Annotated in this window: 45 protein-coding genes (1 of these 45 cut by a window edge); 9 read left to right on the top strand and 36 right to left on the bottom strand. The window is 41.5% G+C overall.

The features are described 5' to 3' along the window. Positions 1–218 precede the first annotated feature (218 nt). Positions 219–1,307: a LacI family DNA-binding transcriptional regulator gene (locus CD03_RS0124220; protein ID WP_027295835.1), complete on the bottom strand. Its 1,089-nt coding sequence runs from the start codon at positions 1,305–1,307 to the stop codon at positions 219–221. Positions 1,308–1,375: 68 nt separating this feature from the next. Further along, complete coding sequence (locus CD03_RS0124215) at positions 1,376–1,945, bottom strand: sugar O-acetyltransferase (protein ID WP_027295834.1); 570 nt, start codon at positions 1,943–1,945, stop codon at positions 1,376–1,378. Positions 1,946–2,309: 364 nt separating this feature from the next. Here CD03_RS0124215 and CD03_RS0124205 point away from each other — a divergent pair, with 364 nt between their 5' ends. Both CD03_RS0124205 and CD03_RS36460 read left to right on the top strand, forming a co-directional pair. Beyond that, a complete protein-coding gene (locus CD03_RS0124205) occupies positions 2,310–3,023 on the top strand; it encodes a response regulator transcription factor (RefSeq protein WP_027295833.1) in 714 nt (237 codons plus the stop codon). Further along, a complete protein-coding gene (locus CD03_RS36460; RefSeq protein WP_052377955.1) occupies positions 2,992–4,608 on the top strand; it encodes a sensor histidine kinase in 1,617 nt (538 codons plus the stop codon). Before CD03_RS0124205 ends, CD03_RS36460 begins: the two co-directional genes overlap by 32 nt. Positions 4,609–4,704: 96 nt before the next feature. Here the strand turns inward: CD03_RS36460 and CD03_RS0124195 are convergent, their stop codons facing one another. Both CD03_RS0124195 and CD03_RS0124190 read right to left on the bottom strand, forming a co-directional pair. Then, the gene (locus CD03_RS0124195; protein WP_027295832.1) at positions 4,705–5,844 is read right to left on the bottom strand and encodes a uroporphyrinogen decarboxylase family protein; all 1,140 of its coding nucleotides are present in this window, start codon (positions 5,842–5,844) and stop codon (positions 4,705–4,707) included. Positions 5,845–5,856: 12 nt separating this feature from the next. After that, entirely contained in the window at positions 5,857–6,879 is a 1,023-nt protein-coding gene (locus CD03_RS0124190) for a uroporphyrinogen decarboxylase family protein (RefSeq protein WP_027295831.1), read from the bottom strand. A gap of 161 nt (positions 6,880–7,040) precedes the next feature. Between CD03_RS0124190 and CD03_RS38050 the strand changes: the two genes are divergently transcribed. From CD03_RS38050 to CD03_RS36455, 3 genes are all read left to right on the top strand, one after another. Next, positions 7,041–7,265: a hypothetical protein gene (locus CD03_RS38050; RefSeq protein ID WP_152614144.1), complete on the top strand. Its 225-nt coding sequence runs from the start codon at positions 7,041–7,043 to the stop codon at positions 7,263–7,265. A gap of 37 nt (positions 7,266–7,302) precedes the next feature. Beyond that, complete coding sequence (locus CD03_RS0124180; protein WP_027295830.1) at positions 7,303–8,604, top strand: IS110 family transposase; 1,302 nt, start codon at positions 7,303–7,305, stop codon at positions 8,602–8,604. A gap of 251 nt (positions 8,605–8,855) precedes the next feature. Beyond that, positions 8,856–9,764 carry an AraC family transcriptional regulator gene (locus CD03_RS36455; protein WP_052377954.1) on the top strand — a complete coding sequence of 303 codons (909 nt, stop codon included), beginning with the start codon at positions 8,856–8,858 and terminating at the stop codon, positions 9,762–9,764. Here CD03_RS36455 and CD03_RS0124170 read toward each other — a convergent pair. From CD03_RS0124170 to CD03_RS0124025, 31 genes are all read right to left on the bottom strand, one after another. Next, the gene (locus tag CD03_RS0124170; RefSeq protein WP_052377953.1) at positions 9,761–10,597 is read right to left on the bottom strand and encodes a carbohydrate ABC transporter permease; all 837 of its coding nucleotides are present in this window, start codon (positions 10,595–10,597) and stop codon (positions 9,761–9,763) included. The genes CD03_RS36455 and CD03_RS0124170 overlap by 4 nt on opposite strands. Positions 10,598–10,606: 9 nt before the next feature. Beyond that, the gene (locus CD03_RS0124165) at positions 10,607–11,533 is read right to left on the bottom strand and encodes a carbohydrate ABC transporter permease (protein WP_156043022.1); all 927 of its coding nucleotides are present in this window, start codon (positions 11,531–11,533) and stop codon (positions 10,607–10,609) included. 75 nt (positions 11,534–11,608) lie between these two features. Then, positions 11,609–12,946, bottom strand: a complete 1,338-nt coding sequence (locus tag CD03_RS0124160) for an ABC transporter substrate-binding protein (protein ID WP_027295827.1) — start codon at positions 12,944–12,946, stop codon at positions 11,609–11,611. A gap of 335 nt (positions 12,947–13,281) precedes the next feature. Then, positions 13,282–16,440, bottom strand: a complete 3,159-nt coding sequence (locus CD03_RS0124155; RefSeq protein WP_027295826.1) for a glycosyl hydrolase — start codon at positions 16,438–16,440, stop codon at positions 13,282–13,284. Between the two features lie 69 nt (positions 16,441–16,509). Beyond that, positions 16,510–17,997 carry a response regulator transcription factor gene (locus CD03_RS0124150; RefSeq protein ID WP_027295825.1) on the bottom strand — a complete coding sequence of 496 codons (1,488 nt, stop codon included), beginning with the start codon at positions 17,995–17,997 and terminating at the stop codon, positions 16,510–16,512. Between the two features lie 20 nt (positions 17,998–18,017). Beyond that, positions 18,018–19,790 carry a sensor histidine kinase gene (locus tag CD03_RS0124145; protein ID WP_027295824.1) on the bottom strand — a complete coding sequence of 591 codons (1,773 nt, stop codon included), beginning with the start codon at positions 19,788–19,790 and terminating at the stop codon, positions 18,018–18,020. Positions 19,791–19,925: 135 nt separating this feature from the next. Further along, positions 19,926–20,756 (bottom strand): carbohydrate ABC transporter permease, encoded by an 831-nt coding sequence (locus CD03_RS0124140; RefSeq protein ID WP_027295823.1) that lies wholly within the window; start codon positions 20,754–20,756, stop codon positions 19,926–19,928. 1 nt (position 20,757) lies between these two features. Continuing rightward, positions 20,758–21,660 carry a carbohydrate ABC transporter permease gene (locus CD03_RS0124135; RefSeq protein WP_242849150.1) on the bottom strand — a complete coding sequence of 301 codons (903 nt, stop codon included), beginning with the start codon at positions 21,658–21,660 and terminating at the stop codon, positions 20,758–20,760. A gap of 44 nt (positions 21,661–21,704) precedes the next feature. Next, positions 21,705–21,827 carry a hypothetical protein gene (locus CD03_RS39035; protein ID WP_255348115.1) on the bottom strand — a complete coding sequence of 41 codons (123 nt, stop codon included), beginning with the start codon at positions 21,825–21,827 and terminating at the stop codon, positions 21,705–21,707. A gap of 140 nt (positions 21,828–21,967) precedes the next feature. Next, the gene (locus CD03_RS0124125) at positions 21,968–23,347 is read right to left on the bottom strand and encodes an ABC transporter substrate-binding protein (RefSeq protein ID WP_027295821.1); all 1,380 of its coding nucleotides are present in this window, start codon (positions 23,345–23,347) and stop codon (positions 21,968–21,970) included. 270 nt (positions 23,348–23,617) lie between these two features. Further along, entirely contained in the window at positions 23,618–24,712 is a 1,095-nt protein-coding gene (locus CD03_RS34645; RefSeq protein WP_044289628.1) for a glycoside hydrolase family 172 protein, read from the bottom strand. 159 nt (positions 24,713–24,871) lie between these two features. Next, positions 24,872–25,696, bottom strand: coding sequence for a carbohydrate ABC transporter permease (locus tag CD03_RS0124115; RefSeq protein WP_027295820.1), 825 nt, complete (start codon positions 25,694–25,696; stop codon positions 24,872–24,874). A gap of 38 nt (positions 25,697–25,734) precedes the next feature. After that, positions 25,735–26,616: a carbohydrate ABC transporter permease gene (locus CD03_RS0124110; RefSeq protein ID WP_027295819.1), complete on the bottom strand. Its 882-nt coding sequence runs from the start codon at positions 26,614–26,616 to the stop codon at positions 25,735–25,737. A gap of 75 nt (positions 26,617–26,691) precedes the next feature. Beyond that, on the bottom strand, positions 26,692–28,041 hold the full coding sequence (locus tag CD03_RS0124105) for an ABC transporter substrate-binding protein (RefSeq protein ID WP_027295818.1): 1,350 nt from the start codon (positions 28,039–28,041) through the stop codon (positions 26,692–26,694). Positions 28,042–28,374: 333 nt separating this feature from the next. Further along, positions 28,375–29,880, bottom strand: a complete 1,506-nt coding sequence (locus tag CD03_RS0124100) for a response regulator transcription factor (RefSeq protein ID WP_027295817.1) — start codon at positions 29,878–29,880, stop codon at positions 28,375–28,377. Positions 29,881–29,897: 17 nt separating this feature from the next. Continuing rightward, a complete protein-coding gene (locus CD03_RS36450) occupies positions 29,898–31,643 on the bottom strand; it encodes a sensor histidine kinase (RefSeq protein WP_027295816.1) in 1,746 nt (581 codons plus the stop codon). 176 nt (positions 31,644–31,819) lie between these two features. Continuing rightward, on the bottom strand, positions 31,820–33,610 hold the full coding sequence (locus tag CD03_RS0124090) for a sensor histidine kinase (protein ID WP_027295815.1): 1,791 nt from the start codon (positions 33,608–33,610) through the stop codon (positions 31,820–31,822). Between the two features lie 126 nt (positions 33,611–33,736). Further along, entirely contained in the window at positions 33,737–34,564 is an 828-nt protein-coding gene (locus CD03_RS0124085) for a carbohydrate ABC transporter permease (protein ID WP_027295814.1), read from the bottom strand. Then, positions 34,564–35,421, bottom strand: a complete 858-nt coding sequence (locus CD03_RS0124080; protein WP_242849149.1) for a carbohydrate ABC transporter permease — start codon at positions 35,419–35,421, stop codon at positions 34,564–34,566. Before CD03_RS0124080 ends, CD03_RS0124085 begins: the two co-directional genes overlap by 1 nt. Before the next feature lie 66 nt (positions 35,422–35,487). Continuing rightward, complete coding sequence (locus CD03_RS0124075; protein WP_027295812.1) at positions 35,488–36,873, bottom strand: ABC transporter substrate-binding protein; 1,386 nt, start codon at positions 36,871–36,873, stop codon at positions 35,488–35,490. 102 nt (positions 36,874–36,975) lie between these two features. Next, positions 36,976–39,054, bottom strand: coding sequence for an alpha-L-rhamnosidase-related protein (locus tag CD03_RS0124070; protein WP_027295811.1), 2,079 nt, complete (start codon positions 39,052–39,054; stop codon positions 36,976–36,978). Next, a complete protein-coding gene (locus CD03_RS0124065; RefSeq protein ID WP_027295810.1) occupies positions 39,017–40,546 on the bottom strand; it encodes a response regulator transcription factor in 1,530 nt (509 codons plus the stop codon). Before CD03_RS0124065 ends, CD03_RS0124070 begins: the two co-directional genes overlap by 38 nt. Positions 40,547–40,784: 238 nt before the next feature. Next, positions 40,785–41,741, bottom strand: coding sequence for a phosphoglycerate dehydrogenase (locus tag CD03_RS0124060; RefSeq protein WP_027295809.1), 957 nt, complete (start codon positions 41,739–41,741; stop codon positions 40,785–40,787). Between the two features lie 101 nt (positions 41,742–41,842). After that, complete coding sequence (locus tag CD03_RS0124055) at positions 41,843–42,757, bottom strand: dihydrodipicolinate synthase family protein (RefSeq protein WP_156043019.1); 915 nt, start codon at positions 42,755–42,757, stop codon at positions 41,843–41,845. Beyond that, positions 42,744–43,286 carry a hypothetical protein gene (locus CD03_RS38650; protein ID WP_242849148.1) on the bottom strand — a complete coding sequence of 181 codons (543 nt, stop codon included), beginning with the start codon at positions 43,284–43,286 and terminating at the stop codon, positions 42,744–42,746. The genes CD03_RS0124055 and CD03_RS38650 overlap by 14 nt, the downstream gene beginning before the upstream one ends. After that, entirely contained in the window at positions 43,280–45,943 is a 2,664-nt protein-coding gene (locus CD03_RS34635; RefSeq protein ID WP_242849147.1) for a hypothetical protein, read from the bottom strand. Before CD03_RS34635 ends, CD03_RS38650 begins: the two co-directional genes overlap by 7 nt. Next, entirely contained in the window at positions 45,933–47,477 is a 1,545-nt protein-coding gene (locus tag CD03_RS0124045) for a response regulator transcription factor (RefSeq protein ID WP_027295807.1), read from the bottom strand. The genes CD03_RS34635 and CD03_RS0124045 overlap by 11 nt, the downstream gene beginning before the upstream one ends. After that, a complete protein-coding gene (locus CD03_RS36445) occupies positions 47,477–49,258 on the bottom strand; it encodes a cache domain-containing sensor histidine kinase (RefSeq protein ID WP_027295806.1) in 1,782 nt (593 codons plus the stop codon). The genes CD03_RS0124045 and CD03_RS36445 overlap by 1 nt, the downstream gene beginning before the upstream one ends. Before the next feature lie 48 nt (positions 49,259–49,306). Next, positions 49,307–50,140 (bottom strand): carbohydrate ABC transporter permease, encoded by an 834-nt coding sequence (locus CD03_RS0124035; RefSeq protein ID WP_027295805.1) that lies wholly within the window; start codon positions 50,138–50,140, stop codon positions 49,307–49,309. Then, positions 50,140–51,015 (bottom strand): carbohydrate ABC transporter permease, encoded by an 876-nt coding sequence (locus CD03_RS0124030; RefSeq protein ID WP_044289626.1) that lies wholly within the window; start codon positions 51,013–51,015, stop codon positions 50,140–50,142. The genes CD03_RS0124035 and CD03_RS0124030 overlap by 1 nt, the downstream gene beginning before the upstream one ends. A gap of 106 nt (positions 51,016–51,121) precedes the next feature. Then, the gene (locus tag CD03_RS0124025) at positions 51,122–52,546 is read right to left on the bottom strand and encodes an ABC transporter substrate-binding protein (protein ID WP_027295803.1); all 1,425 of its coding nucleotides are present in this window, start codon (positions 52,544–52,546) and stop codon (positions 51,122–51,124) included. Between the two features lie 410 nt (positions 52,547–52,956). Between CD03_RS0124025 and CD03_RS0124020 the strand changes: the two genes are divergently transcribed. The 4 genes from CD03_RS0124020 (at position 52,957) to CD03_RS0124005 (ending at position 56,120) form a co-directional block, all read left to right on the top strand. Beyond that, positions 52,957–53,577 (top strand): TetR/AcrR family transcriptional regulator, encoded by a 621-nt coding sequence (locus tag CD03_RS0124020; RefSeq protein WP_027295802.1) that lies wholly within the window; start codon positions 52,957–52,959, stop codon positions 53,575–53,577. Then, on the top strand, positions 53,574–54,455 hold the full coding sequence (locus CD03_RS0124015; protein ID WP_027295801.1) for an ABC transporter ATP-binding protein: 882 nt from the start codon (positions 53,574–53,576) through the stop codon (positions 54,453–54,455). Before CD03_RS0124020 ends, CD03_RS0124015 begins: the two co-directional genes overlap by 4 nt. Before the next feature lie 13 nt (positions 54,456–54,468). Beyond that, positions 54,469–55,263 carry an ABC transporter permease subunit gene (locus CD03_RS0124010; protein ID WP_027295800.1) on the top strand — a complete coding sequence of 265 codons (795 nt, stop codon included), beginning with the start codon at positions 54,469–54,471 and terminating at the stop codon, positions 55,261–55,263. A gap of 62 nt (positions 55,264–55,325) precedes the next feature. Continuing rightward, the gene (locus tag CD03_RS0124005; RefSeq protein WP_027295799.1) at positions 55,326–56,120 is read left to right on the top strand and encodes an ABC transporter permease subunit; all 795 of its coding nucleotides are present in this window, start codon (positions 55,326–55,328) and stop codon (positions 56,118–56,120) included. Here the strand turns inward: CD03_RS0124005 and CD03_RS0124000 are convergent, their stop codons facing one another. Next, on the bottom strand, positions 56,121–57,671 hold the 3' end of the coding sequence (locus CD03_RS0124000) for a glycosyl hydrolase (RefSeq protein ID WP_027295798.1). It continues 1,575 nt past the right edge of the window; the window shows 1,551 of its 3,126 coding nt (coding positions 1,576–3,126); its start codon lies beyond the right edge, outside the window; it ends in the stop codon at positions 56,121–56,123.

The raw sequence follows: 57,671 nt of genomic DNA, 5'->3' as shown, positions 1-57,671 counted from the left end.
TTTTTCTTTGTTATTAACAGTATAGCATATGTTTTTAAATGTTCAATAGGTCCAGAATTTTATTAATTATTTTATCTATTAATAATTATATTTTTATTAATAGAAATATCATGCTTTTTCTGAGATTTACAGTTGTTCTTGGGTTTTTTGGAGTATTTTTGCAGCTATTCTTCATTTTTATTAATAATAATTTTCAAAAAAGTATTTAATTTATTTTTTTAATTCCTGGCATAGGAGGTTGTTCCCCGAACAATCAATCTGGGTTCGTACTCTACGTGATAAATACTGGTTGGCTGCAGTTCCAGGGCATCCAGGCTGTTTTTGGAATGAATTTTCCGGATAATAATATCGCAGGCATCTCTTCCCTTCAAAGGCACAAAATGTTCAATTGTAGTAAGGGACATCCGCTTCATTTTCGAAAAAAGTATGTTATCGCAGCCAATCACGGATACATCCCCCGGGACCTTTAGCTTGGCTTCATATAATGCGTCCATAATGCCAAAGGCAATCATATCATTCAGTCCTGCAATAGCCGTCAGGTCATCATGCTCTTTTAGCAGCTCCTTAGTCAGGTCGTAGCCCATCTTGTATTCCGAATCAATACTGGGCATGACGGTATCCATGTCCTCATCGGCTGATTTCACATATACCGTATCCCCAAATCCTGCTGCCCGAAACTCTTTTACAAATCCCTCTACACGCTTAAACCGCTGCCTCTGCCGGTCTGTCAGCGGAGGGGACACGAATGCCGCCCTCTGATGACCAAGTTCCAGCAGATGTTTTGCCATCAGCCTGCCTGGTTTCGAATTGTTCAGTTCTACAGCATCTACTTCCATGATATCTTCCCGGTTATTAATTACCACAAACGGAATATGTTCCGCTAATTCCTTTACCTGTTCCATAAAACAGGTACTTGGATTGCTGGTATAGATAATTCCAAGAGGCTGTACGCTATCCATCATTTTTAAATAATATTCTTCCATTTTCAGATCTCTCTGGGTATTGCAAACAAATACCGCGTAACCCTCTTCTTTGGCAACCCCTTCAATTCCCTGCAACAGCATTACATAATAGGGATTGGTCAGCGTCGGGCAGAACACGGTAATGAGCTTCCTGGCTTTATTATCTTTTCTTACTCTGCGCTTTGGAATATCATACCCCAGCTCACGGGCTGTGTTCTCCACTTTTTCAACTGTTTCTTTGGAAAAAGATACATTGTATTTCTTATTTAATATCATGGAAACAGTTGCCTGGGAAACCCCGGAAGCTTTTGCTACGTCTGATGAGGTTACTTTGTTCTTTTTCACTCTGGTTCCTTCTTTCTTTATATTTACAATACTGCTATAGAGCGTGAGTCCGGATGGAGTACCAGGTATTAATCAGCGATATCCTCATTTACTTTGCGGATTACCCTGCACGGATTGCCAACTGCCAGACTGTTTGGCGGAATGTCTTTCGTAACAACACTGCCTGCACCGATTACGCTGTTTGCACCAATCGTTACGCCAGGCAGCACCATCACCCCTGCGCAGATCCAGACGTTGTCACCGATATGAACCGGATGCGTGTATTCAAGACCTTGAATCCTCCGGGCTGCATCCATTGCATGTTCTTCTGTTATAATACATACATTGGGTGCAATAAATACGTTGTTTCCAATGGTAATCTTTCCGCTGTCCATGAGTTTGCAGTTGACGTTCAGGAAAAAATTATCGCCCACCGCAGTGTTATACCCATATGTACAGAAAAGCGGCTGCTCCACGACGCAGTTAGCACCGGTACTGCCAAGCAGTCCCTGTATGGCAGCCTGACGAGCTTCACGGTCAAGCGGGTGTATGTTGTTATAGTCATATAACTTTTTTACAGTCACGTCGCGGTCTGCCGCTAATTCAGGATCCCCCGGCTGGTATTGCATACCTGCATGTGATTTTTCTTTTTCTGTCATAAAAAAATTTACTCCTTCATTATTATTGTCGTTTCTGCCCCAAGCATTGTTTTAGAATCATTTAAATATGCAGCATCCGGCTTGACTGCAGACGTAATCATTTACTTTGAAATCATTATACCAAACGAATGCAAAAAAGGCTACTTACTGCATGAATTTTATTTTGTAAGAAAAATTTCAGAAATAACACTTAAAAATGACGGTATTATGGGCTATAATAAATTTAATGAATTTTAAAACACGCTCTGGGAGGAAAGGTTGATAGAAAATTACGATTCAGAAAGGACGCCACGATGTGATTCTTTCAACCTGTTTGATTGTGGCAGTATTGCAGGCTTGCCTGCAATATGCAGTGGGAATAAATATGGAGTTTGGAAAAATACTGGTCGTGGATGACGACCGGGAAATTGTACGTGCAATTGCAAAGCTTTTAGAACTGGAGGGTTATCAGGTGCTTCGCGCCTATGATGGGATGGAGGCTCTGGATCTGGTTATGAGTAATGAAATCCATCTAATCCTGCTGGATGTGATGATGCCCCGCCTAAACGGCCTGTCGGCAATGATGAAAATCCGGGAGAGCAAAAACATACCGATTATCATTCTGTCTGCAAAAACGGAGGAGAGTGATAAAGTTCTCGGTTTATCTATGGGCGCTGATGACTATGTTTCCAAGCCCTTTAATACGGCTGAACTGATCGCAAGAGTAAAATCACAGCTTCGCCGGTATCTGGCACTTGGTACAATCGGTACAGGGGAACAGACAAATGATAATATCATCGCACTTGGGGATCTCGTTCTGGATAAGAACGGTAAAGAAATCCAGGTGAATGGCAGAAATGCAAAGCTCACTGCAACAGAATATAAGATACTGGAGCTTCTGATGAGCAATCCAGGCAGAGTTTTCTCTGCGGAAGAAATTTACAGCCGGGTATGGAACGAAGAAGCTTACTCGGTGGAGAACACGGTAATGGTGCATATCAGGCGCATTCGGGAAAAAATCGAAATTAATCCGAAGACGCCTCAATATTTAAAGGTGGTATGGGGAATTGGATATAAAATTGAAAAATTGCAACACTGACAAAGATTATAAATATGTATGGTTTGGTATTCTGACACTTGCATTGTCCGGAATCAGCGCGTCTTCAGCAGAACTTTCCTTATCAGACTCGGCTCCCGGTTTTTTAGTGTGGCTGGCTGTTTATGCCTGCGGCGCCGCAGCTGTCTTAGCTGTTATTGAATTGGTCCGGCGTTTAGGTGCAGATAGGGAAGATATGTTTATCGACTATTTTGATAACTGGAAATTAGAGACACCGCTTATTCTTTTGCTGGTCTTCTACTTGTTTTATAAGGCATTTATTTTTCATGGATGGTTCTGGAATATTGTTGATAATGCCGGCAGCCTGGGTATGAGCTTTACGTTTCTGCTGACTTCCCTGAACCTGTTTTTACTTTCTATACCGTTTATGCTGGTAATCTCCGGCTTGATTCTGGTTTTCATCCGGCATATTAAAATTCTGGAATTGAGAAACAACAACCGTTACAAGACATTATTGCCAAAACTCAAAGAACGACACCGGCAAAACAGATCTCTATATGAGCAGAATTATGATTTTCAGAAAAAGCAATTCCGTCATACCGTAACCGGAGTGATCTGTATAATCGTACTAATGATTACCCTGCTTATATTTTTAGGGGCCTCTGATTTTATAATGTATACGGGAGGTCTGGGAGTTGCATTCATTTTCGTGTTATATATTTGCGGTTTTGTTGGTATTTTCCAATATATAGGGGGACAAAAGACGGTTGGACGTATGGGGAAAGTTCTGGATGCGGTAGAACTGATTGAATCCGGCGGCGCTTATCATCCTGATGGCACTTTAAAGAAAAATCCGGCATTTGAAAAAGCTTCCGTTCAGCTGGTCTCCATTCAGAAGCAGATGCAGAACAGCGCCACGGAACAGAAGAAAAGCGAGCGGATGAAGGTGGATCTGATAACCAATGTGTCTCACGACCTGAAAACTCCGCTGACATCGATTATCAGCTATATAGACTTACTGCAAAAGGAAGAAGGTCTCTCTGAAGAAGCAAATGATTATCTGAAGATTCTGGCACAGAAATCTGACCGGCTTAAAGATATGGTGCAGGACTTATTCGAAATTTCGAAAGCCACCAGCGGAACCATCGAACTGGAACTGGAATGCCTGAATATGAGAAAACTTCTGGAACAGACCCTGGGCGATATGGATGATCAGATCCAAAAATCCGGTCTGGTAATCAAGAAAAACTTCTGTAAAGAGGATGCCTATTTCCTGGGTGATGGAAAAAGAATGTACCGGGTTTACCAAAACCTGATTGAAAATGCACTGAAATATTCTCTTACCGGAACCAGGATCTACATTGACCTTACGGTAGAAAACACACGCGTAACAACGGTTATCAAAAATATTGCCGGATACGAAATGAACTTTACGGATGGCGATATCACCGAGCGTTTTGTACGCGGAGACAAGGAACGAAGTTCGGAAGGAAACGGGCTTGGACTTTCCATCGCTAAGAGTTTTACGGAAATGTGTTACGGCAACCTGGATATTGATGTTGACGGTGATTTATTTAAGGTTACGGTTTCGTTTCCGGAAACGAATAAGGAATTAGGAGAACATTAAAAGGGCACAAGGTATTTGGAGTAAATTAAAAGAACAGCATGCACCGTTTGATTCGGGTCTGCTGTTCTTTTTCATTTTATGCTGTATTATGCCCGTTTACGCTTTGGATAATGATATTTTCTGATTATATTCATCTACGATTCTGCCTACCAGGCGGATACGTTCGATATCGCCGGTTGAAGATAATTCATCGGATATCCCCAGTATCAGCTTTGGTGCAAACAACCGGATACATTCCTGAACCTGATCTGTTAATTCTTCCTCGGTAAACTCCTTGTCAAATAAGATAGCTGCGATACCATCTATCAGCCACAAATCATCACCCAGTGCTTCTTTCACTTCCTGTAATGTAACATCTCCCTGTGGTTTCGGCGTGATTGCTTCTATGCCATCTAATCCTGTCATTTTAGCGTATCTCAGAATATCTTTTGTATCACCGTCCCAATGGGAGTAGACAAACTTTCCCGCTTTATGAAGCAGCTTACACCTTTTTTGGTATGCGGGAAGTACATATTTTTCAAAATAATATGGTGGCAAAGTTTTACAATGAAGGTTATCCCCGAAATTAATCATCTCTATGGGTGATTGGTTGATAACCGCAATCATGCGCTCCTGGTTTTGTTCCAGTGCAAGAAAAAACCGTTCTACTGCTTCCGGGAAATCAGCCAGCGCATAGATTGCATTTTCCACCCCCATTAAGTCTATATACAGATACTGAATATTTACCCTGGGCATAAAAATAGCAGGAGCGCCAATTCTATTCCATTTACCATAGATTTTATCAAATGTTTCCTGGTCCCATTCCCACTCCTGGTGGTTCACCACATAGCACATTACATCCAGATCTTCTTCCGTTTCTGCCCACCACTTTTTGGGAAAGCTTCCGGAATTTGAAGAGTTTGAGACCATAATACAATTGAGAATCCCCAACGGTGTTTCGATGATCTGCTCTGTTTCCATTTCTGATATTTTGTTTTCACTTCTTTTAATACTGCTGTCTTCCTTTATTTTAAAGCAGTCGTTATATTCATAAATCCGGTTGGAACATCCCAGTTCCCGGTAAATATCCGGAAGCTTGGCCCCCTTGAACCTGCCTGGCAGTTCTTCCTTTGCAAAATTTTTATCATCATACCAGCACCCGATTCTTGGCTGCCAGAGGATTCTTCCATTTGTCTGATTATGTATCACATCCAGTTGATACTGATAAAGATCCAGATTACAGTGGTCTGTCTGCATATAGAACCCCTCCTATTCCATTGCCTTGTTTAATCTGTCCCAGGTCTCAAAAACCGTATAAACATTCTGGGGATCAGCACCGGGTCCAAATTCACATTGTGCAATACATCCCCCATTTTTCCAAAGCTTCCGGTAAACCTGCTGAACTGCCTCTGTAACCTCTTCTTTGGTACCATCCGGTAAAATATGCTGACGGTCTATCTCCCCCCAAAACGTAATTTTTCCCCGGTATTTTTCCAGCTCATCCAGTCCAATGCAGAAAATCTGTGAATTGAAAGCGTCAAGCCCCAAATCTATCATTCTGGGATATATTTCTTTTGTGTTCCCGTCTGAATGCATAAAAGACTTTTTGCCATACTTTCTGGCTATTTCTATGTAATCTTTATACATTGGGCGAAATATCTTATCCCAGATCCTGGGATTGATTAATAAGTTATTCTGGCTTCCCCAATCATCCATAAACATGATTCCGTCAATCTCTGTCTGTGCCCATTTTTCTACCAGTCTGCAGTAAAAGTGATGCATTTTGGAAATAAACTCCGTCATCTTTTGGGGCGGATACATTAAATCCATATACAACTCTTCTGTGGTTCTTAAAAACTGGAGCTGCTCGAATGGGCGCGGACAACAGCCGCTCAGAACAAATTGATCTGTATTCCTGCAAAACCGGTTTACCGCTTCCTTATCAAAATCAAGCAATTCTTCCGGAATATGGACCCTATCGGCATCCAGCCAATCCTCATCCTTAATTAATGCTTCTTTTACTTCACCGATAATTCCCTGGTGGATATTAATAAATCTGCAGCCCCAGTCATCCACATATTCTCCCACTTCGCAGGAATTTCCCCTGGACTGCGTTGGCGTCTTTAAAATTGTGGGCGCCTCTACGATGTCATCCCGGTATTCCTTATGGATGCGTTCCACCATCTCCCGGTGATTCATATCTGCCCAGGGCAGATACCATAACTGTCTCGGAATCCTTCCATCTGTATTTCGAAACTCCAGGGTTGCATTTACTAACTCTCTTGATGTCATGTGATATCTCCTCGTATAATAAGTTTGTAAGCAAGAAAAACACAGCTTACAGACTTATTCTTTTTTATGGTATAGAGGTAAGGACATCTCTGAGGATTCCCCTCATCCTATTCCCATCTATACAGTCAATAGTTACTTTTTCATATGGTTAATCCTGTGGTATGATATCAGCAGAGTCTGATGTCCGAAGGCACTGCTTCGTCTCCTTTCAGCCGGCTTTGTCCGTGACTGCTTCAAAAGCATGCAGCCTGGCACACATGGCACATTCCGCTTACACAGAAGCTGCATCTCCAGCCGGAGCACCAGCAAAAAATGCTGACTGGATGAATGCTCATAACGCGAGGCTGCGGTCACCATATGTAGCACAGGATAAACCTTTTGCTTAAGGCTCCAATAATCTGGATCGGAAAGGAGCGTGATTACATGATAAAGATCAACTATATGTCCACTTTGTTTGTTGGTATTGATGTAAGTTCCAAATCCAACGTTGTATGTGCCATCGACTTCGATGAAAACAAATACATTTCTTCATCCTTTCAGAACAACCAGCCTGGGGCGGAAGAACTTGCCGCCATGATAGCTGACTGTATGGCACATCATAAAAACCTCAATACGGTTGTGGCTACACTGGAAGCCACCTCCGTTTACAGCGTTCACATCGCCAATTTTCTGTCTACCTGTGAAACGCTCATGCCCTATCGCCCTTACGTGTTTTGTGTCAATCCAAAGATGACTGCAAACTACCGTAAATCTTATATTGGCATGGACAAGACAGATCCGCTTGATGCGTATCTCATCGCTGATTTTGCACGATGCGGACGTATTAAAAAATGTCAGCCATGGCGTGGCAGCCAGTTTCTGGCTCTAAAACGTCTGACCAGACACCACCTCCATCTTGCTGAGTGCATTACAAGAGAGAAAACCTATATGGTATCAAATCTTTACTTGAAATTCAGTGAACTTCAGCTTCTGGATGATGATTCGCAGCCCTTTAGTAACCTGTATGGTGCTACTTCTTCTGCTGTTTTAACAGAATACCTGTCTCCACAGGAGATTATCGATTCTTCCGAAGAAGTACTTCTGCAATTCCTTTCCCTGAAAAGCAGAAACCGCATCGCTGATCTATCAAAGACCTCTGAACTTCTAAAAAAAGCTGCAAGAGATTCTTATCGATTGGACAAATGCATGTATGAGCCGCTAAATGTTTCTTTAGCAAGTTCATTTAACTGTATCCATACCTATCAAAAAGAAATGAAACTGGTAGATCAGGCAATCGAAAAAAGTATGAATGGCATGAATCCGAATGCATTTACTATCCTGAAATCCATTCCAGGAATAGGGCCTGTATGGGCTGCTGGTATGCTGTCTGAAATCGGCGATATTAATGTGTTTCACTCATCAGATGCACTTGCCAAGTATGCAGGCCTGACATGGCGAAAAAGCGATTCTGGAGATTTCTCATCAGAAGACAATCCGATTACCAGAGCTGGTAACGCCTATCTGCGTTACTATCTGGGTGAAGCTGCAAACAGCGTCAGGCGACACATACCGGAATATGGTGAATACTATGCTAAAAAATATGCTGAAGTAACCAAACATCAGCACAAGAGAGCACTCGCGCTTACATCTCGTAAATTTGTACGACTCGTTTTTGGTTTGCTGGTCAAAAACCAACTGTACACCGGCGAACAATTGGACGCCGAATATAATATTGAATCGAACTGATATTCGAAACTGACTTCATTTTTTCGAATGTTTATTAAGTGCACCCTTTTTTCAGAAAATCATATCAAAATCTTTTTCATTTTAGTCTTGACATATCACCAGAATGCTTTATTTTTAGCTCATTGCGTACTGACTGAAGCATTGATTTCTCCAGACAGTCATTACGCAGCCTTTATGTAATTATTGGATATTGCAAAAATGATTTCCATACCTTATATTAAGTCATAAGAAAACCCTTTATGGAGGTACCTATGACTGAATGCTTTGACGATGACTATATCTGGGAAAAGGATTTTAAGAAACTGAACAAACAGCATATTCAGATTCCATCTTTACACATGATCGCACGGGCTACGCTAAACCGGGCTTCTGCTCCCTTATCTGAGCATTATCATAAAAACCGTTTAGAATTTGTAACCATAATTAACGGTCATCAGCAATATTCTGTCAACGGACATACCTATCATCTGTTCGGACAGGATGTATTCACTACCTTTCCTGATGAACCTCATGGTAATAACAATTCTCATCAGGCTGTTTGTGAATTCATCTGGTTTCAGATCGATATGACGAAATGCAGTAACTTTCTTGGCTTATCACCACCCCTGAGCGATATACTATATCAAAAGTTATCCTGCTACAAAAAGAGGACGAATAAGGTTGGCAATTCAGAACTTTTGCTGCTGATGCAGTCTTTTGACTACTTCTGCTCGGAAGATCCTGCCTGGAAACTTTTGGGTCACAGCCTGTTTCTTTCGTTCCTGACCAGACTCACCCTTACCGAAAACATTTCCCAGGATATTTCCTGTGATATTCAGAAAGCGATTGACTTCATTAAGGAAAATATAACCGAATACATCAACTTTTCATCCATCAGCGAAGTATGCAATCTGTCTGTTTCCAGATTAAAAACAAAGTTTAAGGAGCAGATGGGCATAACCCCCAGAGAGTATATCAACTCTCTTAAAGTGGAGTATGCAAAAAATATGCTGCTGGATGAGAACTATAATATTACAGATGTTGCTTTCGATCTGAATTTTTCCTCCAGTAATTATTTTTCTTCGGTCTTTAAACAGTTTACAGGTTTTACGCCTTCTCAGTACCGGGATCTGATCTCTCATGGTTCTGCTGCTGATGGCTCCTTTCATGAGCCTGCTTAACCTTTTACCCCACCTGCCAGATTGTCCGTGAACATTTTTCTGGAACACAGGAATAATACTACTGCCGGAATAGAGATCAGAACCGCACCAGCCATAATGCCGCCCCAATCAGTTCCATGGGGTCCCTGAAATTTTGCCAGAGCCATAGAAACGGTGTATAACTTTTCGTTAGAAATAAATGATACTGCCACCAGATATTCCTGCCATATGGTGATAAATATAAATATCGCTGTAGATATTATTCCCGGCATCGCCAGGGGAAACACCACGTAGAACATAACCTTAAAATTAGAGCATCCATCAATACATGCCGCTTCTTCCAGTGAAACAGGTACATCATTAATATAATTAATCAGCAATACTACCGCGATAGGAAATGCTATTCCCAAATAGGTAATCCATAAGGATGAAAAAGTATTCAGCATTTTTAATTTACTCATGATCAGATACAACGGAATAATGTATGCAATCATCGGTATAAACTGCGTTAATAATATCGTTGAATTTAAGAACCGCTTTCCACGAAAATTTTTCCTTGCAAAGGCATATGACATTAATAATCCGGTCAGGATGCTGATGACTACCGTAATACAGGTGATAACGAGACTATTTGTTAAGCATTTCAACAAGTCAACTTTGATAAATGCATCCTGAAAATGTGCTATCGTAAAAGACTGTGGGATTAACGACAAACTACTGTTAAAAATTTCTTTGTCTGTTCGAAAGGCAGTAGAAACAATCCAATATAAGGGAAAAACTAAAAAAAGCAGCAGACCGATATATATGATATACTTCAACAGCAGATATCCTTTCTTTTTTTTCATTCCAACCATAAGCACCTCCTATAAGTCAGCGGATCTTTTTTTTAGCATCCCTGGAATTGTATTCATTGCTAATACAACTACCAGTAACACAAGTATCATCATAACAGCAAAAGCAGATGAATCTGAATAATCAAAGAATTTAAATGCTTTTCTCTGCAGCAAAACCGGCAGTGTTTCAGTAGCGCCTGCCGGTCCGCCTCCTGTCATAACATGTACTAAACCAAATGAATTAAATGTCCAGATAAAACACAATGTAAGAACAGAAGTAAACGCCGCTGCAATATGCGGCATCTCAATGGATTTAAATAAAACCCATCTGTTCGCTCCATCGATCACTGCCGCCTCCACCTGATCAGATGGAAGGGTACGAAGTTTTGCAAAAACGGTTATGGCTACTACGGGAAATCCCCGCCATATATTAGCAAAGGCAACCGCAAGCATGGCGTACACGCTGTTTGAGAATATATCTTCCCCCGCTGGAATGATATGTAATGTTTCCAGTAGATTATAATATGGTCCTGTCTGATAGTTTAAAAGCAATTTCCAGGTATATCCGGTAACAACCTCTGGTAAAATCCATGGAATCAGTAAAAAAACCTGTAATGCTCCTACTCCCTTCATGGTTCTGGAGTTTTGTAAAAATGCAGCAATTAAACCGAAGATAGCAACAAAACTAATTACGATGGCCACATATATAAGGCTCTTGACCAATGCCCCCGCAAACTCATCTCCCTGGATAATATTGGTGTAATTTTCAATTCCAATAAGCGTAGTATCCGAATTCAGCAGGGAATAATCTGTAAAACTATAAAATATATTCTGCAAAAATGGCAGGAAAATAACCAGCAGAAGCAATAAGATACCTGGTATTATAAGTAAATAGGGAAACATTCCCCGGAATCTCTTAGATTTGAACAAAACTTCATACCCCTTTCCATCACCCACAATTTGTTATAGCCCCTATAAATATTTACCGGCCTCACGACTTTGCGTCGTCATAAACTGACGCAGTCATAAGTTTTATTTGTTTTTATCCAGGAGCTTTTGAACGCTGTCCTGCGCTTTACTGCAAGCCTCATCTACCGGTATCTTTCCATACAGAACATCGGTCCAATAGGAAAAGAAATCTTCTGACACTTCATTTAAATTAGGCACAGGTATTCCGGCAAGGTAAGCGGTTTCCAACTGATCTCTGAAAATATCATATTTTTTATCTGTATAAGGTGCCACTTTATATGCATCTTCCATTGTGGGCAGATCCGTTGCTGCCATACTTGCCATAGCTTCGGGAGTTGTAGTTATATACTTCATAAGGTTCCATGCTTCCCCTGCATTTTTCGAACCGCTTCCAATTGCCATCTGGAATCCGCCTGACGTAGATGCCTGCTCTTTTGTGCCGCTTGGAATTTTAATTAATTCATATGTGAAATCTACTTCCGGCATTAAGGAGTATTCCCAGGGGCCAAATACATACATTCCGATATTTCCGGTGGCAAAGGCTTTTCTTCCATCGTCCTCTGTCATAGTAAGGCAGTCTTTTGGCATATATTTTAGAAGTTCTACATTAAAATTCAGGAAATCTTTCATTTCCTGTGTGTCAATTTTTGCCACTGGATGTCCATCTTCTATTTCATACAGCCTACCCCCGTTACCCATTAAAAATACGCCTTGTTCATAGGTTGGAACGTATGAATTACGACACATGGAATTTACAAAACCAAAGTTTCCGTCTTTGGTCATAGCAGCTGCCGCTTCTAGCATTTCTTTCTGGGTTTCCGGATATTTCTGTCCATATTTTTCAAATAGTTCTTTATTAACCGCTAATACTCTTGTTCCTGTATTAATTGGTATTGCAAATAGCTGTCCATCAGATTTGCCCTGTTCCAGTAAAGAGGTAAATATGATATCCTCGTAATTGATTCCATCCGCCTTCACAAATTCATCTATGGGTTGTATAATATCTCCTTTTACATAAGCAAGGGTATCAACGTGATTAACGGTAATCAAATCATAGTCATCATCCGCCTGATGGGCTGCAATTGCATTTTGATTCATTGCCACAAAGTCAGGCGCTTTTACCAGCTCCACATTCACATTGGGATTCTGTTCCAAGTATGGCGCTATGGCTGCTTCTACCGAATCAGCAGATGTTTCCTGTATTAAAATCCTTAGATTTACTTCTTCCGGTGATGCACTGTTCGTATTTTCCGGTGTTTCAATATCTTCTGATTTCCCCTGATCTGTCCGGGCTGTATTTTGGATACCTTTTGCTGTACCGTCCTCTCCCTGTGAGCCTCCGCAAGCGCACAATCCGGTTGCCATTGTTAATGCCAGAACTACTGCTAATGTCTTTTTCATTTGTACCTTCCTCCATGATCTTAATTTATATTTCTCCGCATTTAACTTTTTTCTGTCAGCTATTTCTTGTTCCGCCCTCCTTTTATTGTTATTTTTTACTAATTAATCAATCTTTTCATTTCTATTTGTGATAATATTGTACACTTATCTCTCCTGTTTAGCATTTAAAATCGTACATAGTACTAATTCGAACATCACCTGGTCCAATTCCATTGTAAGTTATTTTACTCAATCGTGCAGGAGGTCAATTGAACCCAAAAAAAGCCCGGATTCCTTTTATCATAAAGAAATACGGACTTTTTATCTTATTCAGCTGTTAAAACAAAACTGCATACTCATGCGTTCTTATCTGTAATCACATAAATCTCCGGTGCTTTCAAAATTCCGGTCTCTTTGATAAAATATTCATAAGACCACTCTTCCTTCGTACTCCTCCATGCATTTGGACCAAACCACCGTTCCACCTCATTGCAGTTGTGTATGGCACCAAAAGTATTGACCCGGTTTCCAAAGCTGGTTATTTGAAACAGGTGAACTCCAGACGCTGCTTTCCCCAGCGAAATACGGTACGGAGAAAATGCTATATGCCCTGCCTTCTCCCCATCCAGTTCCACTTTTAGTACCGGACTTCGGAATCTTGAGATCTCCATGTACACTTCACCTTCGGGAAGCGTCAGCGGAAGTTCATAGGTTACATTCCCCCCATAGAAAGGAAAGCCCTGCCGGGTGATGTCACCGAACACAAGTGTTTCCGGCTTTTCTCTCAGCACACTTCTGCTGCCTTCCACAGATACCGCAAATTCTCCCAGAAGATACATGGCTTCTATATTTCTTTTTTCATTGTAAGGTATCCTCACCAGAATTTCATTTGTGCCTTCCTGCAGTCCTCCAATGGGTACCGTGCGGATATCCCGGTCCACGTACCATCCGTCCAAACTTCCGGATACGAATCTTTCGTTAACCCGGATTTCAACATCCCCTGCATCTTCCAGGGCGAGATGAAGATCTTCCAGGGCCGTCAGGCACCGGACGGAAAATTTCAGAGTCAGGCTATGGTTATAGGGGTACTCTGTCTGGTCTGTCCAGGGCTGGGCAAAAGCTTCCATCCTCTTTGGATATCCCAGTTTTTCCCGGAACAGATTGTCAATACGCAGTATTTCCTCCCTGGAATGCCATGTTTCCCCGTCCATCTGATACTCTGCCATATCCAAAATGCACACATTCGGTTCTGACAGAGTATACTTCATGGGTGAATCAGGTGTAATGAAAATGTTCTCCAATTCTGCTTCTTCTCCCAAAGATAAGGTCTTTCCCCCATCGTGTGCGGTGTCCGCTTGATCTGTAACTGGTGCAAAAGGCTCCATATACAGAAGAAGACTGTCATGTTCATAGAGTGTCATTGTAATATTTGTCTTTCCCCGGTATTTGACCGATTCCAGTTTTCTGGTTTCTCCTGTGAGTGTGTCATACAAGGTCAAGTCCCAATAGCCGTCAAGGGTTATGGTATTTTGCACCGGTTTGGGGATATCCTGATTTTTCATGCGGTTCACATGGGACAGGAACAGCCAGCGGCCGGAACCGTCATTTCGCATCTGATAGATCAGATTATCCGCCCGAATCCCCCTTGCATCTCTTACTTCTACCAGTCGGCAGTTCTCCAGGCTGTTCAGCAGTTCATTGGCGCAAAATGCGGCATACCTGCATTTTTCTGCCAGCTGTCCCGGGCGGCTGTCCTTCTTTGCATCCATGTATTTTGGAAGCCTGCCGGTAAAAATCACCTGCCCTCCCTGTTCCCTGAATTTCTCCAGGCGTTCCACTGTGGTCTTTCTCAAGGTTATACAGTTTGGAACCACTACTGCATCATACTTCATCTTTCCTACCGGAAATTTACCATTTTCAATCTGTCCTGTTTCCATTTGTTCGGGAAGCAGGGATTCGGATATAAAGTCAAAGTCCTGAAGGCCGTACAGCAGCCACTCGATCACTGACCGGAAGCCGTCTTCCAGTTCCCGTCGGATTCCGCTGGTCTTTTCCTCTGTTCCCCAATATAGCCAATATGATTCGATGGGATGAATGACGCCGATTTTTACTTCCGGCGTACCACGGGTAACGGCGGTATTTACCCTTGCAAAGTGATCCTCAATCAGCTTATACTCCCTGTACCAAGGGGACTGGTAACCGATTGCGGCAGGATAATCCCGCTTGGCTTCCCCAGCCATGCTTGCCCAGTTCAGATGAGGTACGCGGACTGTGACTCCCAGGGCCGCCTGCCAGTCTCCCTGTAATTTGTGCCCCCGGAAATCAAAATCCCAGTTTGTCACACCATATAGTTCACTTGCCATGCCCTCTCGTCCGTATTGATGAACCGCACTCTGCGCCTGCTTTGCTGTAGAGAGCTCCCGGCTGTCACAGAGTATATCAATCCCCGGAATATCGAAGGCTTTATAAGACCGCATCGCCTCCCCCAGAGCTGCCGTCTGGGACATCAGCTCCGGTTCCTCCATCATATGTCCGGTCAGACGGATGCCGTGGGCTTTACACCAGTCCCCCACCTGCACTGCATAAGACTGCACAAAACGATCACAAATATGATCGTGGTACTGGTATCTGGTCTCTGACACCTGGTCTTCTCCTGCCTCCCAGAATAATTCCGGGAGCTTTTCCAGCAGGCTGTGACCATATTTCATCCGGAAGGAATCCTCCAGGTCATCCGTATAAGGAATAATAACCTGTTCCCTGGCATCAGCATAACCCAGTCTCCCTTTATGGCAGAACTGGGGCTCATCTGTGAAGATGGCGGGTATCCGTTTTCCGAATTCCCCTCCCACTTTCTCAGCGTATTTTTCATGGGCCGCAAGAAGAAATTGTTTTACAGCCTCCGGATTCAGAGTGTCCAGATATGCCTGGTTATTGAACCAGGGATTATCTCCTGACACTTCCATGTAAGCATACCACTTTTCATATCCGGGTGATGGTTCCTGTTCCTCTTTCAGCATAACGTAATCTTCCATCCATCCGTCCTGCAGTTTTACCCCGTAGCACTGCAAAAGCTCCCGTTCCATGCTTCGTACTGCCTGTGCACCGGATATATAGACCGGCTTAAAATACCTGCCGGTAAGATTCCACGGGCTGAACACGAGAAAACGGCTGCGGTACTGATGGTCGCCTGTGACAAATCCCCCGCCATATCCCGATGGCCAGCGGTCCTCGTCATACAGCCACAGAAGCATATTCCTCTTTTTGGCCTCCTCCAGGCTGTGTTTGACCAGTTCCATAAATTCTTCACCCAAATAGGGGACGTTCATTCCCGTCCGGCAATGAAGATGGGCTCCTCCCATCCCCATTTCTTCCAGCTCTGCATATGCATGTTCCACATGTTCCCGGGTCATTTTACAGTTCCACGCCCAGAATGGTGCTCCCCTGTATTCAGACGGGGGATTTTCAAATAATTCCTTAGATAAACGCTCTTCTTTGCTTTTTTCGTATAGTTTCATGCTGCCTCCCTGACATTTTCCTGTTTCTGTTTATTCCCATAGGCTATTTGACTGCCTCACTGTATGAATTCAATCATTTTTTAGTTCTTCCATGTACTCAGTAGGACTAATACCGGTCACGGACCGGAAAATCCGGCTGAAATAAAACTGGTCTCCGTAACCCACTCTGGAAGCAATATCTTTGATATATAATTCTCTTTTATCCCGCATAATCTGCTGGGCTTTTTCCACCCGGAGTATGGTAAGCCTCTTACTGAAGCTTACCGTACTGTATTTTCTGAAAAGCCGGCTCAGATATGCCTGTGAAATGCCGAAAACATCACATATCTTCTGGGGTGACAAAGGTTCTGTGAGATGTTCTTTGAGATATTTTTCTACTTTATCAAAAAATTCCGGGGTGTCGATCTTCCAGGTTCTGGATTCCTCCAGTATATTCCTGCACAGAATCTGCCGGATATCTTCTGCCAGCTTCTGCATATTTTCCGCATAATAGAAAGCCTCATCGATAAAGTACTCACACATGGCAACCGGCTCATCCAGCAGATCGGCTCTTCGGAAAACACTGAACATCTCCCGGACTTTTTCCTCTGTCCAAAGCTGAGTGTACTCTTCCCTGCTCCATTTGGCAAAACACCGGGATATCTCATCGGGAATATCCTGTCTGTTATGCTCCTTTATTAAAAATTCCAGCCTGCTCAGAGACGAATTGTCAAATTTATGTCCACCTTTTTCTGCCGCATCGAAATCTTCGTCCCGGATAATCTGATTTTTCCCGATGACCAGCTGATAATCCATCGTCTGGTAAAGCTGCCGAATCATTTCCGGAAGCTTCTCCGCCGGTACCGGCCGTTCCTTTAATACTAACGTGTGAAACGCAGCGGTATTTTTCTGCTTTTCCAGAATATGCATCATAAATTTTTCAAAGCTGCTGTGAACCATCAATTTTACCGGGCATATGTACAAGGCTTCCATTTCATCTCTCCCGTATACCATCAGCTGCTCCTCTTTGATGGAAAATATCTCAACGCCTCTGAACTCTGCAAATCTTCTCGGCAGGCTGTTTTTTCTTAACAGTGCAATATAATATCCGTCATCAGAAAAGATACGACGGAAGCGTACCGGGTCCGAAATATTTCCCAGATACATCTCCCTGATCGTCCTGTTACGCAAGCCATAATAGTACTCATCCAGCCTGCCCTGAATCATATACATACTCTCCTGGAGCGTGGATGGCTTTACCGGCTTTAAAATGTAATCGCACACCCCATAGTACAGTGCGGACTGGGCATAATCAAATTCCTGATATCCGCTGATTATAACTGAAAGAATATCCGGATACTTCTCTTTCACCCTTTTGATGAGAAATATTCCATCCATGACAGGCATCTTTACATCCGTTATCAGCACATCCGGGCGGAGATATTCTAACTGTTCCAATGCACTTTTTCCTTCCTCCGCTGTCCCTACCACCTGAAAATTCGGGCATTTGTTCTGAATAATCGTACAAATATGCTCCAACGCAGCCGGTTCATCCTCTGCAATAAATACCTGATACATATGCTTTCATCTTTCCTTTCCTATTTTAGCGCCGCCCCAATGATAATCTCGGCTCCGCCTTCCTCCTTATTCTGAATCATAAAGACCAGGTCATCACCATTCAGCAGATACAGCCGGGCAAAGGTGTTCAAAAGTCCCATTCCCCCGATCCTCATCTCTACATTCTGGAAATTATCTGCCAGGTCTTCTTTTAACTGATTCATCTTGTCATCCAAATCTCTTTTTACACCCGGAGAGAATCCCTCTCCGTTGTCACTGACTCTGATATACCATCGGCTTTCGTCTTTGTAGCTGCTTACCGAAATCCTCATGATCCCGCTGATATTCTGAAAGCCGTGATTGATGCTGTTTTCCACCAGCTGCTGGATAACCAGCTTGGGAAGTATCTGGTTTTCTACGGTCTTATCCAGTTCAAGGGTGTATTCCAATTTGTGCTTATACCTGTATTTGAGCAATGAGAAATATAATTCCAGGTAAGTGATCTCCGCTTTCAACGTGGCATATTTTTCTTTCGTATCGGTGGAATACCGCAGCATTCCCGCCAGTTCATCACAGATATCACAGATCACTTCATCGTCGTTCAGACTGCCTCTGCCGGAAATGACATTCAGAACATTATAGATAAAATGAGGATTCACCTGAGCCTGCAGTACGTCAAACTGGGTCTGCAGCTGCAGGGTGGACAACTGTTTTTCCCGCTGAATCGCCGTGTGCAGACGGCTCCTCATATCCTCGTACACCTGTCCCATTTTCCGGAATTCATCATTGCCGTCCTTCAGATCCAGATTCATGGACTGGGTCAGGGTTTCCAGACTGGTATTCTGAAAAGCCTCCTGCAGACGGATCATGGGTTTTGTAAGATGCCTGGTGGATACTGTTACATACAGTAGCGAAAACAGCAGCATCCCTCCTATAAGGAAAAAGCTCATATATACCACATAGGAGGAATCTTCCTGAATTACGGAACTGTTTTTATAGACCATAACCGTAGTTCCCGCATCCACGTTATACTCTCCCACAGCCAGATATCTGGCTCCCTGACTTCCTTTAAAAGTATCAGCCGGAATGTTGTCCCGCTGCAGAAGACTTCTGCAAAAATCCAGATCCAAATCCCCGTTCTGGTAAATAACCTCACCCTTGTCGTCCAAAAGGCATACGTTTAAGTCTGTGTCACCCAGCTGAAGTTTGTTCCGGACATCTTCCAGGCTCATCTGAACTTCGATATACCCCATATTTCTTCCCTGTATTGCCTTTACAACAGATAATACCTTCAGGTTATCCTTATCACCCCAGGTATCCGGATGCATTCCAAGTATAGTAAATGTGTCCTGGTTGTCCTTTGCCCTTTCATACCATGGCATTTTTTTATAATCAAGATGCCTGCGGATTTTCCTGTCATCCATATTGTGGTTGGCAATCGGTTCACAATTATCGTTGCAGAATACCACCCGGTAAAATTTCTTACTGATATAGTCATTGTTTTCCTGAGATAAAATCGTATCCTCTGAATTCAGGAAATACCTTTCTGTCCGCTCAGACCTTTCCATTGTAGAAATGGTAGTGATCGCCGTCAAAGTGTCCGCATCGCTGAGCAGATAGTAACTCACATCTTTCATGGACTGAATCAGCTCGTCATACTGCTGGCTCAGCTGCCGGACGCTGATGGAAAGATTCTGCATCTCCCTCTCTTTTATTTTCTCCATACTGATGGAATAATAGATATATCCTGCTACAATTGCGGTCAATATCCCCAGTATGGCATATACGGTTCTCATTTTTGTCTGAAACTTCATGCCGTTCCCTCCTCCCGGAGTGTATTCATGCAGGCTGCGGGACTGATTTTACAGACACACTCCAGGAATTATTGTATCACGAAAGCAGCTCCCGGGATAGAATCATTCCAGATACCTTTCCGGTAAATTTCGCGCTCACCCTTTAACGGAACCTGCTACCATTCCATCCATGATCTTCTTATTCAGAAAAATAAATATTATCAGCAGCGGAATTGTAACTACAAGAGCATCCGCAAACAGGAGATTGTAAGAGGTGGAGTATTTCCCCTTGAAATAATAAAGAGTCATCTGCACTGTCATATTTTCTTTTCCCGGTAAAAAATAAAGGGGAGTGGTAAAATCATTAAAATAATTTACCGAGTTTAATATGGCCACGGTTGCCGTAATCGGCTTCAGCAGAGGAAAAATGATTTTCCGGAACATAACTCTGGGATTGCAGCCATCGATACAGCCCGCTTCCTCCAGCTCCTTAGGAATACTGGAAATAAAGCCCCGGTACAGCATGGTGGTATAAGGTATTCCGGTGGCAATCTGCACTAATATTACCCCCAACAGGGTTCTGTATATATGTAATCCCTTTAGAACCCAGATCGTAGGCAGCACTGCAGGAGAGATTATAAGCCCTGTCATAATGAGCATATTTACGAAATTGGTCGTTTTATCCTGTCGCCTTTGGAGCACATATCCCGCCAAAGAGCAGACCAGCACCAGACCAGCTACAGAAAATACGGTCAGCAGAATGCTGTTTTTAAAAGCGGTAAGCAGAATGTAATTACTCTCTTTAAATACTTCCACATAATTGCTCCACATCAGCTTCTCGGGCAGCGCAAAGCTAAACTGGTTTGCTTCTTTTGCAGTTTTCAGGGAATTGATAAACATATAAATAAATGGCGTTACAAAAATTAAAATCGCAGCAAGCATCCCAATGATATCACCAAACAACAAAAGCTTTTTTTTTCGTTTCATCTCAGTCCACCTCCTTGCTCATCAGGAATTTCTGAAGCGGGAATGCAAGCAATGATACCAGTACCAGCATAATCACATTACCGGCTGTGGATATTCCATAGAATCCCGATGCATACTGTTTGTAAATAACGGAGGACAGTACATCTGTGGCAAAACCGGGTCCCCCTCCTGTCATGGACCAGATCAGCTCGAAGCTTCTTAATCCCCCAATAAAAGAAAGAATAATAATACTGTTCATTGCCGGGCGGCAGAGGGGCAAGGTAATGCTTTTCATTTTCTGCCATCCGTTGGCGCCGTCTATGGACGCTGCTTCATAGAATGTTTTGTCAATACTTACAATACCTGACACAAAAATTACAGTGGCGATGGATAGCCCTTTCCAAACATCGGTCCAGATAACTGAGTAGAGGGCTACCGAAGGTTCTCCAAGCCAGTCAACCCCGGCAATTCCGAAAAATCCGATAATTTTATTGAACAATCCCTTGGAGTAATTCATAAAAGTGGAAAACGTAATTCCTACTACAATTGCACTTACCAGATTGGGGAAAAATACAATGGAGCGGATCATATTTTTTGTTCTAATGGCACTGGTAAGAAATATAGCGATAAAAAATGAAAGTATTGTTTTTAATGCAGAGGTCAGAACTGCATAGATCAGTGTATTTCTAATACTGATGTTCAGTGACCGCTCAGAGAAGAACATCTTATAGTTATCCAGTCCCACAAAAGTTGCTCCGTTAAAATCCCATACCGTCAGGCTGAAATAAAATCCCATGACCAGAGGTGTAATAAAAAAGACCAGGAAAATAACCATCGCAGGAGCAAAAAACCAATTCGAATATGTTTTATTTTTACTCATATTTATACCCATTGCATATTGCAGGCCTGCCTGCAATACTGCCACAATAAAACGGGTTGAAAGAATCACACTGTGGCTTCCTTTCCAAATCATAATTTTCTTTCAACCTTATACCCCCTGCATATTGCAGGCCTGCCTGCAATACTGCCACAATAAAACAGGTTGAAAGAATCACACTGTGGCTTCCTTTCCAAATCATAATTTTCTTTCAACCTTATACCTCCTGCATATCGCAGGCCTGCCTGCGATACTGTCTTAATAAGTAGTTTGAAAGCGGAACGCGCATTACGGGATATCCAAGGGTAAAAAAAGAGGTGCTGCCGACTGGGACAGCCACCTCGTTTTCTTACATTTAATTCCACATTCCAAGCTGCATAGCTGCCTTTTTGCAGTCTTCGTCATAGGCTTCTGCCGCTTCTTTGGCAGTTGTCTGTCCACTGCCGATCTCACTGCAGATCTGCGGACAGTTTGCGCCCTTGATTGGTGTCAGGTATTCAAGGGCCGGAGCTGTATTTCCTTCCGTATAATATGCCTGTACCTCTTTGATCAGGTCCAGAGACTCCCCTTTTGGCTCATATCCTGTATGGAAGCCGCCGGCTGGTGTATAGAAGGAAGTCAGGGTATCCATTCCCTCATCAGATGCATACCAATCCAAGAATGCCTGAATTGCTTCCACATTTTCACTGTTTTTATTCCCATAAATACCATTGGAAGGCCAGATGGTCAGTCCGGTCTGCTCCTGTGTATCCCCCGGCAGTGCGAAGAATCCCAGTTTGTTGATATCGTCCCCATAAGTCTCACTCCAGGTAGGAATCTGGTTGGAGAAATTGATCAGGTGTCCACATTCATTACTGAATATTCTTTCTGCAATCTCTTCGATGGTAACAGAAGCACAGTCCTCGTTAAAGTACGGAACTAGTTCCTCATATCTCTCCCAGGTTCTGAGCCCTGCCTTGGAATCTGCGAATTTAATGTTCCCTGCGGTAAATTCCTTTGCAAAGTCCGGCTCATCATGCAGGATCTGGTAATTGTCCGCCAGGAATGGAAGCTGGGCGTAGACTACATCCTTCAGTGCCGTTCCGACTCCGGTAACCCCTGCCTCTTTCAAGGTCTTCAGGTTTGACTGGAACTCATCCCAGGTCTTTGGTACTTCCAGATTATATTGTTTATACAGTTCTTTATTATAATAGACTCCGGCTCCCATGCTGTCGCACTGGGGGATGCCATATAACACGCCATCCACGCTTGCCGCCTGGCTAAACGCATCATCGAAGGTCTTCGCCATATCTGTATTGGTAAGATCAATAAAGTACTCTGCGGGATTGAGCGAAGAAAGCAGGCTTCCCGTATTATAAATCAGCAGATCCGGACAATCACCGGTAGCGAGTCTGGTCTTAACCACGTTGTCCTCCTCGCAGGGTTCAATATCGATTTTAAAACCGAATTTTTCTTCTGCAACAGCACATGCCTGATCCAGTACTCCTTTCGGTGTAGCGGATGAGCGGTTCAGCAAGGTAAGCGTTACACCTTCAAACTGTTTGTCACCTGATTGTTCCTTTCCTGATTCTTTTGATGTCTCAACCTGGCTATCATTTTTTTCTGTCTCACTGCCTTCCGAAGCAGTCTTTTGATCGTCCGCCTGTTGGGTGCTGTTTGAACCCCCGCAGCCTGTAAAGGTTACCACCGCCATTGCAGATGCTAATAATAGAGCTGTTAATTTCTTCCGTTTCATATTTGTTTCCTCCCGTTTTTTGATAATTCAATCCTATCATACGAGGTCCGCATTTGAACATGGACATTACACTAAAGAGCATAGAAAATAATTTGTTTTCTTTTCCATGAAACTTTTTATCCATGGTTTTTAGCATAATGTCCATGCCAGTACAGCGTTGCGTTGTTAACAGCAAATCGGTACGAAAAAGCACAGCACTACAACCTGTAGTTGTAATATGCTGCGCTTTTTTTAAATATAATAGTATGTTTTAGGTTTTAAAATTATTTGTTAGATTTTTCCTTCCCAATTAAACTCTTCTTCCTCTATAGGGAGCCGCTTCTCCACAGGCAGTATTTCGGCAAAGGCTGCATGCGGCTCTGTCTGATACCAATATGCAGTCGTTGACCAGTCATCGCTTCTGTGATTGTCATGTCCATGCTCAATTGTAACTTTGATGGACTGCTCAAACATAATCGGATCCTGTATATGGTAACGGTAATAGGAAATCTTCCCCTTCCAGTTATCTTCTCCCCCCAGTATTAACCCATGATAGGGAGCGCTGTACTCCTGCCGGGGGCACCATGCCATATTTACATAGTCTTCGGTTCCGGTTCCATGAAGTCTTGGAGGCCATGGCTCCCCGTCAATAAAGATCATATCATCGCCCTCACCAGGCCAGTCCCAAAGTCCATTGGAATTGAGGTTATGAATGTTAATATTACAGCCTGCATAATGACCTCTTCCGGAAGCTTCAAATAATACATAATTGTCTTCTCCCGTTAAATTTGCCCCTTCAAAACACCAGTCCCTGTGGGTCTCAAAATTCTCTTCTGTCACACCCTTCGTTGGCAACTCCCGATTCCACAATGCATGGAAGCGAAGCATTTCTTCCGGTAGTTCCTCGTACTCTTCATAATCAATATAAAAATATAAGATTAATGTAGTATCACATTCATTTACGACGGTGAGATGGGCACGTTCAGCAAAAGGCATCGGAAACCAGCAGTTAAATGCCCGTCCGTCTTCCGGACTCATTTGTAAGGGAGCGCTGACAAAGTTCTTGCACATAGCATGACCCATACCAAAGAAATCCCCGATGGGTGCCAATACACTTGGTTCCTCTTCATTATCCCAGTAGAACTTAAGGACCGGTTTTCTCAGATTATACTTTTCCTGGATAAACCCGTCATTTGCCAGTGTAAACCAAATGTGGTTAATACAGCCTGCACCTTTAATGTCACAGATCGTAAAAGTTTTACCCGGCTGGATATAAACACGGTCATCATTGCCGCCCTTTTTATCATAACTGGAAACCCTCTTTCGCTTTGTATCTCTTTTAATCGCTAATGTATTTAGTGATGATGGTATGTTGGAATAGTTCATAATTTCACCTTATATTGCAGACTTTCTGCAATACCGCCCATACTGTCCGGATCCATAATCTCCCTGGGCGTTCCTTTCTTTTATAATATTTTAGTGGTATCTGATTGCAGTCATCCTTTATCATTTATCCTTTTTCATTTATCATTTATCTGTTATCCTTTATCCTTTAATGCCCGCAGTTTTTATTCCGTCTGTAATATATCTCTGAAATACAAAAAATAATATGATTATGGGCAGTGCCGCAATGCAGGAAGCTGCCATAACGAGATTCCATTCTACGGACTGTGAAGTCTTGAAATTGGCAATTGCTATCTGTACCAGCCACAATGATCTGTCCTGTGCAATAATTAATGGCCAGAGATAATTGTTCCAGTTTGCCAGGAAAAAGGATATTGCCAGGGTTACCGCTATGGGCTTAGACAGTGGAAGAACCACCCGCCAAAAAACTCCAAAGTATGATGCCCCATCTATCTTTGCCGCTTCCTCCAGTTCCTTGGGAATTCCCAGGAAGAACTGCCGGAATAAAAAGATTCCATAGGCATTGGGAATCATGGGAATAATAACTCCCCAAAGGTTATTAATTAAATGCATTTTCTGTACAATAATAAACAACGGAATCATAATTACAGAAAACGGAATCATTAATGTGCTTAGTATCCAGGTGAAAATGACATTTTTCCCAAGGAAGTTCAGCCTTGCCAGTGCATATGCTGACATTGCATGAAAGATAAGGGCCACAACGGTTACTATGGTTGCCACAAAAAAGGAATTGTAAATGTATCCGCCAAAGCTTTCTTCCTGAAAAACCGTCCTGTAATTATCAAAGGATAATGTGGAAAAATCCGGAAAGATATCCATATTGAAAATATCCCCCAATGGTTTAAACGAACTGATAACCAGAAAATATATCGGAAATACAATAATAATCGCTATGATGGCAGCTATCACAATAAGAATAATCTGCTGCCTGGTCTTTTTTTTCATGATAATCTCCCATCCGCCTGCCTGCGCAGGCATAAAACTTAATCTTCCCTGCCCTTTAAAATTTTCATTTGAAGTAAGGTAAATACCATAATTACTAAGAACAATACAAATGCCAAAGCTGAAGAATATCCCATCTGGTTAGTTTCAAATGCCTGCCGGTAAGTGTATAAAACAGATGTGGTAGTAGCATTTGCCGGTCCTCCTGCCGTCATGACTTTAATCTGGTCGAATGCCTGAAAGGAAGCAATTGCGCACATTACAACTACGAATACGGTAGTATCTTTCAGCAATGGAAGCGTGATTGTAAAAAATTTGCGGATGCTGCCTGCTCCGTCAATGTCTGCCGCCTCATAATATTCTGCCGGTATGTCTTTCATGGCAGACAGAAATAAAATAGCATTATATCCCAATACCAGCCATACGCCTACCACTACTACCGAAGGCAGTGCCTGGGTGGTGGAAGCAAGAAACTTTTGATTTTCACCTCCGCAGTATTTGATAATCTGGTTTAAGAATCCTTTCATGGGATCATACATAAAGGACCACATCAGACCTGCAATAACCGTAGAAATTGCATAGGGAACAAAAAATGCTGTTCTAAAAAATGACTGCACCTTTTTGTTCAGGCTGTTTAACAGGCTTGCAACCAAGAGGCTTAAGCAAAATACAGCCGGAACATACATTAAGGTATATTTTACGGTTACCCATAAACTTTTTAAAAACAAATCATCGTTTAGCAGTTTCTGATAATTTTTCAGCCCTGCAAAAGTCATTGCGGATAATCCGGTCCAATCGTGCAGACTGATATAAAAAGCATACAGGATAGGAATAAAAACAAACACCAAAAGTCCCAGAACATCCGGTAAAAGCATAGCATATGCCGTCAGAGCTTCACCTTTATTAATTTTACGTTTTTTCATGCCGCCCCTCTTTTCTGTAATTCTGATACAGCGTTAATCACGCTGTATCAGTTCAATGATCTAATCGTTTAGAGATTATAATTCGCCATCATAACTGGCGAGGAATTCATTGATCTTATCCTCTGCCTTAATAACCTCCTCTGTAATGTCCGTACTGGTATCAAAATATGCAGCCTGAAGCAGATCCTGTAAAATAGTTGATATTTCAGCCGGGAGCCTTTTCTCTGCCTTTTCCGTTCCAAAGATTTCATTGGTAAATACAGAGCGCAGTCCCTTCTGGTAGATGTCACTGTTGTTTTCCACAATTGACTTTCTTGGAGAGTAGGCAAATTTCACCTCAGTACACCATTCCTCCCCATGGGATACATCATCTGCAAACAGCCATGTGGCAAATCTGGCTGCCTCTTCGGGATATTTGGAATTGGCATTTGCACATACTTTCCAGCCGCCGGCAACGGTAGATGCATGACCGCCTTCCGGAATCGGAAGTGGAACCAGACCTACATTATCAATATAATCCGCATACTCCTGCTCCAGCTTCGTAATTGCCCAGGAGCCGTTTATCTGCATTGCCGTTTCTCCATCAGCCAGTATTCCGATTTCCGTATTATTTCGGCTCGGTTTCAGATTAGCAGTGCCCTCCTCCAGCATTTTCCGTTTCAGTTCTAAATTCTCTATTACTCCCGGCTGGTTCAGTTTTGCAGCTGTTTTCTCTTCATTGAACACATCATTATCCGTCTGCCACAGGAATGGATACCATTCAAATAATTGATGGGTTCCTTTCACTGTTTCAAAGGTGAGTCCCGATCTGGTATCTGTTGTCAATGCTTTCGCCGCATCATACATCTCATTCCAGGTCTTGGGAGCCTCCTTATTTACTTCTGCCAAAGCCTTTTTATCATAATACAATCCCAAGAACTCCATTTCAAAAGGAATAGCCAGAATATCCTCTCCTATTTTCACTCCGTCCAGGGATGATTCTGAGAAATCCGATAGTACTTCCGGTTTGATGTAATCATTTAATGGTGCAAGAATATCGGAATTTGCGTATTTCAAAAATAGTCCAGGGGCTACCAGAAAGACATCCGGACCTGTGCCGGAGGCAAATGCCGTTGCCATTTTTGTACCATTGTAATCTTCCCAGGGGATCTGTTCCATTTTAACGTGTACGTCCGGGTTTTCTTCATTATACAAATCCACGTATTTCTTAAAGAAATCGTATTCCGCATTTTCCTGGAACATCCAGAATGTAATCTCTTTAGCATCTGCTGATTTAGTATCACCGGCAGCCGCTGTTGTTTTTGATTGTGTATCCCCGGTTTCTTTTCCCGTCTCTTTTCCCATACCTTTTCCACATCCCGACAGCATTCCTGCCACCATTGTCAAAGCCAACGCACCACATAATAACCTGCTTCTCTTCTTCATTTGAATCCTCCTTATTTCTCGGCATTCTGCAATGACTGGCGACGTCTTTCCAGTTCCCTGCTTCTCTTTACACTTGTATTATAGCTTTTCTGAATTTTAATTACTATTTTAAATATTTTACATTCCTTTTGTTTTTTTCATATTTTGTGTGGAATTTGTTATAAATTTGTTTTATTCAGGTATTTTGTTGGGAAGCAGACTGAATCTCACAAAGGTGGGGAGTGGAGGAATTACACAGACATCATAGGCTTAGGAGCACTGCTAGATCAGCATAAAAATATGGGCACAAAAGCCGCATTGCTTCTGCCCCCACACTACTATTGTTTTAATCCTCTATAAATACTGCCGGTATTCAGCCGGTGTTACTCCGATCTGTTTTTTAAATAACGTGGTAAAATATTGGGAGTTGGTGTATCCTACCTGTTCCGCAATATGGTAGACCTTATCATTGGTGCTGACCAGCAGCTCCTTTGCTCTCTCCATCCTTCGGTATGTAATATACTCTACAAAGTTCATGCCTGCCTCAGTCTTAAAATAATTACTCAGATACCCAACCGAAAGGTTTGCATACTCTGCCACTTCCTGCAAAGAAATATCCCGGGTAAAATTTTCATCCACATATTTCATAATATTGTTCATCCGGTAAGATTTTGTTTTATACTCTTTCATCTGGCGGATTCCTGCAGATATTTCAGCGATATTGCTGCTTAATACCTCCTCCAGCTCAGAAAAAGTTTTCATTTCTTCAATGTTGGCGGTGAAAGACAGGATATTCTTACTATATCCCGGATCTATGCCGAAGGATTCACACAACCGCTCTAAATTAGTACCCAGGAACATCATATGATTTTTAAGCCTCAGGATACTGCAGTTGCTTTCCTTATAAACGCTCATCAGATCCTTAATATGTGCACACAGCCCTTCTTCATTCAGGCTTTTCATCGCATTTACCATTCTCCCCATAATCTCGTCCGGAAACCGTATTTCCCGATCCATCCGGTCTTTGTCATAAGTGAAAATGGTCTGAAACCGCTGGTAAATGCAGTTCTTTAATGCAACCACTGCCTGCATATACTGCTCTTTCAGCATCAAATAGTCACTCGCTTCCCCACTGACCCCTACGAGTACTTTACAGTTATAATTCTGCAGAAGCAGCTCGGCTTTCTTTGCAAATTCTTCAGGGTCCCATTTCCGGTTCCAGATCAGCACGGACTGTTTATCAAAGCAGTTATATACCTTAAGATCGGAATATATCTCCTGTTTTAGCATCCGCTTCATTCCGCCCACTGATTTCAGTGCCGCAGCATTAACATACTGTGTCTCAATAATCATAACTCTGTGAAGTTCTTTTTTTTCGGTAAATCCCAATACATTTAAATAATGCAGTTCCTCCTCCTTAGCACTTGTCTTCAAAAGATTAAAAAAATGATTATCCTCCGCACTCTCCTGATTTTCCATCTTTTTCTCAGTTCTCTTTTTCGCAATCGCATCCAGTACCTTATAGAATTCTTCTTCCTCTACCGGCTTCAGCAAAAAATCATATACCTGATACTGCAGTGCTTTCTTTGCATATTCAAAATCACCGTATCCGCTTAAAATCACAAACTCCAGATTCTGGTAACGGTGCTTCAGATAATTAATCAGCTCCAAGCCATCCATATGAGGCATTTTAATATCGGTGATCACAACATCCGGCACTTCCCTGGTAAAAAATTCAATAGCCTCTGCCGCAGATTCACAGCAGCCTGCAAGTTCATATTTATCATCGTATTCCTGTATCAGATTGGAGATCCCTCTCCTTACTCTCGGTTCATCATCAACAACCAGTATTTTTAACATTGCTGTTCCCCCCAATATTACATCTCTTTTGCCTTTGGCGGAAAATGTATGATAATCTCAGTGCCTTCTTCCGGCCTGCTTTCAATTATTAAACCGTATTTTTCCCCGTACAGCAGTTTTAATCTTTGATTGATGTTACTAAGTCCTATTCTGTCACTGTCTTGTGATAAGACATAAAATATTCTTTCCCTGGTCATCCCTGCTCCGTTATCGATAATCCGAAGCACAGCATCCTCCCCTTCTTTTTTCCCTATTATCTGTATATGACCTCCTTTCATCTGCCGGGAAAATCCATGGGTCAGGCTGTTTTCTACCAATGGCTGCAATAGCATTTTAAAGGTTTTATACTCCAGGATATCGGCGTCGATCTGGAACTCAGACGTAAAAGCCTTCTCATAACGCTCTTCGTAAATGTTCAGATAATTTTTAATACAGTTTATTTCCTCCTCCAGGGTAACAATATCCTCTTTCTTACTGATGGAATATCTTAAAATCCGGGAAAGAGAAGTAATCATTTTACTGATATCCTTTGCCTTTAAATCCTTTGCCATCCAATTAATAGTATCCAGTGTATTATACATAAAATGCGGATTAATCTGGGCATTCAGTGCCTGTATATGGTATTCCTTTTCTTTTTTATTCGCCTCATTATTTTTCTCAATCAGATTTAAGATCCGGCTGTTCATATCATTAAAGCTTCGATACAGGCTTCCCACCTCATCCTTCTGATCAATATACAATTTATTCTTCATAAAATCCGGATCCGGCGTATTCATCACAACCACCATTTTCTGTATCGGCTTGATAATATATACCTGTATTGCCACAGCCCCGAAAACACAGAACAGCAATACTAACAGAATCTGTGCTGCAACAACGGAAACAACCCATTCCCTTGTTTTCAGCACCTCATCTTTTTTAATCATTGATATATAATTCCAGTCATTATAAGCGGACGCCTGTTTTACAACTATGTAAGGATTATTCCTGTAATTTTGTTCCGTATAACTATCTTCCGATTTCAGGATATCGGACAACACACTTTTATCCAGGGACTCATCTAAGGATGCATCGTTACTCCAGATGATATTCCCTATATCATCCGCTATCAATAATGTGGACTTATCTTTTACTTCCAGCTTTTCAAATAAATCTTCAAATAAATCAATGTTTATGTTCAGTATAAATTCTCCCCGTTTCGCCCAGTTATGACTGATATCTTTTACCAGCATGGCACAGGATATATAACTCATTTCCTCCTTAGTGCTTCCCTTTGGCTTCACCTGAAATGTAGAAATCCATCCAAGACTCCCATCCAGTTCATCTATTTTCTGCACCCATTCCGGATGAGAATGATAAACGTCAATATAGGATGCCCCTGAATAGCTATCCTGAAAATAGGTCTCTCCGTTCGCCGCGAAAAAGTAGGCACCGTCAATATGGTCTGCGCTCTTTAACAGATTACGCAGAAATTCCGTAATCTCCACGTAATCAATCGGGATCTTCTGATTTTTATTTAGATTCTTTAAAATATCTTCATCATTATAGATGGTGCCAATAATTCTTTCGTATTCTTTAAGCTGGATTTCGGCTGCCTTTGATACCACCGATAATTGATTATACTGGCTTTCATACTCTTTTTGCAGCCAGCTGCTGGTAATCATATTATACAGCCAGAAACTGATGCAGCAAAAAGGCAGGATAATAAACACCAGCAATATCAGAAAAAACTTTTTCTTGATGGATAGATCGTTGAATTTCAACTGCATGTCCTCCTTGACGAATATGAATTAAATTATGATTTTATTATAAACGCTCGCGGGGGTTTGTACAACTCTAATAGATGATGAGGTTTTGGTGGAGATTAAAAAAGTGCCAGCTATACAAATTCTCTATAGCCGGCACTTTCCTGTACGTTATAATGATAAATAATTAGTTTTTAGAATCTGTTCCACGGCGCTGATAACTCCACTTCTGCACCCTGCTCGTTATTCCTGATCTTCAGATCAGCACATTCTCCATAACATAGCAGCAGCCGAAGATAGGTGTTTACAATCCCCATTCCTCCTATTTCCAATTCTAATGATTCCTTTTCCAGAAAAATTTTATTCCGTACCCTGACCATCTGACTCCTGATTTCCGATAAAACAGCTTCTTCAAATCCTTCTCCGCTGTCCTTTACTGTAATTTTCCATATATTTTCTTTTATAACGCCATAAATAGAAACGTACATTGTTTTGGTCGTATTTTTATATCCATGATTTAGCGCATTTTCTACCAAGGGCTGCAGGATCATTTTTGGCATTTCCATTTTCATCATTTCTTCATCTATATCAACAACACATTTCAGTCTGTCCTCAAACCTTTTCTCCATTAACATTAAATAATTTTTTGTGTAGTCTATTTCATCACTTAAAGTAACTGTCTTCTGTCCCGTTGATGTGGTGTAACGCAGCAGATTTGCAATTGCCTCACAAATTTCTCCAATCTCATAATTTTCCTGTTCCATTCCTTTATTTGAGATCATATTAAGAACATTAAACAGGAAATGGGGATTAATCTGCGCCTGAAGCATATCCAGATTTGCTTGCAGCACAAGAGAATGATTCTGTATTTCACGCTCAATGGAATCGTTCAGTCGTGTTCTTAAATCCTGAAAAGACTGATTCAGTGCCTCGATCTCATTCCCCTTATTTTTTAACACAATCTGTTCAGGCAGATTTCGAATCTCAATTGACTCCATACACTGTTGGAGTTCCCTGATGGGTCTGGTCAGATACTTTGAAAAAACACTCATTCCAATAAAAGCAATAAAGGCACTGATCAACCCAATAGCAATGACTATCCTGCGCATGTCGTATACCGGACTCATTAATTTACTGTAATCCTGTACCAGCAAAATTGTGATTTTCCAATCAGGAATTATTTTTTTTCCAAATATTTCTTTATTATTTAGATGGGGATTTTTGTAATCCGTAACCTGATCAATTCCCCTGTCAGCAACTTCCTGATAATACTCCAGCAGTCTTGTATTTTCAACATTTTTTTGATATAATACCTGATCATCATTTAAGACAACAATACGATATTCCTCCTGCTGAGGCAGAATAAAAATATTTTCAAACTCTTCGTTTTTTACCTGTACTTCAATATATCCCATATCAATGTTATGGCCTCTTAACACTCTCGCCAGACCAAAGACTTTTTGGTGTGAATTTTCCCAGGGATCATCATACGGCGCTATTAAAATACTTTTCCCCTGGGCCTGTTGCGCCTGTTCTTTCCACGGCAGCTGGTTTACAATACTCTTACTATTTTGTGGTTTGACATAATTATTATTATTACTGGTAAAAAAATCCCCTTTTTTATTAAATACATTTACCCCATAAAAATTCTGTGATAAAGAATCCCGGTGTATAATCTGATTAATATTCACTTGGGCTCTATTAATATCATAGGCATCTTCTATCGTATCCGGTTTAATATAGGTAATGGTGGCCATTTCCTCCATAAACTCCCTGCTCGCAATAAAATCCCATGAAATAAATTCCATGGGTTTTAGCAATTGACTCAGTTGATTTGCCAGTTTATCTGTCATGACCTTTAAATTTTCTTTACTGTTTTCTTCCAGTGTTTCTGAACTGTAGTAATAGAAAACAACACTGATTGCCATGATTAATACAATTGTAACGATAGAGAATGCTGCAAAAATTTTATTACGAAAGCTCATCCTATTGTCCCTCTTTACTTTAGAGCGTGTCTTATAATTTTGCACCTTAAAATACGAACTCCTTTCCAAAACCGTACGTGTGGGATTTCCACCCACTAAACCAATCGCCCTTTTTTCTGGACGCGCTCACCCCTTAACAGCACCAGATGTCATTCCACCAATAATCTTTTTATTGAATATGAGAAATAGAATCAGCGGTGGGATTGTAATTAAAACAACGTCTGCAAAAACTAAATTCCAGGAACTTGCATACTGCCCCATAAAATTATAAATAGATGTCTGCACTGTGACATTTTTCGCACCCGGAAAGAAATATAAAGGATTCACAAAATCATTAAATATATTAACGGATACTAAAATAATAACAGTGGATGTTACAGGTTTCAATAAGGGGAAAATAATATTAACAAAAAACTTCATTCGTCCACATCCATCCATTAGTGCTGCCTCATCTAATTCCTTTGGAATCGTGGCAATATAACCTTTGTAAACCATTATGGAAAATGGTGTAAATAGTGCTACTTCTACTAATATAATGCCAATAAGTGTTTTAAACAAACCAAGTCCGCTCAAAACCCATATGGTGGGGACGATAGCCGGAGGCATCATGAGCCCGAGCATAAACACCAGATTAATAATTGTTACAGGCTTACCTTTGCGTCTCTGTAGTACAAATGCTGCCATGGAACATACGATTATCATAATTGCCAGTGAGAAAAAAGTAATAAGCGCGCTATTGTAAAATCCCCGTATAATCATACCATGCTTTGTCTGTAGTACCGTTAAATAATTTTCTGCAATATGTAATGTCTGAGGTAAACTCATGCTCATTTCCCCTGCCTCCATCTTATCTTTAAAAGATGTAAGCAGTACAAAGAGAAATGGGATTCCAAAAATGATAAGGGAAAGGAGAACTGCCGAAACTTCTATTAATATCCTCTGGATCCGCTTCATTATAATTCCACCTCCTTTTTTGTCAGGTTTATATATAACGGAACAATTACAATTGAAATTAGCAGGAATAGAATGACATTCCCCGCAGTTGATATACCATAAAATCCGGCGGAATACTGTTTGTATATTATAGAAGCCAGCTGGTCGCTTGCAAATCCGGGTCCCCCCTTTGTCATCGCCCAGACTAGTTCAAAACTTTTCAGCCCTCCAATTAAGGATAACAGGATTACGGTATTTCTGGAAGAACAGGACAGGGGAACCGTGATGTTCCAAAATTTGTCCCATGCATTACCGCCATCTGCCATAAGGGCTTCATTGTATTCCTGAGGAATTGCCATAATACCTGATATATAGATTACGGTTGCCACTCCAACTCCTTTCCAGACATCCACAAAGGCTACTGATAAAAGTGCAAGACTTGGATTCCCCAGCCAATCAACAGACGGAAGATGCAGAGCATTTAATGCCTGGTTAATCAGTCCCCGCGTAGGATGCATTAAACTCAAAAACGTTATTCCAACTGCCAATCCGCTAATGAGATTTGGGAAATATACAATCGTTCTCACAAAATTCTTAGTCTTTAACTTGGAGCACAAAAAATTAGCCAATAAGAGTCCTATCACAACCTTTGAACCGGATGTTACAAAAGCATAAATAAACGTATTCTTAAATCCAATCGATAAAGATGGTTCCATTAAAAATGTTTTAAAGTTCTCAAATCCTATAAACTGCCACTCTGTCAAAGTCCACCTGGTGAAACAGAAGAAAAAGGAAGACAGCATTGGAACCAGAAAGATGATTACAAAAATAATTCCAGCCGGTGCCAAAAACAAGTAAGAGTAAAATTTTTTATTCATCACAACCTCCATCATCATTTATAAAAACAGATCTGCAAGACATCTGCAGACCTGTTTAAATAATTTTTACCAGCCTTCAAGTCCTAACTGTTTTGCCTGTTTGATTACGTCCTGATCATACGTTTCTGCACATTTCTTAGCATCTGTCATATTACTTGCACACTCAACACATATCTGTGGCAGATTGGGTCCTTTAACAGGAGATTCAAATTCAAGTGCCGAAGCAATTTTCCCGGATTCAAAATAAGGAAGCAAATCTTTGACTGCTGGATAAACATCCTCAGGCAATTCCACTCCTTTTACAACATAAGGACCTAATGGTTTCTCTGCCTGGGCAAATATTTCTACTCCTTCTTTCGATACAAAAAATTCAATCCACTTCTTCGCTGCTTCCAGATTTTCCGCGTTTTTGTTGATATAGTAAGCATTTGGCTGCCATACAGTAAGACCATTTGGATCAGCTGCGTCTCCGGGCTGCGCAAACATACCGATATCATTTATCTGATCAGGATAAGATGCTGCAATAGATGCGAGGGCCCCGGACAACATGGGGAACATGGCTCCACTGCCTTCCGCCAGCATTTTATAAGCGTCCTCCGGAGTTGCTGCCAGGAAGTCTTCATTGAAATATCCTTTTTCACCAATTTCATAAAGTTTTTCAAAACCTCTTAACGCAATGGGAGTATCTGCAAAATTTGCTTTATTGGCGGAATACTTTTCTGCAAAATCCGGCATTTGTGCCTGTACATTGTAGAAATCAGAGAGCAAAATTAACTGAGCCCATCCAGGACTCGCATATGCACCAATTACAGGTGTTTTTCCTGCTTCTTTGATCTTTTCACAATTTGCCAGTAATTCATCCCAAGTATTTGGCACGGTAAGCCCCAGTTCTTCATAAACTTTTTTATTATACATCCATGCTCCCGCCTGTGTGGAGTTTGCAGGTACTCCATAGATCTTTCCCTCTACAGTCACAGTCTTTAGATAACTTTCTTCGATGTTATTGATATAAGGTTCATTTGTAAGATCAAGAAAGTTTTTAGCAGGATCCATCGTGGTTAATAAGGAACCCGAATTAAAAAATGTAATATCAGACATATCTCCCGTGGCAAATCTTGTCTGCCTTATATTCTGTCCCTCTGTCCCACTTGGTATGTCTTCCACTTCTGTCACTATATTATACTTTTCTTCTATAGCAGCAATAACTGCGTTTAACCCCTCATGAGGAGTCTCACGATCCATCAGTAAAGTAACCGTCTGCTGTTCTTTACTACCCTCTCCTTGTGTCCCCTGCGTATCCGCCGGTTCAGATGCTCCTGCTGTTGCTGCACCGGTATCCGGGGTTTTCGCTGCATTTGTTTCCTCAGCAGTACCACCGCTGCATCCGGCAAGTGACATCATAAGCATCGCTGTACTTACAATTAACGCTAATCCTTTACATCTCTTCTTCATATTCTTTCCTCCTAACTATTGTTTGTAAAATTATGTTACCATGGCTGAAAAATTAATTGCATAGACAAACTCACACAGAGGACAGGATTTTTCAGCACTCCATTAAAATACCATTGGTAATTGACGCAGAATATCTTCTTCCATCCCCTCCGGTAAGTTTATTTTTTCTATTCGTACCTGATAAGGGGTCTTATTATCAATCTTTATTTGAAGGACGTTTTCCTCACATATCATTTCAACCTGCAAAATTCCACCGGCTACCTGCATGGAGTATTTTTGTTCCCTTATTATGGTAAAATCCGGACACAGATAAACTACTTTTTCACCACAATCTATCTTCACACCTGCCAGATAACGATAGAACAGGGTCATAGGGCCTCCGCTCCACGCATGATTCCTGGTCCCCAGAATAGCAAAGTCCTCCCACAAGGTTGCATTTTCATTTTGAATGAGAGGCATATATCTGTTCATAATTCTCCTAAACGCACTCCTGGTATATCCCATTTTAAAAAGTGCTTCACTTACATACACCTCCATATAAGGTGTACAATTATAAGTTGTTATCAGAATTTTTTTAATATCCTCATAGTGCTCGCGCTTCGCCAATCCGCTCAGAACAGCCAATGCATTTGCTCTTTCATCTACGATTTCACCCACTCCGTAATAATTGCCTTTCCAAAAATGCTCTTCAAATTTCTGTTCCATGGAGGCCATACGGTTTGTAAGAAAATCATGGTACTCTAACCTGGACAGACATTCCCCAACACGTTTCGCAAAAGAGAGTGCCATATAATACCATGTGTTTTCCAACACAATCTTATCCTGGTTATACAGATGGTCAAACCAGTACCAGTCACCTGTTCTGCTCTCTACGATCCCCTCTTCATTCATATCCCACAGCCTCAGGTAACGAACCATAGGTTCAAATGCCATTTCCAGAATCTCTCTATCCCCGGTAAATTCATAGTAGACTGATATCATCCCTAATTCACTGATTGCATTTAAACTTTGGGACGGAAGCTCGCTAGAATGGATACCCGGTACATTACCCACCAGACAATCACCTTTTCTTAATGAGATGAAGTTATGTATAGCTTTCTTAAGCAGTAAAACCGCATTCCGATCCAATGTATAAAAGATCTGAGGTGCCTGGACTGAGACATCCCCGATCCATTGCCCCCGCTCCCGGTCAGGACAGTCCATAAAATTATCCCTCATACAGAATTTTAATGTTCTGGCACATTTTTTCATCAAAGTGTTAACTTCCTCATTATCAGTGTGCATTACACCCATTAATTTCGTATCATACTCACAAATACGGTATCCAAGCCTTATAATGGAAACACTATCCGGGATATAAAAATGGAGTTCCTCACAAGCCATATAATCATAATTCAGGTATTGGTTATATCCTTTTTGGCATATGTATTCCGTCATGTGCCCCGCATATTGATTCATCTCATCTCCGGGCCCTCCATTTACTGTATAACGGTCATTTCTGATCTCTATGGTTTCATTCCCCTCAGCTTCAACTTCCATATAGGCCATGACATGCAGGGCGGTAGGTAATTTTAATACATATCTTCCGTCAGATTTCCTATATTCTGCGGAAATGACAGGCGAAAAAGAAAACAGAGGAACCGGACGCTCATAAAGACTCCCAAAATCTTCCCAACAGTATTCAACAGCATCTTTAAGCATTTCGTCATTTATTCGGTAATTTGCATTATAGCCAATATTGAAACCTCCATATAAATAGGATGGCTCCGCTTTGTCTGTCTCGAAATAACATGGATGACGCAGGCACTTCGTTGCAGAGTCACTGTATAGAGCCAGCTCCTCACATGCAAAGATCAAGCCTGCAGATTTAAGAGGCACATTGTTCCTTCCTCCGTTACCGTAATGCCATACAAGAATTTCCATAACATTCACCCCGGCTTTTATAAAATCCGTAATGGCAACCTTGTCTGCATATCCACTATTTTCACCATATGCATCCCGGAACAGCCCGCCGTCCAGAACGCATAAGTTCTGATTTATATATAGGAAATATCTGGTATCTGCTGATATAGAAAGAATATAATCACCTTCTTTTTCTACCTTAAAATTCTTTCTAAAATAAACCCAGTCATTATCTGATCGATTATTTTCTTCCCAAATCCACTTTGCACCTGTTAACATCCCTTTTATCCTCCTCAAAATTTTTTTCAAATCTTCTTTGAAAATCAGACGGCAGTTCCCCTGTAATATTTTTAAACACACGGCTAAAATAAGCAGCATCCTCATAGCCAAGCATTTTTGCTATTTCCCATAACCTTAAATCGGGCTGTAAACGCATAACCTCCTTTGCCTTTTCTACTTTCATCTTCATAAAATATTCTTTAAATGATGTTTTCTTATATGTTCGAAACAGCCTGCTAAAATATGTTTGTGAAATTCCAAAGTAATCACAGACCATCTCCATACTTAAAACTTCATTTATATGATTATTCAGATAATCTTCTATGGAATCCAGAAAGATCTCTTTACCAGTTTTTTCTGTTTCCGGCTTCCCCCGGGAAATGCTTCTTTGCAGAACAAACCAGAAGCTCTCCATTAATTCCCCCATATTGTTGGCATAACATACCGCCTCTTCAAGCAGCATGCTGTCTTCCAGTGTATCTGTATGGATATACTTTGACGCAAAATAGAAGATTGTCCGCAGGCTTTTCTCAACATGAATAAGCGGGCATTCATTTCTTTCCCATTCACTGAATAAGCGGATTATAGCTTTTTTAAGTTCTTCAATCTTATAATCCTTAATATAATGAGTTATTTGATCAATAACCGAGTCTGTAAGGGCTACTATATAATCTTCCTGAGGCTTTAAACTGCTAAGCTCAATAAATGTTGTTTTTGAAACTATAATTCTGGAGTTTATTTCTTTTATCAGTATATGTACTGTATCCGCAAAGTCTTGAAGCATGATCTTTTTTGCTGAATAAACAGCAGTATAATATTCTCCCCGGCACCAGACCCGGGTAAACTCTTTCATTTTTGTTACGATATCTCTGTCTGAAATCAAAATAACCTCGGATTCATCTCTGCATGCTAATACCCAATAATGTCCTCCGGTATCCATATCAAAATTTATTTCCAGTTCATTTATCTGTATACCATATCGAAACGGAATGCCTTTTTTACGTATCAGCCCTATGTAATACCTGTCATTCATCAAATATTTGTTCATACCCGAAAATGTGGCATCATTTTTTACGATTAAATTTCTAAAACATTCATACTGTTTCTTTTGATACTTTTCATTTAAAGTATCTCTTAGTTTATTCATTAGCGTATTTATCTTATTTAAACTGATTGGTTTTAATAAATACTCCACAACACCATATCGAATAGCACTCTGCGCAAACTGAAAATCCTGATATCCGCTAATAATTACCAGTTCTATATCCAGATTGCGCGCCCTGATCTGCCTTAACAGCTCAACACCGTCCATTACAGGCATTCGAATATCCGAAAATACCATATCAGGGGATTTTTCTTCAATTAAAACAAGTGCCTCTTCGCCTGACCGGGCCTCTCCCACCACCTGCATATCTGGATAATGACGGTCAATCATATTTTTCAGAGAACGAAGTGCTAACGGTTCATCTTCTGCAATAATTATTTTATACATATACAGCCTCTCTTCACTTTTTCTTCTCTATCATAACAGCTTGTGCCGGTAAATTATATGGATAAACAAACACACAATACTGTAATTTTAAGCACACCATTTATTCTATTTGAATAACCGTCAATGCACAAATGGTTATTTCTACCATTTCAATGTTTAATTCTTGATGCAAAAAATGGCTGGCAGTCAGAATTAATTCTAACTGTCAGCCATTTTAGCATCCCTATTTAATTTTCGCTTATACTTCCAACTTATTTTCCGGCACTCTGCCCTCAAATATATCAATCAGTGCCTTCGCAGTCACCAAAGAAGTTTCTTCACAATTCTCAAACGTTTCCGCTGATGTATGAGGTGTGGCTATGTATTGCGGGAAGGAAAACAACGGATTCGTAACATCCGCCGGTTCCTGTTCAAACACGTCCGTCCCCATCCCCCCGGCCTTACCTGACTGCAGCGCTTCTGCCAGTGCTGCCTCGTCCACCAGGCTTCCTCTTGCGGTGTTTACCAGAAGAACTCCGTCTTTCATTTCGGAAATAGTTTTTTCGTTAATGATATGCCTGGTTTCTTCATTTGCCGGCAAATGCAGGGAAATAATATCACTGTTTCTAAGCACCTCTTCCATGCTGACTAATTCTACACCGTATTGCTCTGCCTGTCTGTAATCAGGGTATTTATCAAACGCAATCACTCTGGGTTCAAATCCCATTAATCTCTTTGCCACATTTCTGGCTATCGCACCAAATCCCAACAACCCCACCGTACGGCTGCGCAGTTCATGAGCCATGGTTCTGTCCCACCTGCCTTCTCTCACTGCATTATACAGACAGGGAATCTGCCTGGTCAGGCATAGCATTAGGCTAACCGCCTGTTCCGCTACTGCCGTGGCATTCACTCCCGGACAGTTTGTAACAGTGATTCCATGGTCTCTTGCCCCTTTAAGATCAATATTATCTACTCCTACCCCGAATCTTGCAATTCCTTTTAAGTTGGGTGACAATTTATATAATTCTTCATTCCAGGATTCTACACCTGCGATTACGCCGTCTGCATCTCCGGTCAGATCTTTTAATTCTTCAAACTGTAAAGGTCTTTGATATGGATTTTCAATGACTTCACAACCATAGTCCATCAGCAGTTTTTTACCGGGAGCACAGTACCTGGAATAGTTTGTGGCAGTTACCAATACCTTTTTCATTATTTACTCCTTTACCGGTATTCTCTATGCAAATAAGTGCTGCATCAAAAAATGTCCCGGACTTATATTGTTTTCTCATATTGTTTTCTCATAATGTTTTCTCATAATGTTTTCTCAAACCATTTTGTCAGACGGTCCAGTTGTTCCACTTCTTTTCTGCCGGTATCATTACAAAGATCCGGACTTTTCGTTCTCGTTTGAAGTGAATTAAAATTGCCAATCTGCATCTGATAATATTTGGCATTGACCGGGTATGCCTTGCATTCAATAAATGAAGCTACGGTAAGAAAATCATTCCTTAATCTTGCCTTTTCAGGCTGTTCACGGAAATGACCGGTGAGCCAGGTGTAAATTTCCGGATGGAAATTTGCCATTACGCCGCTGTACCCGCTTGCACCCAATTCCAGAGATTCCAAAAGAGTTGCCGAATTGGCATTGAACAGTTTTAATTCTGTTCCCTTAATCACCTTTAATTTTTCCTTTATATTTTCAATATCGCAGCTGGTGTCTTTTAGAAAATAGAAACGTCCGGTTTCGGCACACCACTTTAATAACTCCGGGGATATAATTCTTTTATAAGGATAAGGACACTCATAAAATCCAAGGGGCATGTCTTTTGGCAGGCGTTCCAGCAGATATTTCAGATTTTCCAGCCAGATCTCATCGCTTTGTGTTTCCTCTGCTAAGCGGTTTGTTAACAAAATTACTGCATCCACACCTGTTTCTGCAATTGCCTGTAATTCCTCAGCCTGATCATCCAGAGAATCGGAGATATGCCCGGATGCTATTACCGATGCTCTTTTAGCAGCCTTTTTGACCACAAATTCTGCAATGGCTGCCCGCTCTTCCAACGATAAATAAAACATCTCACTGGACTGGCACACTGCAAACAGCCCCGCAGCCCCGGCATCTATATACCAGTCCACTAATTTCCCCAATGCTTCATAATTAACCTGATTTTTCTCCGTAAATGGCGTTAGCATTACCGGATATACTCCGTCCTTAAAGTTCTTCATTATCATTTGTCTCCTTTTCTGCAATCCAATACTGCGGGGTAGTTAAAATCCCCATTTCCTTTAGCTGATATTCATAACTCCATTTATTTCCCGTGGTTCTCCAAAGATTCGGTCCATACCACTCTTCCTGTGTATCTGCGTTATGAACCGCTCCAAAAGCATTAATACGGTTTCCGTACAGACGTATCGTCATTCGATGCCATCCCTCATTCACCTCGCCCAGATCCAGAATATAAGGTGCCAGTGCAATTGTTCCGCCTCTCTTTCCATCCAGATCTACCGTAATCAGCGCTCCACGGTAATGGGATGTCTCCAGACAGAGCCTGCCCTCTTTGCTATAAACAGATACCTCATACTCCATGTTTCCGGCATAAAAAGGGAATCCCTGGTTTACAAAGTTTCCATAATGTAATTCGCCGGGCATTTTTATCAGCTTCTTCATTCTGCCTGATACCTGCACCCCAAAGTTTCCCAGTAGATAGCACCATTCCACGTTTGTCTTCTTCTGAAACGGGATATGTATTACCAATTGGTTCTTACCTTTTTTATCTGTCCCACCTTTCTCTTTCGGATGCACTCATCTACAAACCAGCCGGAATCCGCTCCATTTATAGGTTCACCATTCCACTCCATCCTCACATTTTCCGGATGTTCCATGGCAATTTCTGCCGATTCAACTACTGTTTCTGAATTTATGGTAAATCTTAATTTCAAAATATGTCGGGGAATTTCTTCTTCTTTCTGCGTCCAGGGCTGTGCCAGTGCCTCCATTCGAAGAGGATAACCCAATTCTTTCCGGAAAAGATTGTCAATGCGCAGGATTTCTTCCTCCGGCATGAATTCTCCATCATCAAATGCGTATTCAGCCATATCCAGCAGACATACATTCGGCTCAGTCAGGCGATACGAATCCGGCTGGGGCAGATCTTTCTTTTCTCTCACACTTTTATCCCATGAATAGCACAAGCTAGGCTTTTCTAGCTGCTTTTTATCTTGCTGCTTTTTTTCTTCCTGCTTTTCTTTTTTCAACTCCAGCAACAGACTGTCATGCTGTGACCCATAATATATTATTTTAGTTTTTTGATCCGCATAATCAGCATGAATATCGTAAATCTCACCACTTAAGGTATCATAAACCACAGGGCTGTAAATTCCTTTCACCCAAATTTCCCACTTTTCCATATGGGTAATATGCTCATTTTGGGGTTTGTTTACATGGCAGATAAACAACCATTTTCGCTCTTCCTCTTCTCTGAGCTGATAGAACATATTTGCAGACCGTAGCCCGTTTTCTCTGTGCTCCATGCGTGTGGGGTCTTTTCCCTCTGTATTTTCCACACAGATATCAATATCTCTCCAGGGTTTTAATGCTTCTAACAGCTGGGATGATGAATACTGGATCTTTTCACATTGTTGTGAGAGGAGGACTACGGCATTACTTTCCACAGCATCTACATAACGTGGGATATTTCCCATAAATATGACTTTTCCACCATGTGCGGCGAATTCCTTTAACTTATCCACAGTAGAGGAACGCAGTGTGTGACATCCGGGGACAATTACCACTTCATAGTTCATTTCACCCATGCAGAACTTTTCCCTGCTGCCGTGCAATGATTTTGATCCATCACTTAAGAGTGCTTCTGAAATAAAGTCAAAGTCCAGAAGCCCGTAAAGCATCCAATCGATTACATTTGAAAAATTATACTCTAATTCCTGGCGGATGACGGCAGTCTGCTTCTGATTCCCCCAGTACATCCAGTAGGATTCCACTGGATGTATCACACCGATGCGTACCCCTGGCATGCCTCTTGTCAGCACCGCTGCAAGCCTGGCAAAATGATTTTCAATATAGGAATATTCTTTATACCATGGTGACTGGTAACCGATGCTTGCCGGATAATCCCGTTTTCCCTCACCTTCCATAGAAGCCCAGGTCAGATGCGGAACCCGGACCGTTACTCCAAGAGCTGCCTGCCAGTCTCCCGCAAGTTTGTGATTTCTAAAATCAAAATCCCAACCGGTTACACCATAGATTTCACTCATTACGCCTTCCCGCCCATACTGGTGTGCCACGCTCTGCGCCTGTTTTGCGGTGGACAGTTCCCGCCTGTCACATAACATGTCAATTCCCGGAAGTCCAAATTCTTTCATCGGACGCATCACTTCCCCAGCTGCCATTGTCTGGGAATGAAGTGTCCACTCATTCATCATATGACCGGTAAGTGCAATGCCATGGCTGCTGCACCACGTTCCAACATTGTCCCCAAAAGCTTCTGAAAACCGCTGGCACACATGTAAGTGGTACAGATACCGTACCTGAGATGCCTTCTGTTCTCCCAGTTCCCAGATCAGTTCCGGAAGATGATCCAGAACCGATATGCCAAAACATTTATAAAAAGTATCCTCAAAATCATCTGTAAACGGTAGAATTACCGGTTTATATGTAAAGGGTGTATCCAGTACTTCCTTGTGGCTGGTCTGCGGTTCATCCGTAAATATAGCCGGTATCTGTCCCCCAAAATCTTTCCCCAGCTCTCTGTAATATACCTCATGGGTCAATTCTATAAACCGGTCAATTGCCTTCTTATCCAGGGTATTTACATAAGCCTGATTATTAAACCACGGCGTATCACCTGAGATCTCCAAACTGGCTGTCCATACATTTCCCCCTTCTTCTCCCGGTTTTAGAACCCGTCCGCTTATTAAATATCCTTTCGGATCCAGTTTAATCTCATATCTTGCAAGTAACTTGTTATGATTACTCCGCACTGCTTTTGCCGCTGACATAGGTGTCTCTTCTGCAGCGTCCGTCCAGTTCTCCGGCTGGAATACCAGAAACCTGGAACGGTAAGCTTGCTCCCTGGTGACCATTCCCCCTGCACTGCCGGAGGGCCAGCGGTCCTCATCATAGAGCCAGCACAGCAGATCCTGCCTTTTTGCCTCATCTTTGCAGGCTTTCACATCCTCCAGGAATTCTCTGCCCATATATCCGGTATCCAGACCTACACGGCAGTGAATATGGAATCCTCCCATCCCCATTTCTTTAAAATAAGAGATCTGTTTCAACAATTGTTTCTGATCCAGCCTGCAGTTCCATGCCCAGAACGGTGCTCCACGGTATTCACATCCGGGATTCTGAAACTCCTCCCCGCTCAGCGCCTCTGTTTTTAATTTATAAAGCATTCCTTTTCTTCTCCTTTACCCGATATTCTAAAGGTGTTAAACCTGTTAATTTTTTAAATACCTTAAAAAAGTATTTTGGATTGGAATAGCCGATTTCATCCGAAATACGGTCTGCACTTAAATCTGTTTCCTTTAATAACTGCTTTGCCTTTTCCAGCCTGATCTCTCCCAGATACTCATTAAAGCTTTTATCCAGCTTTTCTTTTAAAAGGCTGCTGCAATACGCTGGTGTTACAAAAAATTCAGAAGAAATCATCTGAAGGGTCAGTTTACGGTGATAATTTCTTTGGATATAAGCCTGAACGGAATGAAACAGCTGGTTCTGATCCGGGCTTTTCAATTGAATAGAATTTATGATCAGCGTAATATAACCTGATATTTCATTTTTCATCTTACCCAGGTCATCGCAGTAAAGATATCGTTTATAAAATACACTCATGATATCATCAGTATCCACACCCACTCCCACCGCATACTGGTTTACCATTGAAACAATGCTTTCACACGCATTTCCAATCGCTTTCAGGGAGTATCTTTTCGTATCCATTTGATCAAAATATGCCTCCATGATCTCTCTTGCCTGTTCCTGATGGTATTTGATTTTCAAAAAGACATCTTTGATATACTCCTGGTTGTATACCTCGTCCCGCTCTTCTTCATTTTCATAAAACAGCCTTTTCTGATCCTCCAGTCTGATATTACAGACCAGTTTTTCATTTTTCACATAATTCTTATGAAGCTCACCAAACCCTTTTCTCCCTTTTGCGATACAGATAAAAATCTTTCCGGCAGCATCTTTCATGATATGACCAGCTATATGCCCTGCTTTTACTTCCATTTTGGAAACCAGTTTTTCTTCCCTGCAGCTAAGCAGCAGAAATCCATTGCTGCTTCCAAATCCATTCAGCAGAAATTCATGCCTGATATCGCTTAAATAAGACCGGCATATTTGTTCTGCATTTTCAGCAATCTTCCTGTCCTTTGTATAAACAGATATTAGCAGGTAATAATGATCCAGTCCCCATCCCTTCTGACGCAGTTCTTCCTCCAGTGCCTCATTCCATGGTTCTAAAATGGCGCTGAGCAGAATGTCCTTTATTTTCCGCTGATCCAGTGATTTTGCTTTTTCCTGTAAAATGAAAAAGTTCTTCTGATTCTCAATCTGTTCAATTGCCTTTTGTAACTGCTTTTCAATTTCTTCCGGGGAAAAAGGCTTAAGTACGTATCCAATCACTCTTTTTTCGATTGCTTTATTCATGTAATCAAAAGCTTTATATCCGCTGATTACAATGATCGGCTTTTCCGGAAATCGCTCACTGATTCGTTCCAGAAATTCTACGCCGTCCATTTTTTTCATTTTCATATCAGTAATAATAATATCCGGATTTGTTTCCCCTATGACGCGAAGGCCTTCCACCCCATTTGCTGCTTCTCCCACACAAAGAGCTTTCAATGATGTGATTTCATCAATCTTACTGATTAATCCCTTCCGGATTAAAACTTCATCATCCACAATAATATAGCGGTATTCCATTACTGTTCCACCTCTTCTCCTGCATGAAATGGCAGGCAGACCTTTACTTCCACACCTCTTCCCGCCAGATTCTCAATCTCCAGTCCATACTCTTCCCCATACAGCAGCTGTATTCTTTTATAAATGTTAGACAGGCCGATGCTGGCATATCTTGCATCCTCAGCCAAATGCTCGGGATGGTAGATTCTCCTGCGGACTTCCCGTAAGGTATCTTCCTCCATCCCTATCCCGTTGTCCTGTACGGCTATGATGGTCTTCCCATCCTGCCGATAAGCCCGCACTACAATAATCCACGGCGGTTCCTCGCCCGCAAGCCCATGTTCGATAGAGTTTTCAATCACCGGCTGCAGCATAAATTTCAAAACAGGACTTTGCAGTATTTCCTCTGAACTTTCTATCTTAAGCAGAATAGGGCTTCCAAACCGGATCTCCTGTATATTGAGATATTCACGGATATGAGATATCTCCGTTGCCAGTGTCTCCTCATCTGATTCATATTCGATGCTGTACCGGAGCATATCGCCCAGGGATTTTGACATTACTGCAATCTGGTTATTCTTTTCAATTTTCGCCAGACAGTTGATATTCTCCAATGTATTAAATATAAAATGAGCGTTAATCTGTGACATCAGATTCCGCAGTCTGGACTTCAGAAATTTAATCTCCGCAACATAAGTATCTTCAATCAGGCAGTTGATTTTCTTTATCATTTTATCAAAATGCCGATATAGTGATCCAATCTCATCTTTTCTTTCCTGATAATTATGATGAAAGGTCAAATCTGTAATCGGGGTCTCATGCATGCTCCCTGAAAGTTCCACCAGCGGACGGATAAACATCCGCTCCAGCAAAGACCCCAGAATAACGACAAATAAAATGATGACCATAATCAAAAGTATCAAATATTCCATGTTCTGTGTATACAGCTGTTTTTGGCTGTCAAAGGATACTTCCGATACAATCTTCCAGTCATTGATATCAAGCGTGCCATAGATATAGGCATCATTGGTATCCTTACGAAAAATAATGCCTTTGTTATTCTTCGTAATCTGATGGATATCATCCGGAGCGCGCCTGTCCGGCTCGCTGCTTGCGGGAATAGTTTTCCCGTCTGCATCCATCAAAAAGCTCTCCCCCCAGGGCAGCGTACTTTCTCCTAATGCATCAAACATCTGATCCGTGCAGACTACTGCCAGCACCCCCGTATGTTTCCCCTTCACATCCGTAAACCGCCTCGCCATAAGAATTGACTGACTCTTGCTGTGCCTGCTCTGATAGGTTTCAATAATCTGAAATTCCCTGCTGTCCAGCAGACTTTTATACCAGGATGCATTTTGATAATCCTCTTCTAAATAAAACTCTTTATTTTTTACAAACGAATATGTATAACCGCTTTCCGTAAACAGGTAAACCCCGCTGGCATAAGTATTATTCCCAATAAGATTGCTGCTCACATATTCAAATTTACGGTAGTTGGTAAGCCGCTCCATTGGCGTGGGCTCTCTGCCAGCCCCTTCCTGTTCACAAATGGACAGCATACAGCTGTCATTGTCGTACTGACTGAAAATCAATGAAGTCATAAGATCATTCAGATTCACAAAGGTACTGTTAATACCGGTTACCATTTTTTGTACTTCGTTATCACTTGCCACTGAAATCTGGCTGTTGTAATACTCCATATTGTTTTTCAGAATCACCCCGAACAATATCAGAATCGGTAAAATTGATATTCCCAGAAGACAAATTAAAAATTTAAAACGAATGCTTTTTAAAATTTTCATTACACCACCTCCAGAAATATTTTACCCAATTAACAGCCAAAACACAATTCAACCTTTGACAGCTCCCACCGTCAGTCCGCTTACGAAATACCTCTGCAGGAACATATAAATAATCAAAATTGGAATTGCACTTAAGAAACAGGCAGCAAACAGCATATTCCACTGGGTGGCGTTCTCCATGTCACCGATAAAATTCAGCATGGTAAGCGGCAGTGTTTTTTTCTCCGGTGCCGATAAAAACAGCATACCAAAGAAGAAATCGTTCCAAATCGGCACTCCCTGGGTAATAACGATAGAAGTAAGTGCGGGTTTTGTGAGGGGTGCAACAATTCTGACAAAGGTATATACCGTCCCGGCGCCGTCAATTCTGGCTGCTTCCTCAAGTACATAGGGAACACCGGACTTGATAAAATTTGTATACAAAAAAATGGAAAACGGCAGAGCCGAAGTTACATACAATGCAATTGGGGCAGCAATGGTGTTACCCATATGCAGGGCATTTACAATCCGGTACATTGGTATAATGGACATCTGTGCGGATACAATCATACCTGCAAGGAAAAAAATCTGAAAAAAGCCTCCCAGCATTCCTTTCAGCCTTGCGATAGCATATCCTGCCATTGCACAAAAAATCACCAGAATAAGTACACTGATTCCCGTTACCAGTATACTGTTGCCAAGTGCTCTGAAATAATTCATCTTTCCAAAGGCTACCCCGTAACTTTCCAGGCTGAAACTATGGAATAAATTCAGATAAGAGGTACTGTCTTTTACTTCCCTGAGGGAGCCCGATAAAGCAATAATCAGAGGCGATAAAAATATTACGAAAAAGACTGCGATTCCCAGCGTCCATAAAATTTCACTTTTGGTGTTCTTTTTCATTATGCTTCCAGCTCCTTTCGTTTCATAATGCGAAGTACAATTACGGAAATAATCAGGATAAATATGAAGGCAACCGCAGCCAGCGCCTCTGCTTTTCCAAACTGGCTTTCCACAAATGCCATTTTATAAATCGAATACATTAACGTACTGGACGAATTACCCGGTCCCCCTCCCGTAAGGGCAAATACATAATCAAACGATTTAAAGCCTCCAATCAGACCAAGCATTACATTAATCGTAATCGTATTTGACAGCATTGGAATTTTGACAAAACGGATAGCCTGCCATCCCGTACATCCATCTATTTTTGCCGATTCAATAACTTCTTCGGAGATATTCTGTAATCCCGCAAGATAAATAATCGTCATGGTACCGGAAGTTTTCCAGGTTTCCACAAAGGCTGATGCCAAAAGGGAAGTTCCTTTCTGCCCCAACAGATTCGGCACAATATCCAGTCCCAGTTTGTTGAATATTTCTGAGATCATACCATAATAGGGAGCATAGACATAGCTCCACAAAAATGCTACCACAATGGTGCTAAATAACGCCGGCAGATAAAATACCGTTCGAAAAAATCCCTTTGCCTTTAACTTCTTATTTAATATTAACGCCAGCGTAAGTGCCTGGATATTTCCATATGTAACTACAAATACGGCATATATTACAGTATTCTTCATAGAGTTGAACATTGTCCCGTCTTTTAACAGGTACTTAAAGTTATTCAGTCCTATAAATTTATACTCACCCATTCCGCTCCAGTTTGTGACGCCATAGAAAAAGGACATCAAAACGGGCAGTATCCAGAATGTGACATACATCAGCAATGCCGGAACGATAAACAGCAATAGCACGTTTCTCTTTTTTTTATCAAACATACCGCTTTCCTCTCCAGATTTTAAATTCAACCTCTTGTTATAAAACAGGGCACTTACAAAAATGAAGATCAGATTTGTAAATGCCCAGAGCGTGTTTCAAAGGGGGTTAGTTTCCATTCAGCTCATCAAATTTGTCCTGCATCGCCTGGCAGACATCTTCTGCAGATGCATTTCCCGCAATTACTTCCTGGAATTTTGTGCACATCATATCGCTGACACCTTCCGGCCATGCATTGTTCAGGTTGTAGATACTCGGGTCATCTTTATATTTCTCCAGATACTCTTTTACCAGCGGTCTGGAATCCTCAATCCCTTCATAACAGGAAATATCGGAACTGGTTTCTACCCATTTTTCAAACAGCGGAGTACCTTCTGTAAACCAGTACTCCAGAACCTGATCAATTGCTTCCTGGTTTGCGGAGTTTGCGCTGGCAAAAACACCATTGGATGGAGTCAGATTATATACAAAATCTTTTCCTTCATCATTGGACGGAATACAGAACATCCCTTTATCGAATTCCTCTGCCCCATTTTTATTCAACGCATCGTATCCGAAACTTCCGTCAAATATCATGGCTGCCCTGCCATCTAAGAATGCCTGACGGCTTTGTTCCTGGGACAGTCCAAGTGAATTTTCGATGATATACCCTTTGTCATATAAAGTTTTATATTTGTCGATGGTATTTACCCAGCAGTCATCCGTAAACTTAGTTTCACCGGTGAATAACTGGCTGTCAAAGTCCATATTATCTGCATAAATCTGAGAGGCACCGATCTGGTACACACCAAACTGTACAACAAAGGACTGCTTATCTCCCATGGTAATCGGAGTATAGCCCGCTGCTTTCAGTTTTTCACAGCACTCCAGGAACTGATTCCAATTTTCCGGCATCTGACTGATACCAGCCTTTTCAAATGCTGCTTTGTTATACCAGGTGGTCAAAAAACTGGAGCCTAACGGTATCCCGTAGTTTTTGCCATCAAACATATAAGAGTCGGCAATTTCTTTTTTAAACTTACCCAACTGGGAGAATCCGGACAGATCTTTTACATAACCTGCATCCACCAGATCCTTAGCCTGCAGCCCTGCCCACCAGGTAAAGATATCAGGCCCCTGCCCGCTGGCAAACTTTAACCGGACTGTCTGTTTGTACTGATCTGTGGGAAGCTGTTCTACTTCTACATTAATATTCGGATACTTCTCCTTCACCAGCTCCGGAAGCCAGTCCAGATAAAAATCCTTGTTATCCGTAGTGGGTCTGGTTGTCACCATAAGTGACAGGGTTACAGGCTCTCCGTCCTCAGCCTCTTTCCGGGTTTCTTCGCTGTCTTTAACATCCTCAGAGTTCTTTGCTGTTTCACCGCTCTCCTTGGTTTCAGCTTTTGTGTCTTCCGTTGATTTTGAGCTCTTTGCTGCATTTGTAGCTTCCGTTGATTTTGTTCCTTCGGCAGAACTGCTGCCGCCGCCACATGCTGTCATTGATAATACCATTGCCGCTGCCATTAAAATACTAACTAACTTTTTCTTCATGTATTCCCTCCTGGTTTTCTGATTCCATTATCTTATTGCATTACCTTATTACATTCTTATTACATTTTCATATTGCATTATTTTTGCAATATTTTATTGCATTATTTAATTCATTATTTTATTACTATATTTTATTGCTTTATTTTATTGCTTTGGTTTTATTCTTGATCCCTGCAGGTTTCTTTTTCATGACCAAATCATACCATGAACGGGAGTAACTTTTATATATTAGTTGGAGTAACTTTTTTATGCAAATTTAATGTCCCTGCCCCCTTGTAAAAAATAGTCAATAGCATATAATTAGGATTAACCAGTCCAGTCAATCCTGCACAGTCAATCAGATAAAGCAAAAAATACACTGTGGTACCCATATTTCAAATATTTTAACTATTTAAAGGAGGAGGTTTCCCATGAATGAAATGTTTTTTCGCCTGCCGGAAGAAAAACAGCAGCGTATTATCAACGCCGGAATTGAAGTATTTTCCAATCACGAATACAAACGGGCTTCAACAGATGAAATTGCCAGAAAAGCCGGTATCTCCAAAGGGCTGCTCTTCCACTATTTTCACAATAAGAAAAGTTTTTATCTGTATTTGCTGGAATATACCGTTTCTCTTGTAAAAAATTATATTATGGATATGCATTTTGAAGATATCACCGATTTTTTTGAATTGCTTCATTACATGGCCCAAAAGAAGGCAGTTATTCTGGCAAAAACGCCTCATATTATGAAATTTTTTATTAAGACTTATTATTCCCAAAATGAAACTGTCTCCGGCGAAGTACAGGATAAAATGCAGTCGCAGATTGATACTTCTTTTGAGAAATATTTAAAAAATATTGATCTGGGTAAGTTTAAAGAAGAGATTGACCCAAAAGAGATTTACCACATGTTAATCTGGATGACGGAGGGCTATATGTATGAAAAAGAACGGGTTTCGGAAACTGTACTGATACCGGACCTGATGAACCATTACACCGTCTGGTCCGATTTATTAAAAAAGGTATCCTATAAGGAGGAGTTCTTATGACGAAGAACATTATTGAAATCAATAAACTGACAAAGACTTACGGCAAACACCGCGGTATCGAGGATATTACCCTTTCTATACAGGAGGGTGAAATCTTTGGATTTATTGGTCCTAACGGTGCCGGAAAGTCCACCACGATCCGATGTCTTCTGTCGCTGATTTATCCAACCAGCGGTTCTGCTTCCATCTTTGGCGCCGACTGCATCAAAAATGCCAGCGAAATTGCAAAAGAAGTAGGATACCTGCCCAGCGAGGTGTTTTATTATGACAATATGAAGGTAAAAGATCTGCTTAATTACTCTGCTTCCTTTTATAAAAAGGACTGTAAGAAAAAGATAAGGGAATTATGTGATGTTCTGGAATTGGATACCGGACGCAAGATCGAGGACCTGTCCTTTGGAAACCGCAAGAAAGTCGGTATTGTTCAGGGATTGTTACATAGTCCTAAATTAATTATTCTGGATGAACCTACCAGTGGGCTGGACCCATTGATGCAGAAGAAATTCTTTGATCTGATCCAGAAGGAAAACCGTAATGGTGCCACCGTTTTCTTTTCCTCCCATATCCTGTCAGAGGTTCAGAAAATGTGTGACCGTGTGGGCTTTATAAAAGAAGGAAAACTGATTAAACTAGATACCATGGCATCCTTAAAAGAAGACAGTTATAAAAAGATAGAGCTGGAATCCAAAGAAGCACTTAATCCGGATGTATTTCAAATAAAGGGCCTGTCTAACCTGAAAATAGAAAAACTCCATGCATCCTTTATTTATCGTGGTAATGTTAACCGGATGACGCATCTGTTAGGCGAACTCTCCCTGCAGGATCTAAGCGTTCAGGAACCGGATCTGGAAGAGATCTTTATGCATTACTATAATTAGGAGGGGGATTTCTATGAACATATTTATTCAGGAATTTAAGTGGAATCTTAAGCCCGCACTTATATGGGCATTGTCATTAAGCTGCGCTGGCATATTCTTTATCTGCCTGTATCCTTCTTTTACCGGGGATATGGAAGCAGTTAATAAACTAATGGAACAATATCCTCCCGAAGTATTAAAGGCTCTTGGTCTGGGACCTGACGGTCTTGGCAGTTTTCACGGTTTCTACAGCTTTGTGCTGGTGTATGTGATCCTCTGTTCTTCCATTCAGGGTTTGATTTCCGGAATCCAGGTGATTGGCAAAGAAAGTGCACGCAAAACCTGTGATTTTTTATTTACCAAACCCGTAAGCCGGATCCGTATATTGGCAAATAAATATCTGGCAGTTGTGCTCTGTATTATTATATCCGGATTTATATATTTTGGTGTGAGTTTCATTTTTGCAAACCAATATGGCGGTGCATTTAACCATAAAATTTTCTATCTGCTCTCTTTTGCTGTGATACTGACCGGACTTTTATTTACCGCCCTGGGATTCTGTATCGGTTGTTTTTTGAAAAAGGCTAAAGCTCCTGTCTTTATTGGAATCGGAGTTGGCGCACTTTGCTTTGGGCTCCAGATGTTAGCAAATATGTTTGATGAAAGGGCACTGGATTTTATGTCTCCAATGAGCTACATCAATCCCTCTTACATTACATTAAATCAGAAGTATGACTATCCTTTGCTGATCTGTCTGATCGTGGCTGTTATTTTACTTACACTGCTAGGCTTCTGGCGTTACCAGACAAAAGATATTCACAGTGCTTAAAGCATGTCTGAATGCTTTGACACTCCATTTTCAATTACTCTCTGGGAAGGAGACCATTTATTATGAATCTATTTATTCGTGAATGTAAATCTAATATAAAAACTTTTTCTTTCTGGTGCATTGGGATTATTTTTCTGATTATAGCAAGCGCCGGTAAGACAACCTCCATGGTGGGACAAAGCGATGCCGGTGTGAATGAGCTTTTGGAGCAGCTTCCCAAAAGCGTCCAGACAGTCTTCGGAGTAGGCGTGGTGGATTATTCAACCGCTATCGGAGTTTTTGCAATCGTATTTACTTATATCGCTCTGATCGCCGCATTCCATGCAGCTTCCCTGGGTGTCTCCATCTTCGGAAAAGAAGAACGGGATAAGACATTTGAATTTCTGTATGTTAAGTCACGTTCCAGAAATACCATCCTGGCTGATAAGCTCTGCAGTGCACTCTGCCAGCTGTTTTTACTGAATGCTGTTTCATTTCTCATCGCCGTTGTAAGTGTGAAGATTATTTTTGATGACAATATTGTATCGGATTTTCTGCCAATGATGATCGGATTATTCTTCATCCAGCTTGTTTTCTTTGGATTTGGTTTACTCATGTCCATGCTTTGTGTCCGAATGAAAACAGCCAGCAATATCTCTATGGGCCTTGTGCTGGTTACATTTTTGATGTCCATTGCTGCTGATTTCAGTGAAAAAATTGAATGGCTGGGTTATCTCACACCTTTTAAATATTTTGATGGAAAGGAAGTTCTTACACAGGGGCTTTCGCAGCAGTATATACTGGTCTGTGCCATAGTGGCTCTCCTGTGCATTTCCGCTTCCTTTATACTTCATCAGCGCAGGGATCTGCACTGTTAACTATTGGGACCTTTTTAGTATTAGATCCTTAATTTCAGGGGATTTTAATATCCCCTGTTTCCAAAAACGGTACTCCCAGGTCCATGCCGCCCCGTCAGTCCTCCAGGAATTCGGACCACTCCAGGAATTGCTTCTGTCATTGCGGTGCAGCTGTCCAAATGTATTCACACGGCTTCCATAATATTTCAGATCAATTTTATGCCGCCCCGGCTTCAAATTATTTATACAGATCCGATAGGGAGAAAATGCAATGTTTCCCTGCTCCTCTCCATCCACATATATTTTGATTAGGTGGCCTCTGTAGTAACTGGCTTCGATCTCCAGCTTATTACCAGTCGTTTCCGCTTCCAGATGATAAGTTAAATTACCGCCATAAAAAGGCAGTCCCTGACGAGTAATGTCCCCAAATGTAAGCTCTGTTACCGGTTCGGTAAGCACACAGCAGCAGCCCATGACCTGTACGCCAAAGTTCCCCAATAAGAAGCAGGCTTCTGCATCAGCTTTTTTTCCATATGGCATAAACAATTCTAAAATGTTTTCTCCCTTCAAAATTCCCGGGAGTTTTACGGTATACATACATTTGTCCACATACCATCCCATTTCCTTTTCGGCCGGCTGCCCATTTAAAAGAACAGTGGCGTTTTCATCATTTTCTAAAGCCAGCATAAGGCCTTCCATATCTTTCTGACTTTGAATCGTATATCGAAGGCGGAGCGTATGTGGTGTCGATGCGTCTTCTTCCACCCATGGCTGTGCCACCGCCTCTCCCCGCAGATCCCAGCCCAGTTCTTTTCTGAACTTGTTATCAAGCCTGAGTATTTCTTCCGGCTGCCGATACGGCTCATCATCAAGCGCCGCTTCTGCAATGTCCAACATTAATACATTGGGCTCCTCAAACGTAACCGGTACTGGTTTTAAATACCGGAAATCTCTTATAAATTCTTCTTCTTCCGTTTCCTCCGCTATTACCCGATTTTGCTCTTTGGACTTTGCCAGCCGAAGAAGAAGGCTGTCATGCTCAAAAAGTTGCTGCTTTATTAATGTCCAACCATTTTCACATACAGAACAGATCTGCTCTGCCTTACCATTCATAGTGTCCATAATGGTCACCTGGTAATTTCCCTTCACACGAATCAGGTATTCTGCATCCTTTATTTGAGAAATATCCTGATTAACCGGTTTATCGCTATGTGCGATAAATAACCAAAGATCGTTGCCATCTTCACGCAGCTGACAGATAAAATGCCGCATCATTTCACCATGGCTGTCCCGGATTTCTACATTTCGTACTTCTTTCAGGCTTTCCTGAACCATTCCGGAATAAAACATTACCCGTTCAGATTTTTCCCATATCTGCCGCCCTCTGCCACTTGGATATCCATCACACAAAGCAGGCGCCTCTCCAAAAAACAGAATTCTGCCACCCATTTTTTGAAATGCCTCAAGCCTGGCTAACGTTGTAGACCGCAGAGTTTCAACAGGAGGCACTACCAAAACCTTATATTCCATTTTACCTACAGGAAATCTCTTCTTCTTAATATCTTCCACCTT

Origin of the sequence: Robinsoniella sp. KNHs210 (genome assembly GCF_000686105.1) — a bacterium.
GTDB lineage: Bacteria > Bacillota > Clostridia > Lachnospirales > Lachnospiraceae > Robinsoniella > Robinsoniella peoriensis.
The sequence above is the reverse complement of the archived record's forward strand: the minus strand, read 5'-3'. Positions and strand labels throughout refer to the sequence as shown.

Coding starts and splice junctions, on each gene's coding strand:
- CD03_RS0124215 (WP_027295834.1), bottom strand. CDS start 1,945: ATGACAGAAAAAGAAAAATCACATGCAGGTATGCAATACCAGCCGGGG.
- CD03_RS0124205 (WP_027295833.1), top strand. CDS start 2,310: ATGGAGTTTGGAAAAATACTGGTCGTGGATGACGACCGGGAAATTGTA.
- CD03_RS0124195 (WP_027295832.1), bottom strand. CDS start 5,844: ATGCAGACAGACCACTGTAATCTGGATCTTTATCAGTATCAACTGGAT.
- CD03_RS0124190 (WP_027295831.1), bottom strand. CDS start 6,879: ATGACATCAAGAGAGTTAGTAAATGCAACCCTGGAGTTTCGAAATACA.
- CD03_RS38050 (WP_152614144.1), top strand. CDS start 7,041: ATGATATCAGCAGAGTCTGATGTCCGAAGGCACTGCTTCGTCTCCTTT.
- CD03_RS0124180 (WP_027295830.1), top strand. CDS start 7,303: ATGATAAAGATCAACTATATGTCCACTTTGTTTGTTGGTATTGATGTA.
- CD03_RS36455 (WP_052377954.1), top strand. CDS start 8,856: ATGACTGAATGCTTTGACGATGACTATATCTGGGAAAAGGATTTTAAG.
- CD03_RS0124170 (WP_052377953.1), bottom strand. CDS start 10,597: ATGGTTGGAATGAAAAAAAAGAAAGGATATCTGCTGTTGAAGTATATC.
- CD03_RS0124160 (WP_027295827.1), bottom strand. CDS start 12,946: ATGAAAAAGACATTAGCAGTAGTTCTGGCATTAACAATGGCAACCGGA.
- CD03_RS0124155 (WP_027295826.1), bottom strand. CDS start 16,440: ATGAAACTATACGAAAAAAGCAAAGAAGAGCGTTTATCTAAGGAATTA.
- CD03_RS0124150 (WP_027295825.1), bottom strand. CDS start 17,997: ATGTATCAGGTATTTATTGCAGAGGATGAACCGGCTGCGTTGGAGCAT.
- CD03_RS0124145 (WP_027295824.1), bottom strand. CDS start 19,790: ATGAAGTTTCAGACAAAAATGAGAACCGTATATGCCATACTGGGGATA.
- CD03_RS0124140 (WP_027295823.1), bottom strand. CDS start 20,756: ATGAAACGAAAAAAAAAGCTTTTGTTGTTTGGTGATATCATTGGGATG.
- CD03_RS0124125 (WP_027295821.1), bottom strand. CDS start 23,347: ATGAAACGGAAGAAATTAACAGCTCTATTATTAGCATCTGCAATGGCG.
- CD03_RS34645 (WP_044289628.1), bottom strand. CDS start 24,712: ATGAACTATTCCAACATACCATCATCACTAAATACATTAGCGATTAAA.
- CD03_RS0124115 (WP_027295820.1), bottom strand. CDS start 25,696: ATGAAAAAAAAGACCAGGCAGCAGATTATTCTTATTGTGATAGCTGCC.
- CD03_RS0124110 (WP_027295819.1), bottom strand. CDS start 26,616: ATGAAAAAACGTAAAATTAATAAAGGTGAAGCTCTGACGGCATATGCT.
- CD03_RS0124105 (WP_027295818.1), bottom strand. CDS start 28,041: ATGAAGAAGAGAAGCAGGTTATTATGTGGTGCGTTGGCTTTGACAATG.
- CD03_RS0124100 (WP_027295817.1), bottom strand. CDS start 29,880: ATGTTAAAAATACTGGTTGTTGATGATGAACCGAGAGTAAGGAGAGGG.
- CD03_RS0124090 (WP_027295815.1), bottom strand. CDS start 33,610: ATGAGCTTTCGTAATAAAATTTTTGCAGCATTCTCTATCGTTACAATT.
- CD03_RS0124085 (WP_027295814.1), bottom strand. CDS start 34,564: ATGAAGCGGATCCAGAGGATATTAATAGAAGTTTCGGCAGTTCTCCTT.
- CD03_RS0124080 (WP_242849149.1), bottom strand. CDS start 35,421: ATGAATAAAAAATTTTACTCTTACTTGTTTTTGGCACCGGCTGGAATT.
- CD03_RS0124075 (WP_027295812.1), bottom strand. CDS start 36,873: ATGAAGAAGAGATGTAAAGGATTAGCGTTAATTGTAAGTACAGCGATG.
- CD03_RS0124070 (WP_027295811.1), bottom strand. CDS start 39,054: ATGTTAACAGGTGCAAAGTGGATTTGGGAAGAAAATAATCGATCAGAT.
- CD03_RS0124065 (WP_027295810.1), bottom strand. CDS start 40,546: ATGTATAAAATAATTATTGCAGAAGATGAACCGTTAGCACTTCGTTCT.
- CD03_RS0124060 (WP_027295809.1), bottom strand. CDS start 41,741: ATGAAAAAGGTATTGGTAACTGCCACAAACTATTCCAGGTACTGTGCT.
- CD03_RS0124055 (WP_156043019.1), bottom strand. CDS start 42,757: ATGAAGAACTTTAAGGACGGAGTATATCCGGTAATGCTAACGCCATTT.
- CD03_RS34635 (WP_242849147.1), bottom strand. CDS start 45,943: ATGCTTTATAAATTAAAAACAGAGGCGCTGAGCGGGGAGGAGTTTCAG.
- CD03_RS0124045 (WP_027295807.1), bottom strand. CDS start 47,477: ATGGAATACCGCTATATTATTGTGGATGATGAAGTTTTAATCCGGAAG.
- CD03_RS36445 (WP_027295806.1), bottom strand. CDS start 49,258: ATGAAAATTTTAAAAAGCATTCGTTTTAAATTTTTAATTTGTCTTCTG.
- CD03_RS0124035 (WP_027295805.1), bottom strand. CDS start 50,140: ATGAAAAAGAACACCAAAAGTGAAATTTTATGGACGCTGGGAATCGCA.
- CD03_RS0124030 (WP_044289626.1), bottom strand. CDS start 51,015: ATGTTTGATAAAAAAAAGAGAAACGTGCTATTGCTGTTTATCGTTCCG.
- CD03_RS0124025 (WP_027295803.1), bottom strand. CDS start 52,546: ATGAAGAAAAAGTTAGTTAGTATTTTAATGGCAGCGGCAATGGTATTA.
- CD03_RS0124020 (WP_027295802.1), top strand. CDS start 52,957: ATGAATGAAATGTTTTTTCGCCTGCCGGAAGAAAAACAGCAGCGTATT.
- CD03_RS0124015 (WP_027295801.1), top strand. CDS start 53,574: ATGACGAAGAACATTATTGAAATCAATAAACTGACAAAGACTTACGGC.
- CD03_RS0124010 (WP_027295800.1), top strand. CDS start 54,469: ATGAACATATTTATTCAGGAATTTAAGTGGAATCTTAAGCCCGCACTT.
- CD03_RS0124005 (WP_027295799.1), top strand. CDS start 55,326: ATGAATCTATTTATTCGTGAATGTAAATCTAATATAAAAACTTTTTCT.